We start from the raw sequence: 57,671 nt of genomic DNA, 5'->3' as shown, positions 1-57,671 counted from the left end.
CGTAGGCGGGCATGACTGTACTGATTCACGTACTGGGATCGGATATCCCTCACCATAATCAAACCGTGCTGCGGTTTTTCAACGATACGCTGGCATCGACCAGCGAGCATGCCCGTGTCTTTATGGTCGCCGGTCAGGATACCGGGCTGACGGAAAGTTGCCCGGCGCTCTCCATCCGTTTCTACAGCGGTAAAAAATCGCTGGCGGAAGCGGTGATAGCGCAAGCCAAAGCGAACAGACAGCAGCGCTTCTTCTTCCACGGTCAGTTTAATACGGCGCTGTGGCTGGCGTTACTGAGCGGCGGAATTAAACCCGGTCAGTTTTACTGGCACATCTGGGGCGCGGATCTGTATGAAGTCTCCAGTGGGCTGAAATTCAAACTGTTTTATCCGCTTCGCCGTCTGGCGCAAAGCCGTGTTGGGGGCGTTTTTGCCACCCGTGGCGATCTGAACTATTTCGCCCAACAGCATCCGCGCGTGCCAGGGGAACTGCTCTATTTCCCGACGCGAATGGATCCCTCGCTCAACAATATGGTGAACGATCGCCAACGCAGCGGAAAAATGACCATTCTGGTGGGTAACTCAGGCGATCGCAGCAACGAACATATTGCCGCGCTGCGGGCGGTGCATCAGCAGTTTGGCGATACGGTAAATGTGATTGTCCCGATGGGCTATCCAGCGCATAACGAGGCGTATATTGCGGACGTCCGTCAGGCGGGGCTGAAACTGTTCAGCGCAGATAACCTACAGATCCTCAGCGACAAACTGGCGTTCGACGACTATCTGGCGCTGCTCCGGCAGTGCGATCTTGGGTACTTTATTTTTGCCCGTCAGCAGGGGATTGGCACTTTATGCTTGCTGATTCAGGCTGGCGTGCCGTGTGTGTTGAACCGCGAGAATCCCTTCTGGCAGGACATGGTGGAACAGCATCTTCCGGTGCTGTTTACGAGCGATGCGCTGAACGAACAGGTGGTGCGCGAGGCGCAGCGCCAGCTGGCGTCAGTGGATAAAAATACCATTACCTTCTTTAGCCCGAACTATTTGCAGCCCTGGCATCACGCGTTGCAGGTTGCCGCAGGGGAGGCGCTATGAGTCTGATGCAGTTCAGCGGCCTGTTTGTCGTCTGGCTCCTCTCCACGTTGTTTATCGCCACGCTAACCTGGTTTGAATTCCGCCGCGTACGCTTTAATTTCAACGTGTTTTTCTCGCTGCTGTTTTTGCTGACCTTCTTTTTTGGCTTTCCGCTGACCAGCGTGCTGGCGTTCCGCTTTGACGTCGCTGTCGCACCGCCGGAAATTCTGCTACAGGCGCTGCTTTCCGCTGCCTGTTTCTACGCGATCTACTATGTGACCTATAAGACCCGCTTACGCAAACGGGTTGCGGACGCGCCGCATACACCGCTGTTCACGATGAATCGGGTGGAAACCCATCTCACCTGGATGATTCTGATGGGGATTGCGCTGATCAGCGTGGGCATCTTCTTCATGCATAACGGCTTTTTGCTGTTCCGCCTGCAGTCGTATAGCCAGATTTTCTCCAGCGAAGTTTCCGGCGTGGCGTTAAAACGCTTCTTTTACTTTTTCATCCCGGCAATGCTGGTGGTCTATTTCCTGCGCCAGGACAGCAAAGCGTGGCTGTTCTTCCTGGTCAGCACCGTCGCATTTGGCCTGTTGACGTATATGATTGTCGGCGGCACGCGCGCCAATATCATCATTGCCTTCGCCATCTTCCTGTTTATCGGCATTATTCGCGGCTGGATCTCGCTGTGGATGCTGGCGGCAGCAGGCGTGCTGGGGATTGTCGGTATGTTCTGGCTGGCGCTGAAGCGTTACGGGCTGAATGTTAGCGGCGACGAGGCGTTCTACACGTTTCTCTATCTCACCCGCGACACGTTTTCCCCGTGGGAGAACCTGGCGCTGCTGCTGCAAAACTACGACAAAATCGACTTCCAGGGGCTGGCGCCAATTGCCCGTGATTTCTACGTCTTTATTCCTTCCTGGCTGTGGCCGGGGCGGCCGAGCGTGGTGCTGAATACGGCGAACTACTTTACGTGGGAAGTGTTGAACAACCATTCCGGTCTGGCGATCTCGCCAACGCTGATTGGTTCGCTGGTGGTGATGGGCGGTGCGCTGTTTATCCCACTGGGCGCGGTTGTGGTGGGGTTGATCATCAAATGGTTCGACTGGCTGTACGAGCTGGGCAATCGTGAGACCAACCGCTACAAGGCCGCGATTTTGCATAGTTTTTGCTTTGGCGCGATTTTCAATATGATCGTGCTGGCGCGAGAGGGACTGGACTCGTTTGTCTCGCGTGTTGTTTTTTTCCTGGTGGTTTTTGGTGCCTGTTTGCTGGTGGCAAAACTTCTGTTCTGGCTGTTTGACCAGGCCGGACTGATCCATAAACGTTTGCGAGCCCTGCCAGACAAACGGGTTGAAGGATAGCAATGACTGATAATACAACGGCACCGATTTACGATCTGCGCGGACTCCAGCTGATTGGCTGGCGTGATATGCACCATGCGCTGGATTATCTCTATGCTGGCGGCCAGCTTAAGCAAGGTACGCTGGTGGCGATTAACGCAGAAAAGGTCCTGACAGCGGAAGATAACCCGGAAGTTCGTACCCTGATTGAGGCGGCTGAGTATAAATATGCCGACGGGATCAGCGTCGTACGCTCAATACGCAAAAAATTTCCGCATGCCCAGGTTTCTCGCGTGGCGGGTGCCGATCTCTGGGAAGCGTTGATGGCCCGTGCGGGCGAGGAAGGCACGCCGGTATTCCTGGTTGGCGGAAAGCCGGAAGTGCTGGCGCAAACGCAAGCGAAACTGCGCACCCAATGGAATGTGAACATTGTCGGCAGCCAGGACGGCTATTTTACGCCGGAGCAGCGCCCTGCGCTGTTTGAGCAAATCCATGCCAGTGGGGCGAAAATCGTTACCGTGGCGATGGGATCGCCGAAACAGGAAATTTTTATGCGCGATTGCCGTCAGGTGCATCCGCATGCGCTCTATATGGGCGTCGGCGGTACCTATGACGTTTTCACCGGTCATGTAAAACGCGCGCCGAAAGTGTGGCAGAATCTGGGGCTGGAGTGGCTGTATCGCCTGCTGTCGCAGCCGAGCCGCATTACCCGTCAGCTCCGTTTACTGCGTTACCTGCGCTGGCACTACAGCGGAAATATCTAAAACTCCTTTCTCATGCGGGTAGCGCATTCTGCTTCATGCGCTACCTCGCTGCCGCATTTTTGCTCCGTTATTACCTGAAACATGCATTTTTTTAATGCTTCGTTTGCCATTTTGCCAAATTTGCGAAAACATGCGCCCCCAGCGATGTACCCATAACAATAACCGGCGATGCCGGAAAGCATGTAAACACGACAAGAGGATTTATGGCAGAGAAAAAACCTGAGCTACAGCGTGGGCTGGAGGCTCGTCATATCGAATTGATTGCCCTCGGGGGCACCATTGGCGTCGGCCTGTTTATGGGGGCGGCAAGCACCCTGAAGTGGGCAGGACCCTCGGTACTGCTGGCATATATTGTCGCCGGCCTGTTCGTCTTTTTCATTATGCGTTCAATGGGCGAGATGCTGTTCCTGGAGCCGGTTGCCGGTTCTTTCGCCGTTTACGCTCACCGTTACATGAGCCCGTTCTTCGGTTATCTCACCGCGTGGTCATACTGGTTTATGTGGATGGCGGTCGGTATTTCGGAGATCACCGCGATCGGCGTCTATGTTCAGTTCTGGTTTCCGGAGATGGCGCAATGGATACCCGCGCTGATTGCCGTTGGACTGGTGGCGCTGGCAAACCTGGCGGCCGTTCGTCTGTATGGCGAAATCGAGTTCTGGTTTGCGATGATTAAAGTCACCACCATCATCGTGATGATTGTGGTGGGTCTGGGCGTGATTTTCTTCGGTCTCGGCAACGGTGGTCAGCCGATTGGCTTTGGTAACCTGACCGGGCACGGCGGTTTCTTTGCCGGTGGCTGGAAAGGCTTCCTCACCGCATTGTGTATTGTGGTCGCCTCTTATCAGGGCGTGGAGCTGATCGGGATTACGGCGGGCGAAGCCAAAAACCCGCAGGTCACGCTGCGTAGCGCGGTAGGTAAAGTGCTGTGGCGTATTCTGATCTTCTACGTGGGCGCGATTTTCGTGATCGTCACTATCTTCCCGTGGAACGAAATTGGCAGCAACGGCAGTCCGTTCGTCCTGACCTTTGCCAAAATTGGTATCACTACCGCGGCGGCGATTATCAACTTTGTTGTGCTGACCGCCGCGCTATCTGGCTGTAACAGCGGAATGTACAGCTGTGGACGTATGCTCTACGCGCTGGCGAAGAACCGTCAACTGCCGGCGGCGATGGCGAAAGTCTCCCGTCATGGCGTTCCGGTGGCGGGTGTCGCGCTGTCGATTGTGATCCTGCTGGTCGGTTCGTGCCTGAACTACATCATTCCTAATCCACAGCGCGTCTTCGTCTATGTTTATAGTGCGAGTGTGCTGCCGGGGATGGTGCCGTGGTTTGTGATCCTGATTAGCCAGCTGCGTTTTCGTCGGGCGCATAAAGCGGCGATGGCCAGCCATCCGTTCCGTTCGATTCTGTTCCCGTGGGCAAACTATTTGACGATGGCTTTCCTGGTTTGCGTTCTGATCGGCATGTACTTTAATGAAGATACCCGTATGTCGCTGTTTGTCGGCATCATCTTCCTGCTCGCCGTGACGGCTGTTTACAAGGTTTTTGGCCTCAACCGTCAGGGGATCGCCCAGAAAACGGGGGAATAAGCGACAAAACGCGCAAAGCGTAACCAAACGCGCATTTTATTTAAAAAGGCACTAGACAGCGGGGTGTGAAGTCCGTATTATCCACCCCCGCAACGGCGCTAAGCGCCCGTAGCTCAGCTGGATAGAGCGCTGCCCTCCGGAGGCAGAGGTCTCAGGTTCGAATCCTGTCGGGCGCACCATTCACCCGGTGCTGGAGCTGCGGTGGTTTCGATACCGCGTAAATAGATTTGTAGTGGTGGCTATAGCTCAGTTGGTAGAGCCCTGGATTGTGATTCCAGTTGTCGTGGGTTCGAATCCCATTAGCCACCCCATCATTAAAAGTTGTGAAATGCGAAGGTGGCGGAATTGGTAGACGCGCTAGCTTCAGGTGTTAGTGTCCTTACGGACGTGGGGGTTCAAGTCCCCCCCCTCGCACCACGACTTAAAGAGTTGAACTAAAAATTCAAAAAGCAGTACATCGGCGAGTAGCGCAGCTTGGTAGCGCAACTGGTTTGGGACCAGTGGGTCGGAGGTTCGAATCCTCTCTCGCCGACCAATTTTGAACCCCGCTTCGGCGGGGTTTTTCTTTTTCTACGCCACTCTCTTTCTTCTTCTTTTCCCCTGTTGCTTCCCTGAGACAACCCTGTTTGCCATTGTCGCCATTTGGTGACGATTAACATTCTGATATTTCAAAACTTTTGCGTATCGGACGAGATCTGTCTCTGCTGAGCGACAATGTGGTGTATTCACGGCGGGAAGAAAAAGGGAAAATCGCCGACAACCCGCGCCAGTACAGGGATAGTGAAATACCGTAATCCCTATTTTTAGCGGTGCAATCCTGGCACGCAATGTGCAATAATAGACGGGTAGATGCTCATTCCATCTCTTATGCTCGCCATAGTGCCTCATAAACTCAGGAATGATGCAGAGCCGTTTACGGTGCTTATCGTCCACAGACAGATGTCGCTTCGGCCTCATCAAACACCATGGACATAACGTTGAGTGAAGCACCCATTTATGTTGTCATACAGACCTGTTTAACGCCTGCTCTTTTAGAGCAGGCGTTTTTTTATGAATGCACGTCATCCTTCAGGCTGCCTCTTTGTTGGCTGCGCCTGCTTGCCCCGGTCACTGACTTAAGTAAGCTTCCGGGGATCCTCAGACTGGCCGCCTCGATGCATCCTGAATGATTTTGTGTCTTTGATTAATGCCCGGAGCGCGTAGCGCCACCGGGCATCAGGGCGTTACTGCGGGGGCGTGTTCTGTAACGTCAGCATCAAGCCGTCACGGCGCATGGTGGCCGCTTCTTCCGGTTGATGCAGGCGGTCGAGCGCGTCGGCAAGCCAGGCGTAATCGTACGCGTCCGGGCGCTGCTTCAGCGCTGCGCGGAAGGCAACGGTCGCTTCCTGCCATTCGCCGTGCTTCATCAGCGACTGACCCAGCGTGCTCCACAGCAGCGGGCGATCGCCAACGGTCTTGATCTGCTGACGCAGGACTTTCTCCAGCTGTTCCGGGTTATTGGTTTTCAGCCGCGGAATCGGCAGCACCAGGCGATCGTCATACTGACGCTTCAGACCGTCGATAATGATTTGCTGCGCCATGTCGTGATCGTCGCATTCAATCAGATGCTCGGCCATGGCCACCTGCAGGGCAACCTGATGGCGGGTTTTGCGGCTCTGGTTTTTCCACCACTCACGTAGACCATCGCTGCCCTGATCGGCGCGTGCCTGATCCATCAGACCAATCCACGCCTGCTGTTCCAGCATCGCACGATGCTCTTCATCACCGACGTTCGCTTTCGCCATTGACGGGATGATATCCAGCAGCGAGCTCCAGGCTCCGGTGCGAATGTAGGCCTGTTCCGCCAGACGCAATACTTCCGGATGACGCGGCGTCACCTCCAGCAATTTATCCACGCCGTGGCGCGCGGCATGATTCTCATTGCGCGCCAGTTGCAGGCGGACACGCGCAATCTCAACCGGGATCGTGTCGTTGCCCGCGAGTTCTGTCGCACGTTCCAGATGTTGGTTCGCGCGTGCTTCGTCACCACGCTGTTGCGCTGCTTCAGCGGCAAGCAGGTAGTTCACTACCGGCTGTTCAGCATGATCGGCATTTTTCGCCATCAGCTTCTCAACCTGCTGATAGTCTCCTTCCGCCAGTTTCAACAGCGCCTGTTCGGTCTGTTTGCGGGCGCGACGACGTTTGCGACCCACAAACCAGCCGCGCGTATGTGCGCCGGTACGGAAGAGGCGACGCAGCAGCCATTCGATGGCAAACAGTACCACCATCGCAAGGATCAGGATGATGACCAGCCCGGTCACGCTGGTTTCAATGTTGTACGTGTCGGTCTGGATCAGGACGTAACCCTGATGACCGGCAATCATCGGGCCGATCACGATACCCGCGATCAGCAGCACAAAGAGCAACAATACTTTTAGCATCATTATTCTCCTTGCGGCGCGGCTGCCGGGGTTTCTGCCTGGGGTGCTTCAGGCGCAGGTGTCGCTTCAGATGGCGCGGCGCCCGGTTGTGCCAGCAGGTTACGCACACGGGTTTGCATCAATTTTTCGAGGATCGCCTGGCTTTGTAGCGTTTCCGGTACGTCCATCGTGATGCTCTGCTGACTCAGCTTGTCCACTTCTTCAAGGAAGGCTTTTGTCGTGGCGTCGTCGGTATCGTAGTAAGCACGTACCCAGGTGGAGACGTTATCCAGCGCCTGACGGTAGGTCTCTTCCTGATGACGCGGTACCGCCTGGGCGGCAACCAGCAGACGAGAGCGGATGTTTTCCCGCAGATAGACATCCTGATTCGGCGCTAACAGCGGGACCGCGGTGTCATCGCGGCGGCGGATGGTGATAAAGCTGTCCATAAAATTCTGCCAGCTTTTTTGCAGATTGACGCGCCATTCGCTGATTGAACTGGAAAGCTCAGGGCTGTCGGCGTCCATTGGCGAACCGTCGCTGTCGTTATCCGCCAGACGCAGGTTATCGATCTGATTAGAAAGCTGATTAATTTTCAGGATGATGCCGTCGTAATCCACCTGAGCGACAGAGGAAAGACTGGCGATATCATCGGTGATTGCCCGGCGTGCGGTAATCAGGCTGGGATCGTTCATGTCCGCGAGGCTGGCATCTGCGCTCTTCAGCAGCGCGGCCGCTGTCGTCACATCCTGATCGCTCCACAGCTTACGTCCGGCCAGCTTGACCAGAAAATCGGCCTGTGCGAGCAGCCACGTTTTGGCATCGCTGCCGGAGATAGTGGCGACTTTCTGTTGGACTTCATCCAGCTGTTTCGCCAGTTCAGTTTGCTGACGGTTGGCCTGCTCCAGCTGCGCCGCCTGCTGTTTAATGACGCCTTCCAGCTCCGCCTTTTGGCTTTCCTGCGCTTTTTGCAGCGCGGTCAGTTGAGTAGCCAGCGCATCGCTGGTGGCGGTCTGCGTGGTCGCCTGTTGTTTTCCCCAGCCATAGAGCCCAACACCGGCTGCCAGCGCGATGGCGATTGCCACCGCACTCAGGATCAGCGCAGTGCCGTTTTTACTCTTTTTTTCTGCAGTAGCTGGCTGTGGCTGAGTCTCCACGGCCTCCCTGGTCTCTTCAACCACGGCGGAGGATTTTTCTTGTTCCGTCATTATGGCTTCCCATTATGAGAGTTATTGTAATGCGCGCAGTAGCGCATCGTTGTCGGCGTTATCAGCGACCTTAATATCTTGCCAGCCCAGTTCCCGGGCGAGGTGCGCCAGACGCTCGCTGACGACAATAAGCCGACAGCGTAGTAACCAGTTTTCGCGATACCACGGCGGGATCAGCGCGTTAAGCTGTTGCAGCATTTCCCCGCTGGTGACCACTATCGTTGTCACGCCGCGCGACTGCCAGCGCATCGCTTCTTGTGCCCCATCGTAATGTTTAGCACTACGTTGATAACATTCATAAAACGTGACATCCGCTCCGCGTGCCGCCAGGGTTTCGCCTAATAGCTCCCGACCGCCGTTGCCGCGTAAGATCAGCGCACGTTTGCCCGCAATATTTTGTAATTCAGGTAATTGTAGCAAGACTTCGCTGATTTCCCGATCCAGCGGATAGCGAATGTCGTATCCGCTGACGGTATGCAGCGCCAGGGCGGTCGTGCGACCAATAGCAAAATAGCGCGCGGCGGCGGGCCACTTCAGCCCTTCGCGTTCCAGTTGCGCATGGGCAAAAGAGACCGCGTGCTGTGACAGCACAAAGAGCAGATCGTTATCAGTGATCGTCGAAAACACCCCGGCCAGTCGCGATAAATCCTGCCCCGGGGTAAATTCGATGAGCGGAAAACTCCAGGCCTCCTGCCCCAGTGTGCGCAGACGGCTCACTAACTCTTCCCCTGCGGGAGACGGGCGGGTGACCAGGATACTCATGCGGGGGATTCTCCGTTATAAACTTCGGTCAGAATCGCGCGCGCGCCGTTATCCAGCAGCTCTTCGGCCAGCGAAATGCCCATCTGCTCCGCCTGATCGGGCGAGCCACGGCGTTCTCCGCGTACCATTTGTGAACCGTCTGGCGAACCGACCAGCGCGCGTAGCCAAATCTCACCATCAATGATTTCAGCATAGCTGCCAATTGGCACCTGACAGCCCCCTTCCAGGCGGGTGTTCATGGCGCGCTCGGCTTTGACGCGAAGTGCGGTGATTTCATCATTCAGCGGCGCCAGCAGCGCCTGAGTCCGGCTATCGTCGAGGCGGCATTCGATGCCAACCGCGCCTTGCCCTACGGCAGGCAGCGACACTTCTGGCGGTAGCGCTGTGCGGATACGCGATTCCAGCCCTAAACGTTTTAAACCGGCAACGGCCAGGATAATGGCGTCGTAGTCGCCGTTATCCAGCTTACTCAGGCGGGTGCCAACATTGCCGCGCAGTGAACGAATGACGAGATCCGGACGGCGTTCTGCCAGCTGACACTGGCGGCGCAAACTGGAAGTGCCCACGATGCTGCCGGCAGGCAGTTCATCAAGGGTGTTATAAGTGTTCGAGACAAAGGCGTCGCGCGGATCTTCGCGTTCACAGATAGTGACCAGTCCCAGGCCTTCCGGGAATTCAACCGGTACATCTTTCATTGAGTGCACCGCGATGTCGGCGCGTTTTTCGAGCAGCGCAACTTCCAGCTCTTTTACGAACAGGCCTTTGCCGCCTACTTTCGCCAGTGGGGTATCAAGAATGACATCACCACGCGTCACCATAGGCACCAGCTCCACGACCAGGCCGGGATGGCTCGCCATCAGAGCGTCTTTGACATAATGTGCCTGCCAGAGCGCAAGGGGGCTTTGGCGTGTGGCAATTCTTAAAACATTGTCTAACATGCTTGTTACCGTCATTATCGTCCGTGGTTCATCCTAACATCCTTACAAGTGGGATGTCAGTGTTACGGTCAAAGGTAAGTCAAGGATAAGACGCTGTGTTGCGGCTGGCAGTATTTAATGACGAGAAACCGTCCGGGCGTACTTCAGAATTTACGCGAAGCGATTGGTGCTACACTTGTCTGTAGCGCATCTTTCTTTACGGTCAATGAGCAAGGTGTTAAATTGATCACGTTTTAGGCCATTTTTTCGACTGAACGCACAAAAAAAGGTCGTAAAAGGTAACGGTTATTTTTGTCATTTGGTTTATCCCGAATGGTGAAGATTGTTGGTAAGCGGATCGCGCTGCGACAATCGACAGCATGACGGGTAGCAACATCAGGCGATACGTCTTGTACCTCTATATTGAGACTCTGAAACAGAGACTGGATGCCATTAATCAACTGCGTGTGGATCGCGCGCTTGCTGCCATGGGCCCTGCTTTCCAGCAGGTGTACAGTCTTCTGCCGACATTATTGCACTATCACCATCCGCTGATGCCGGGATACCTCGATGGTAACGTTCCCAGAGGCATTTGCTTCTACACGCCTGATGAAACCCAACGCCACTATCTGAACGAACTGGAACTGTATCGCGGTCTGGCACCGCAGGATCCGCCAAAAGGTGAACTGCCGATCACTGGTGTGTATTCCATGGGCAGCACCTCCTCTGTCGGACAAAGCTGTTCGTCGGATCTTGATATCTGGGTGTGCCACCAGTCCTGGCTCGACAGTGAAGAACGACAACTGCTGCAGCGTAAATGCAGCCTGCTGGAAAGCTGGGCCGCCTCGCTGGGGGTGGAAGTCAGCTTCTTCCTGATTGATGAAAACCGTTTCCGCCATAATGAAAGCGGCAGTCTGGGGGGCGAAGACTGTGGCTCGACGCAGCATATCCTGCTGCTGGATGAATTCTACCGCACCGCGGTACGTCTCGCCGGTAAGCGTATTCTGTGGAATATGGTGCCGTGCGATGAAGAAGAGCATTACGACGACTACGTCATGACGCTCTACGCTCAGGGGGTACTCACGCCAAACGAATGGCTGGACCTGGGCGGATTAAGCTCGCTTTCCGCCGAAGAGTACTTTGGCGCCAGCCTTTGGCAGCTGTATAAAAGTATCGATTCACCGTACAAAGCGGTGCTGAAAACGCTGCTGCTGGAAGCCTACTCCTGGGAATACCCCAATCCGCGCCTGTTGGCGAAAGACATTAAACAGCGCCTGCATGACGGCGAGATCGTCTCGTTTGGTCTTGACCCGTACTGCATGATGCTGGAACGCGTGACTGAATACCTCACGGCGATTGAAGATCCGACGCGCCTGGATTTAGTGCGCCGATGTTTCTACTTAAAAGTTTGCGAAAAACTGAGCCGTGAACGCGCCTGCGTTGGCTGGCGTCGTGAAGTGCTCAGTCAGTTAGTAAGCGAGTGGGGATGGGACGAAAATCGTCTGGCCATGCTCGACAACCGGGCGAACTGGAAGATTGATCAGGTGCGTGAAGCGCACAACGAACTGCTCGATGCCATGATGCAGAGCTACCGTAATCTGATCCGTTTTGCGCGCCGCAATAATCTCAGCGTCAGCGCCAGCCCGCAGGATATTGGCGTTCTGACCCGTAAGCTGTACGCCGCGTTTGAAGCGTTACCCGGTAAAGTCACGCTGGTGAACCCGCAGATTTCGCCGGACCTCTCTGAACCGAACTTAACCTTTATCCACGTTCCGCCGGGCCGCGCCAACCGTTCAGGCTGGTATCTCTACAACCGTGCGCCAAACATGGATTCCATCATCAGCCATCAGCCGCTGGAATATAACCGCTATCTGAATAAGCTGGTGGCCTGGGCGTGGTTTAACGGTCTGCTGACGTCGCGCACGCATCTGTTTATTAAGGGCAACGGCATTGTCGATCTGCCGAAGTTGCAGGAGATGGTGGCCGATGTGTCGCACCACTTCCCGCTGCGTTTGCCTGCGCCGACGCCGAAAGCGCTCTACAGCCCGTGTGAAATTCGCCATCTGGCGATCATCGTTAACCTCGAATATGACCCGACGGCGGCATTCCGCAATCAGGTGGTTCATTTTGACTTCCGTAAGTTGGATGTTTTCAGCTTTGGCGAAGAGCAAAATTGCCTGGTGGGCAGCGTAGACCTGCTGTATCGCAACTCGTGGAATGAAGTGCGTACGCTGCATTTCAACGGCGAACAGGCGATGATTGAAGCGTTGAAAACGATTCTGGGCAAAATGCACCAGGACGCCGCGCCGCCGGACAGCGTGGAAGTGTTCTGCTACAGCCAGCATCTGCGTGGTTTGATTCGTACCCGCGTGCAGCAACTGGTTTCAGAGTGCATCGAGCTGCGTCTTTCCAGTACCCGTCAGGAGACAGGGCGCTTTAAGGCACTGCGCGTTTCCGGTCAGACATGGGGCCTGTTCTTTGAACGCCTGAATGTGTCGGTACAGAAGCTGGAAAACGCTATTGAGTTCTACGGCGCAATCTCGCATAACAAATTGCACGGCCTGTCTGTTCAGGTGGAAACCAATCAGGTGAAACTGCCGTCGGTCGTGGATGGTTTCGCCAGCGAAGGGATCATTCAGTTCTTCTTTGAAGAGACGGGTGATGAGAAGGGCTTTAACATCTACATTCTGGACGAGAGTAACCGGGCGGAAGTGTATCATCACTGCGAAGGCAGCAAAGAAGAGCTGGTGCGCGACGTCAGCCGTTTCTACTCCTCATCGCACGACCGCTTTACCTACGGCTCCAGCTTCATCAACTTCAACCTGCCGCAGTTCTATCAGATTGTGAACACGGAAGGGCGCGCACAGGTGATCCCGTTCCGCGCACAATCACTCGGCAACGTTCCGCCAGCCAATCAGGATAACGACACGCCGCAGCTGCAGCAGTATTTCTCGTAATGGTTTTGCCGGATGGTATCCGGCAAATAAGCCTTAACGGAAGCTGACTTCTTCGCCCGCCTGATGCGTTGCCGCCTGTTCCAGCAGATCCCAGAAGGTTTCCCCGCTCCGGTCGCAAACCCATTCGTCGCCTTTCAGGTCAAAATGGTAGCCGCCCTGTTTGGTCGCCAGCCACACCTGGTGTAGCGGTTCCTGACGGTTAATGATGATTTTGCTGCCGTTTTCAAAGCTAATGGTCAGTACGCCGCCATTGATTTCACAGTCGATATCGCTGTCGCCATCCCAGTCGTCAAGACGCTCTTCGATGGTCATCCACAGGGTATCGGCCAGGCGATGAAATTCACTGTCGTTCATTGTCGTTTCCCGTTTTTTCGTGATGGCGGCAGTATAACCTGAAACAAATCGCGTTGCAGATTACAGGCAAACTCTTGCTTTTACGCCTTCTCCTGCGATGATAGAAAACAGAAAGTATGAACTTACAGGCAATCCATAATGAAAAACGTGTTTCAGGCACTCGCTGTTCTTCTCACTCTGTTCAGCCTGACGGGTTGTGGCCTTAAAGGGCCGCTCTATTTCCCTCCGGCTGATAAAAATGCACCGCCGCCGACTAAACCGGTTGATCCACAAACGCAATCCACCACGCCCGATCAAAACGATCGCGCCACGGGAGATGGGCCTTCCCAGGTGAACTACTGACGGTGTGTTTCTGTACCCGCGTGAACGGAGTGAATAATGCAATTCTCTAAAATGCATGGCCTTGGCAACGATTTTATGGTCGTCGACGCGGTAACGCAGAATGTCTTTTTTTCGCCAGAATTGATCCGTCGCTTATCTGACAGGCATCTGGGGGTGGGGTTTGATCAACTGCTGGTGGTTGAACCTCCGTACGATCCTGAGCTGGATTTTCATTACCGCATTTTTAATGCCGACGGCAGTGAAGTGTCGCAGTGTGGTAACGGCGCGCGCTGTTTTGCCCGTTTTGTGCGCCTCAAAGGGTTAACCAACAAACGTGATATTCGCGTCAGTACGGCGAATGGGCGGATGGTGTTGAGCGTGACGGACGATGAGCTGGTGCGCGTCAACATGGGGGAACCCAATTTTGAGCCATCGCAGGTGCCTTTTCGCGCTAACAAAGCGGAAAAGACCTATATTATGCGAGCGGCAGAACAGACAATATTGTGCGGCGTGGTTTCAATGGGAAATCCGCACTGCGTGATTCAGGTCGACGATGTTGACACGGCGGCCGTGGAAACGCTGGGACCGGTTCTGGAAAGTCACGAACGTTTTCCTGAACGGGCCAATATCGGTTTTATGCAGGTCGTGAAACGCGAGCATATTCGCTTACGCGTTTATGAGCGCGGCGCGGGAGAGACACAGGCCTGTGGGAGCGGCGCATGCGCGGCCGTCGCCGTCGGCATTCAACAAGGTTTGCTGGCGGAAGAGGTTCGCGTGGAATTACCGGGCGGTCGCCTTGATATCGCCTGGAAAGGTCCGGGTCATCCGTTATACATGACTGGCCCGGCGGCACATGTCTATGACGGGTTTATCCATCTATGAAGCAACCAGGGGAAGAACTACAGGAAACGCTTACGGAACTCGATGACCGGGCGGTCGTCGACTATCTGCAGAAAAATCCTGAGTTTTTTATCCGCAATGCGCATGCCGTGGAAGCGATGCGGGTGCCGCACCCGGTGCGGGGCACCGTCTCACTCGTTGAGTGGCACATGGCCCGCGCACGCAATCACATCAACGTCCTTGAAGAAAATATGTCGCTGTTGATGGCGCAGGCGAATGCCAACGAAAGCCTGTTTTATCGCCTGCTGCATTTGCAGGGACGTCTGGTTGCAGCGACCAGCCTGGACGATATGCTGATGCGTTTTCATCGCTGGGCGCGTGAACTGGGCCTTGCCGGTGCAACGGTGCGTCTGTTTCCCGATCGCTGGCGTCTCGGCGCGCCGTCGAGCTATACCCATCTGGCGTTAAGCCGTCAGGCCTTCGAACCGCTGCGTATTCAGCGGCTGGGGCAGGAACAGCACTATCTGGGCACCTTAAACGGTCCGGAATTGCTGGTGGTGCTGCCGGAAGCGAAGGCGATTGGTTCGGTGGCGATGTCGATGCTGGGACGCGACGGCGATTTGGGCGTCATTCTGTTCAGCAGCCGCGACATGCATCACTATCAGGCAGGCCAGGGAACGCAACTCCTGCATGAAATCGCGCTGATGATGCCGGATCTGCTGGAGCGCTGGATTGAACGCGTATGACGGACTTCACCACCGATGTCACCCGATTTCTGCGCTATCTGGGCGTAGAACGCCAGCTTAGCCCCATCACGCTGAAAAACTATCAGCGCCAGCTTGATGCCATCATCGCCTTAGCCGGAGAAACCGGACTGCAAAGTTGGCAACAATGTGACGCTGCAATGGTGCGTAGTTTCGCGGTGCGCAGTCGCCGTAAAGGGCTTGGCCCTGCGAGTCTCGCGCTACGTCTTTCTGCACTGCGTAGCTTTTTCGACTGGATGGTGAGCGAAGGCAAGCTGAAAGCCAATCCGGCGAAAGGGGTACAGGCACCCAAAGCGCCGCGCCATTTGCCGAAAAATATCGACGTTGATGATGTCAACCGTCTGCTGGATATTGACCTTAACGATCCGCTCGCCGTGCGTGACCGCGCGATGCTGGAGGTGATGTACGGTGCGGGTCTGCGTTTGTCTGAGCTGGTGGGGCTGGACATCAAACATCTGGATCTCGACACCGGTGAAGTGTGGGTGATGGGGAAAGGCAGCAAAGAGCGTCGCCTGCCCATTGGTCGCAATGCAGTGGCGTGGATTGAGCACTGGCTGGATCTGCGCGGGTTGTTTGGCAGTGAGGAAGACGCGCTGTTTCTGTCGAAGCTGGGCAACCGTATTTCCGCGCGCAACGTGCAAAAGCGTTTTGCCGAGTGGGGCATTAAGCAGGGGTTAAACAGCCATGTGCATCCGCATAAGCTGCGTCACTCGTTTGCCACGCATATGCTGGAATCGAGCGGTGACCTGCGAGGTGTACAGGAACTGCTGGGACACGCCAACCTCTCGACCACGCAAATCTATACTCATCTTGATTTTCAACACCTGGCCTCGGTGTACGATGCGGCGCATCCGCGCGCCAAACGGGGGAAATAATGCGTTTTTACCGGTCTCCAGGACCCATCTCGGCGATCACTTTCGATCTCGATGACACCCTTTACGATAACCGCCCGGTTATCCAGCGCACCGAACAGGAAGCGCTCGCCTTTATGCAAAACTACCATCCGGCGCTACGCACGCTGCAAAATGCTGATCTGCAACGCCTGCGTCAGGCGGTACGGGAAGCGGAGCCGGAAATTTATCACGATGTCACCCGCTGGCGTCATCGCGCCGTTGAGCGTGCCATGCTAAACGCCGGGCTTTCTGCAGAGGAAGCGATTACGGGGGCGAATGCCGCGATGATGAACTTTGCGAAGTGGCGCAGTCGGGTCGATGTCCCGCAAGAGACGCACGACACGCTGAAAGCGTTAGCGAGAAAGTGGCCGCTGGTGGCGATTACCAACGGCAACGCGCAGCCGGAACTGTTCGGCCTCGGCGACTATTTCGAATTTGTGCTGCGGGCCGGTCCGGACGGACGCTCAAAGCCGTTCAGTGATATGTACTTTCTGGCGGCGGAAAAGCTGAATGTGCCGATCGGCGAGATCCTGCACGTGGGCGACGATCTGACGACCGACGTTGCCGGGGCGATCCGTAGCGGGTTGCAGGCTTGCTGGATTAAACCGGAAAATGCCGACCTGATGCACACCTTTGACAGCCGCTTACTGCCACATATTGAGATTTCACAGTTGGCATCTCTGACCTCGCTGATATAATCACCAGCAGTTCTGTATAAATACACAGCTTTTTGGCGGATGGCGCGACGCTTATCCGCCCTACCTCTTTTAATGCGGCGGTGCCAATGGACGTTTCTTATCTGCTCGACAGCCTCAATGATAAACAGCGCGAAGCGGTGGCCGCGCCACGTAGCAACATGCTGGTTCTCGCGGGGGCAGGGAGCGGTAAGACACGCGTACTGGTGCACCGTATCGCCTGGCTGCTGACGGTAGAAAATAACTCGCCGTACTCGATTATGGCGGTGACCTTTACCAATAAAGCGGCGGCGGAGATGCGTCACCGTATCGGCCAGATTATGGGCACCAGCCAGGGCGGCATGTGGGTCGGCACCTTCCACGGTCTGGCGCACCGACTGCTGCGCGCGCATCACATGGATGCGAATTTGCCGCAGGACTTCCAGATCCTCGACAGCGAAGACCAGTTGCGTCTGCTAAAGCGTCTGATCAAGGCGATGAACCTCGACGAGAAGCAGTGGCCGGCGCGTCAGGCGATGTGGTACATCAACGGACAGAAAGACGAAGGTCTGCGCCCGCATCATATTCAGAGCTTCGGTAACCCGATTGAGCAGACCTGGCAGAAGGTGTATCAGGCCTATCAGGAAGCGTGCGATCGTGCGGGGCTGGTGGATTTTGCCGAACTGCTGCTGCGCGCGCATGAGCTGTGGCTCAACAAACCGCATATTCTTCAGCACTACCGCGAACGTTTCACCAATATCCTGGTGGACGAATTCCAGGATACCAACAACATCCAGTATGCCTGGATCCGTCTGCTGGCTGGCGATACCGGCAAAGTGATGATCGTGGGCGATGACGACCAGTCGATCTACGGCTGGCGCGGCGCGCAGGTAGAGAACATCCAGCGCTTCCTGAACGACTTCCCCGGCGCGCAAACCATCCGTCTTGAGCAGAACTACCGTTCAACCAGCAATATCCTCAGCGCGGCGAACGCCCTGATCGAGAACAACAATGGGCGTCTGGGTAAAAAGCTGTGGACCGATGGCGTCGAAGGCGAGCCCATTTCACTCTACTGCGCGTTTAACGAGCTGGATGAAGCGCGTTTTGTCGTCAACCGGATTAAAACCTGGCAGGACAACGGCGGCGCGCTGGAGCAATGCGCCATTCTCTACCGCAGTAACGCCCAGTCGCGTGTGCTGGAAGAGGCGCTGCTACAGGCCAGTATGCCGTACCGTATTTACGGCGGCATGCGCTTCTTCGAGCGTCAGGAAATCAAAGATGCGCTCTCTTATCTGCGTCTGATTGCGAACCGGAATGATGACGCCGCCTTTGAACGCGTGGTGAATACCCCGACGCGCGGGATTGGCGATCGGACGCTGGACGTGGTGCGCCAGACGTCACGCGATCGTCAGCTCACGCTGTGGCAGGCGTGTCGCGAACTGTTGCAGGAAAAAGCGCTGGCCGGTCGTGCCGCCAGTGCGCTGCAACGCTTTATGGAACTCATTGACGCACTGGCGCAGGAAACCGTCGATATGCCGCTGCACGTGCAGACTGACCGGGTGATTAAAGATTCCGGCCTGCGCATGATGTACGAGCAGGAGAAAGGCGAGAAAGGCCAGACTCGCATTGAGAACTTAGAGGAACTGGTGACGGCGACGCGCCAGTTCAGCTACAACGACGAAGACGAAGATCTAATGCCGTTGCAGGCATTTCTCTCCCATGCAGCGCTGGAAGCGGGCGAAGGGCAGGCGGATACCTGGCAGGATGCGGTACAGCTCATGACGCTGCACTCGGCGAAAGGGCTGGAGTTCCCGCAGGTGTTTATCGTCGGGATGGAAGAGGGGATGTTCCCCAGCCAGATGTCGCTGGATGAGGGCGGACGCCTTGAAGAGGAGCGTCGTCTGGCCTACGTCGGCGTGACCCGTGCGATGCAGAAACTGACCCTAACCTATGCCGAAACGCGTCGGTTGTATGGCAAAGAAGTGTATCACCGTCCGTCGCGCTTCATCGGTGAGTTGCCGGAAGCGTGCGTTGAAGAGGTCCGTCTGCGCGCAACGATCAGCCGTCCGGTGAGCCATCAGCGGATGGGGACGCCGATGGCGGAGAATGACACCGGTTACAAGCTGGGCCAGCGTGTGCGTCATGCCAAGTTCGGCGAGGGCACCATTGTGAATCTGGAGGGCAGCGGCGAACACAGCCGGTTGCAGGTGGCTTTCCAGGGACAGGGAATTAAATGGCTCGTTGCCGCGTACGCGAAGTTGGAAACGGTCTAACTTATAGATAAATATCACTTTAATTTCCCTCTCTGCTAACCTTTCTGCATAAGGGGAAATTATTACTTTTTCGCGTTTCGTTGCGTGTTGACGGCAAATTTTTGCTGGCGTAACATGCGCGCACGATTACGCTAAGAGGACATTCGCCTTGGACACACCCAGTAGATACTGGCTCATTATCCTGTCATCCAGGATCAACTCCTAAGGCTATCCCTTTTTGCTGATAGCCTTAGCGGTTGTCAGCGACCTTCTCTATTTTCCCGTCGCGCTGAGTCAGGCTGTTTAATGGTCTGAAACCCAATTTGTTTCTGTGTGCCCACCGAACTGTCCGATATTTTTAAGCATTGGGAGTCCCGGTCATGCTGAGCGCATTTCAACTGGAAAATAACCGACTCACCCGGCTGGAAGTCGAAGAGTCACAAACCCTGATTGATGCCGTCTGGGTCGACCTGGTCGAGCCCGACGACGACGAGCGACTGCGCGTACAATCTGAGCTGGGCCAGAGCCTGGCGACCCGTCCTGAACTGGAAGACATCGAAGCATCCGCCCGTTTCTTCGAAGACGAAGACGGTCTGCACATCCACTCCTTTTTCTTCTTCGAAGATGCGGAAGACCACGCGGGTAACTCCACCGTGGCATTCACCATCCGCGATGGCCGCCTGTTTACCCTGCGTGAACGTGAGCTGCCCGCGTTTCGTTTGTACCGTATGCGCGCCCGCAGCCAGGCCATGGTTGACGGTAACGCCTATGAACTGCTGCTGGATCTGTTCGAAACCAAAATCGAACAGTTGGCGGATGAAATCGAAAACATCTACAGCGATCTGGAGGAGCTGAGTCGGGTGATTATGGAAGGGCACCAGGGCGATGAGTACGATGAAGCACTCTCGACGCTGGCGGAACTGGAAGATATCGGCTGGAAAGTCCGCCTGTGTCTGATGGATACCCAGCGTGCGCTGAACTTCCTGGTCCGTAAGGCGCGTTTACCGGGCGGACAACTGGAACAGGCGCGCGAGATCCTGCGAGATATCGAATCCCTGCTGCCGCACAATGAATCCCTGTTCCAGAAAGTGAACTTCCTGATGCAGGCGGCGATGGGCTTTATCAACATCGAGCAGAACCGCATCATCAAGATCTTCTCGGTGGTCTCCGTGGTCTTCCTGCCGCCGACGCTGGTGGCATCCAGCTATGGGATGAACTTTGAGTTTATGCCTGAACTGAAGTGGAGCTTTGGTTACCCGGGCGCGATTATCTTTATGCTGCTCGCCGGTCTGGCACCGTATCTGTACTTTAAACGGAAGAACTGGCTGTAATTGTCATGCCGGATGGCGCTTCGCTTATCCGGCCTACAAAAAGTGCATCATCGTAGGCCGGATAAGGCACAGCCGCCATCCGGCAATCCCCTAACTCCGACGTCCCCGTCTCTGGGTATAAATCGCATCCGTCACGAAGATCGCCAGTGCGACCCAGATAAAGGCGAATGTCACCATTTTATCCGACCCCGGCACTTCGCCGTAGAACGTCACGGCCAGCAGGAACATCAGCGTAGGGCCGATGTATTGGAAGAAGCCCAGCGTGGAAAGGCGCAGGCGCGTCGCCGCACCGGTAAAGCACAGCAGCGGAACCGTGGTCACCACCCCGGCGGCAATCAGCAGCAGGTTGAGCGACATCGGGTTCTGCCCCATATGGCTGGTTGAGCTGTCGGCGATACCGAACAGGTAGATTGCGGCAACGGGCAACAGCCACAGGGTCTCCACTAACATCCCGGTTTGCGCTTCAACGGCAATTTTCTTGCGTACCAGACCGTAAAACGCAAAACTGAACGCCAGTCCCAGCGCGATGATCGGCAACGAACCGAAGGTCCAGAGCTGCACCAGAACGCCACAGGTCGCCAGTATTACCGCCAGCCACTGCATCCGACGGAAGCGTTCACCGAGGAAAAGCATTCCCAGCACAATGTTCACCAGTGGGTTGATAAAGTAACCCAGGCTGGCTTCCAGCATATGGTGGTTGTTTACCGCCCAGATAAACAACAGCCAGTTGCCCCCCACGAGTACCGCCGAGAGCGCTAACAGGAAGATCTTTTTCGGTGTTTTCAGCAGCGCTTTCACGCTCGACCACTGCCGGCTGATGCTGATCAGCGCCACCATAAAGAAAAACGACCAGATCACGCGATGGGTCAGGATTTCATCTGCGGGGACGTAATAAATTAGCTTGAAGTACGCCGGAGCGATCCCCCAAATAAAATAGGCGGCAAGCGCGAGTAACACGCCCAGCCGCGTTTGTTTTGCATCCATCGGGAAAACTCATGTCTGAAGTGTAACAACAGTTTACCTGTTTTTACCCCACCATATAAGTGGCGGTGGCGCTGGCAATATAAAGCTGCTCTTCGTTGTGTAATTCCACGCGCGCGACGGCGACTTTATTCCCGGCGCGCAGCAGACTGCTGGTGGCGGTAAAGCGATTGCCCCGACCCGGACGCAGGTAGTCTACGCGCAGATCGATGGTCCCCATGCGGGACAGCCGCTGGCGCAGTTCGTCTTCACTGATGGTTTCATGGCGCGTCAGAGTACTGCCGACACACACCAGCCCGGCAGCCACGTCCAGAGCAGAGGCAATTACCCCGCCATGCAGGATGCTCTGCGCCCAGTTTCCAACCATCATCGGCTGATTATTAAACGCCAGTTGGGCAAACTCTTTCTCATAGCGTTCCAGCTCCAGCCCCAGCGCCCGGTTGAACGGCATGTGGTAGACAAACATTTCGCCCACGAGCTTCAGGGCTTGCTCAGCAGTCAGTACGGCAGACATACGATTCCAACACTCCATTAGTTAATAAAATGTTGATGTTATGCTTCTTAAATGTTGTTTTCCACTTTAAGACGGGATAACTAACGAGGATGTGTGTAAATATGTAAAATGGTCGGCAGAATAATAGACAAATTAAAAATCTTTCGTTCAGGAGAACAACAAGAATGCGGGCGATTCTGGCTTGGTTGCTACCAGCAGCACTGCTGCCGCTGGCGGCGTATGCGCAAGAGGCGACGGTGAAAGAGGTTCATGATGCACCGGCGGTGCGGGGCAGTATTATCGCCAACCTGCTGCAGGAGCATGATAATCCTTTTACGCTCTACCCCTACGATACAAACTACCTGATCTACACCAATACCAGCGACATGAACAAAGAAGCGATCAGTTCCTACAACTGGTCCGAAAATGCCCGCAAAGATGAAGTGAAGTTCCAGTTGAGTCTGGCGTTTCCGATCTGGCGTGGGATTGCGGGGCCAAACTCGGTTCTGGGCGCCTCTTATACGCAGAAGTCCTGGTGGCAGTTATCCAACACAGAAGAGTCATCGCCATTTCGTGAAACCAACTATGAACCGCAGCTGTTCCTGGGTTTTGCAACAGATTACCGGTTGGCTGGATGGACGCTGCGTGACGTGGAAATGGGTTACAACCATGATTCTAACGGGCGTTCCGACCCGACATCACGTAGCTGGAACCGTCTTTACACGCGCCTGATGGCGGAAAACGGCAACTGGCTGGTGGAGGTTAAACCGTGGTACGTCATCGGCAGTACCGACGATAACCCCGATATCACCAAATACATGGGCTATTATCAGCTTAAGGTCGGCTATCACCTGGGCGATGCGGTACTGAGCGCGAAGGGCCAGTACAACTGGAATACCGGTTACGGCGGCGCGGAACTGGGGCTGAGTTATCCGATGACGAAGCATATTCGTCTCTATACCCAGGTGTATAGCGGGTACGGCGAATCGCTGATCGACTATAACTTTAATCAGACGCGTGTCGGTGTGGGTGTGATGCTCAACGATATCTTCTGATCGATGATTGTGTTTTAAACATTGCAGTTTCTTCCTCAGGCGCTGAAAATAGCGCCTGTTTTGATTGAAGCGAACGGGGTTAATGTGGCGCAGGCGGAAGTGTTGAATCTGGAATCTGGAGCTAAGCAGGTTTTGCAAGAAACCTTTGGCTACCAACAGTTTCGCCCGGGTCAGGAAGCGATCATCGACACCGTCGTTTCGGGGCGCGACTGCCTGGTCGTGATGCCGACCGGGGGCGGAAAATCCCTCTGCTATCAAATCCCTGCCTTACTGCTCAACGGCCTGACCGTGGTGGTTTCGCCGCTGATCTCCCTGATGAAAGATCAGGTCGACCAACTGCTGGCGAACGGCGTGGCGGCAGCCTGTCTGAACTCGACGCAAACCCGCGAGCAGCAGCTTGAAGTGATGACGGGGTGTCGTACCGGACAAATCCGTCTGCTGTATATCGCTCCTGAACGCCTGATGCTGGATAACTTCCTTGAGCACCTGGCGCACTGGAATCCGGTGTTACTGGCCGTGGACGAAGCGCACTGCATCTCGCAGTGGGGACATGACTTCCGCCCGGAATATGCCGCACTCGGCCAGCTCAGGCAGCGTTTTCCCGCACTGCCGTTTGTCGCGCTGACCGCGACCGCCGATGAAACCACGCGGCTGGATATTGTTCGTCTGCTGGGGCTGAACGATCCCTTAATCCAGATCAGCAGTTTTGACCGTCCGAACATTCGCTACATGCTGATGGAGAAGTTTAAACCGCTCGATCAGCTGATGCGCTACGTGCAGGAACAGCGCGGTAAATCCGGGATTATTTACTGTAACAGTCGTGCGAAGGTGGAAGACACCGCCGCGCGTTTGCAAAGCCGGGGTATTAGCGCCGCGGCATACCATGCTGGGCTGGAAAATCACATCCGTGCCGACGTGCAGGAGAAATTCCAGCGCGACGACCTGCAAATCGTGGTGGCGACCGTCGCTTTTGGCATGGGCATCAACAAACCTAACGTGCGTTTTGTGGTGCATTTCGATATTCCCCGCAACATTGAGTCCTACTACCAGGAGACCGGTCGTGCCGGGCGTGACGGCCTGCCCGCGGAGGCGATGCTGTTTTACGACCCGGCGGATATGGCGTGGCTGCGCCGCTGCCTGGAAGAAAAACCGCAGGGACAGCTACAGGATATCGAACGGCACAAGCTGAATGCGATGGGCGCGTTCGCCGAGGCGCAAACCTGCCGTCGTCTGGTGCTGCTTAACTACTTCGGGGAAGGGCGTCAGGAACCGTGCGGCAACTGCGATATCTGTCTTGATCCGCCAAAACAGTATGATGGCGTGAAGGACGCACAGATTGCGCTCTCGACCATTGGTCGGGTAAACCAGCGCTTTGGGATGGGTTACGTGGTGGAAGTGATTCGCGGGGCTAACAGCCAGCGCATTCGCGAGCTCGGCCACGACAAGCTCAAAGTGTACGGTATGGGACGCGAGCACAGTCACGAGCACTGGGTGAGCGTGATCCGCCAGTTGATTCACCTGGGTTTCGTCACTCAGAATATCGCCCAGCATTCTGCGCTACAGCTCACCGACGCTTCACGTCCGCTGTTGCGCGGCGAGGTCACCCTGCAACTCGCTGTGCCGCGTATTGTCGCCCTGAAACCGCGCGTCATGCAGAAATCTTTCGGCGGCAATTACGACCGCAAACTGTTCGCTAAACTGCGCAAGCTGCGTAAAGCCATTGCCGATGAAGAGAATATCCCGCCGTACGTCGTCTTCAACGACGCCACGCTGATTGAGATGGCAGAACAGATGCCGGTTTCCGCGAGCGAAATGCTCAGCGTCAACGGGGTGGGAATGCGCAAACTGGAACGCTTCGGTAAAGCGTTTATGGCGCTGATCCGCGCCCACGTCGATGGTGACGACGAAGAGTAGTCAGCCGGGCAAAAAAGTGCCAGGATGGTGACTCACTGAACTGTTTCCCCCGCGAGTATTTTCGATCATGTTAATGTTATTTCTCACCGTGGCGATGGTGCACATTGTGGCGCTGATGAGCCCAGGGCCGGATTTCTTTTTTGTCTCGCAGACAGCGGTCAGCCGCTCGCGCAAAGAAGCGATGATGGGCGTGTTGGGCATTACCTGTGGCGTCATGGTCTGGGCGGGCATCGCGCTGCTCGGCCTGCATCTGATTATCGAAAAAATGGCCTGGCTACACACCATCATCATGGTCGGCGGCGGTCTGTATCTGTGCTGGATGGGCTACCAGATGCTGCGCGGCGCGTTGAAAAAACAGGATGTCGCCGCACCCACGCCGCAGGTTGAGCTGGCGCAAAGCGGTCGTAGTTTCCTGAAAGGGTTACTGACGAACCTGGCTAACCCGAAAGCCATCATCTACTTCGGTTCGGTCTTTTCTCTGTTTGTCGGCGATAGCGTCGGTACTGCCGCGCGCTGGGGGATTTTCGTGCTGATTATCGTTGAGACTTTCGCATGGTTTACCGTGGTTGCCAGCCTGTTTGCGCTGCCGAAAATGCGGCGTGGTTACCAGCGTATGGCGAAATGGATCGACGGTTTTGCCGGGGCGTTGTTTGCCGGGTTCGGTATCCATCTGATCATTTCGCGCTAAATCTTCGTGCCGGATACGCGCCAGCCGCTATCCGGCAACCTGTCAGGCGTGGCGCGCCGACGCCAGCAGTGCACCCACCAGCATAAACAGCGAGCCGAAGACTTTATTCAACGCCTTCATCTGCTTCGGCCCTTTGATCCACAACGCGATACGCTGCGCCAGCGTGGCGTAGCCGATCATCACTACGATATCGACCACAATGGTGGTTACGCCGAGCACGATGTACTGCATCAGCTGGGGTTCTTTGGGCATCACGAACTGTGGGAAAAGGGCCGCCAGAAAGACGATGCTTTTGGGGTTTGTCAGGTTCACGAATACGGCGCGTTTAAACAGGCGACCTCGTGACTGGGTCTGGGCCATGGTGTTTAGATCAATCGCACCGGCAGCGCGCCATTGCTGGATGCCTAACCAAATCAGATAGGCAGCGCCCGCCCATTTCAGCACCTCAAAGGCGATGACGGAGCGAGAAAACAGCGTGCCCAGACCGACGCCGACCAGCACGATATGAATGCCCAGTCCGGCCTGTAACCCGGCAATCGACGCCGCTGCGCCGCGATAGCCGTGATTAATGGAAGTCGTCATGGTATTGATGGCGCCGGAGCCGGGTGAAAGGCTCAAAATTATGGATGTCAGCAGGTAGGCGAACCACCATTCAAAGGTCATGAGAAACTCCCTGATTGCACTTTAAATACACTAAATAATTCGAGTTGCACAAAGGCGGCGACGCAGCAAAATCCCAGGCGCGTACAGGGAGTACGTGACGGGGATGAGCGAGGAAAGCCAACGCATCTGCAGCTTGAAGTATGACGGGTATATGCCACAATACGCTACTGTTGCTGTGTTGTGTCAGACATGACTGAAAAAACGATTTTTACCTGGTAAACGAGGCTGGATACCCGATGTTTCAGCAGCAAAAAGACTGGGAAACGAGAGAAAACGCGTTTGCGGCTTTTTCCATGGGGCCGCTGACAGACTTCTGGCGTCAGCGCGAGGAAGCGGAATTGACCGGCGTCGGTCGTGTGCCGGTGCGTTTTGTCCGGTTTCGCGCAGCGCATAACGATCGTGTCATTGTCATCTGTCCGGGGCGAATTGAAAGCTATGTAAAGTACGCCGAACTGGCGTATGACCTGTTTCATCTGGGCTTTGATGTCCTCATTATTGACCATCGCGGTCAGGGACGTTCAGGGCGCATGCTATCGGATCCTAATCGCGGTCATGTCGACAATTTCAACGACTATGTTGATGATTTATCGGCGTTCTGGGAACAGGAAGTGCAGCCGGGACCGTGGCGTAAACGTTATATTCTGGCGCACTCAATGGGCGGGGCGATTGCGACGCTGTTTTTGCAGCGTCATCCGCATCAGTGCGATGCGATCGCGCTCTGTGCGCCAATGTTTGGTATTGTGATGCGTTTACCTGACTGGATGGTGCGCCATATCCTCGACTGGGCCGAAGGTCATCAGCGTATCCGGGAAGGGTATGCGATCGGCACCGGACGCTGGCGGGCATTGCCCTTTGGCATGAATTTATTAACCCACAGTCGACAACGCTATCGGCGTAATTTACGTTTTTATGCCGATGAACCGCAGCTGCGTGTCGGCGGCCCGACCTTTCATTGGGTGCGGGAAGGTATTCTGGCGGCTGAACAGGTGCTGGCCGGTGCGGGCGATGACGCCACGCCAACGCTGCTGATTCAGGCCGAAGAAGAGCGTGTGGTGGATAACCGCATGCACGAACGTTTTTGTGAACTCCGCGCCGCAGCGGGCCATCCTGTTGAAGGGGGGCATCCGCTGGTCATTAAAGGCGCTTACCATGAGATCCTTTTTGAAAAGGACGCTATGCGCTCAGTTGCGCTTCAGGCTATCGTTGATTTTTTCAACAAGCATAACTCATCAGCGGAAACCGCTTTGCTCAGAGGTTGAATTTTTATATGTATCAGGTTGTTGCGTCTGATTTAGATGGCACACTGCTTTCTCCCGACCATACCCTCTCCCCCTACGCGAAAGAGACGTTGAAGCTGCTGACCGCACGCGGCGTTAACTTTGTCTTTGCGACCGGTCGTCATCATGTCGATGTGGGGCAGATCCGCGATAATCTGGGGATTAAGTCCTGGATGATCACCTCCAACGGTGCGCGGGTACATGACATGGACGGAAATCTGGTGTTTACCCATAACCTCGATCGCGATATTGCCAGCGATCTGTTTGGGGTGGTGAACGCGAACCCGGATATCATCACCAACGTTTATCGCAATGACGATTGGTTCATGAACCGCCATCGTCCGGATGAGATGCGCTTTTTCAAAGAGGCGGTGTTCCATTACTCGCTGTTTGAACCTGGTTTACTGGAGCCGGAAGGCGTCAGCAAAGTGTTTTTTACCAGTCATTCCCATGACATCCTGCTGCCGCTGGAACAGGCCATTAATGCGCGCTGGGGCGATCGCGTGAACGTGAGCTTCTCTACGCTCACCTGCCTGGAAGTGATGGCGGGCGGCGTGTCGAAAGGCCATGCGCTGGAAGCGGTCGCCAAAGCGATGGGTTACAGCCTCAAAGATTGCATCGCGTTTGGCGACGGCATGAACGACGCTGAAATGCTGTCGATGGCGGGTAAAGGCTGCATTATGGGCAATGCCCACCAGCGCCTGAAGGATTTGCATCCGGAACTGGAAGTGATTGGCATCAACGTCGATGATGCGGTGCCGCACTATCTGCGCGATCTTTTCTTACGCTAAGATGACCGCTCGTTAATTAATCAGTTGTCAGCTTAACTCTCCGCTACAATGGATACTCCTTATTCTAAGAGATATCCATTGTGGCGTTACTGATCATTACCACGATCCTGTGGGCCTTCTCCTTCAGCCTGTTCGGCGAATACCTTGCCGGGCACGTCGATAGCTACTTTGCGGTGCTGGTTCGGGTCGGTCTGGCCGCGCTGGTGTTCCTGCCTTTCCTGCGTACGCGCGGGCACAGCCTGAAAACTATCGGCCTGTATATGCTGGTGGGCGCCATGCAGCTTGGCATCATGTATATGCTGAGTTTCCACGCTTATCTCTACCTGACCGTCTCTGAACTGCTGCTGTTTACCGTGTTGACGCCGCTCTATATCACGCTGATTTACGATCTGATGAGTAAACGGCGGCTGCGCTGGGGCTATGCGTTCAGCGCGCTGCTGGCGGTGATTGGCGCAGGGATTATTCGTTATGACCAGGTGACCGATCATTTCTGGACCGGTCTGCTGCTGGTACAGCTCTCCAACATCAGTTTTGCCATCGGCATGGTGGGCTATAAACGCCTGATGGAGACGCGCCCGATGCCGCAGCATAACGCGTTTGCATGGTTTTACATCGGCGCGTTTCTGGTCGCGGTAGTCGCCTGGTTCATGCTGGGCAATGCGCAGAAAATGCCGGAAACCACGCTCCAGTGGGGGATTCTGGTGTTCCTGGGCGTGGCCGCTTCAGGGATCGGCTACTTTATGTGGAACTACGGTGCGACACAGGTCGATGCGGGCACGCTCGGCATTATGAACAATATGCATGTGCCCGCCGGGCTGCTGGTTAACCTGGCGATCTGGCACCAACAGCCTCACTGGCCTAGTTTTATTACAGGCGCGATGGTGATACTGGCTTCACTGTGGGTGCATCGCCGCTGGGTCGCTCCGCGCTCCGAACAAACGGCAGATGATCGCAGGCGTGATTGCGCGCCGATCGAATAAACGCCTCAGTCACCGGCTGGCGCTGCTCGCCGTCACGCACGGCGGCGTACAGGCGGCTCCATAAGCCTTCTCCCAGGGTTCTGGTCACGACCAGACCCTGACGTTCAAAACTCTCCACGACCCAGTGCGGCAGGGCGGCAATGCCCATGTTCGCCGCCACCATCTGAATCAACAGCAGAGTATTATCCACGCTTTTCAGTGACGGGCTGACCCCTGCGGGCTGAAGAAAATGACGCCAGACGTCCAGCCGACTGCGCTGTACCGGATAGATCAGCAGCGTTTCGCTGGCTAAATCTTCCGGCGTGATCTGCGTTTTGCTGGTCAGCGGATGCTCGGGGGCCAGCACCAGGCGGACTTCAAAATCAAACATCGGCGAATAGTGCAGCCCGCTGCGCGGCAGAATGTCAGAGGTCATCACCAGATCCAGCTCGTCCTGCTGGAGTGCCGGTTGAGGGTCAAACGTCACGCCGGATTTAAAATCCATCTCCACCTGTGGCCATTTGGCGCGGAAGTTTTCCAGCGCCGGGGTCAGCCACTGAATACAGCTATGACACTCAATGGCGATACGCAGACGGGTCTGCTGCGGTTCGTTGCAGGCCTGTAACGCGCGGTTAATTTGCGGCAGTACCTGGCTGGCCAGTTGCAACAGGATCTCACCCTGTGGGGTGAAACGCAGCGGCTGGCTTTTACGTATGAATAGCCGAAAGCCAAGGCGCTGTTCCAGATCGCTGAACTGGTGAGACAGGGCGGATTGGGTCTGATGCAGCGTCGCCGCGGCGGCTGCCAGTGACCCGGTATTCCGCAACGCCTGGAGCGTTTTCAGGTGTTTAATCTCGATCATGAAAGTCCTTCACTTCGGCATGAACAAATTGCGCTTGAGGAATATACAGTACTTGCGAATTATAGCAGTGTAAACATCTGGACGGCTAAAACCTGCAAATTTTCTAAGAGGCATACAATGACAATACTGAATCACACCCTCGGTTTTCCTCGTGTTGGCCTGCGTCGCGAGCTGAAAAAAGCGCAAGAGAGCTACTGGGCGGGCAATGCGACCCGTGAAGAACTGCTGGCGGTGGGCCGCGAACTGCGTGCGCGCCACTGGGATCAACAAAAGCAAGCGGGTATCGATCTTCTGCCGGTCGGCGACTTCGCCTGGTACGACCATGTTCTGACCACCAGCCTGTTGCTCGGTAACGTCCCGGCTCGTCATCAGAACAAAGACGGCTCCGTCGATATCGACACTCTGTTCCGCATTGGTCGCGGTCGTGCGCCGACCGGCGAACCGGCGGCAGCGGCAGAAATGACCAAATGGTTTAACACCAACTATCACTACATGGTGCCGGAGTTCGTTAAAGGTCAGCAGTTCAAACTGACCTGGACACAACTGCTGGATGAAGTGGACGAAGCGCTGGCGCTGGGTCACAAGGTGAAACCTGTGCTGCTCGGCCCGGTGACTTATCTGTGGCTGGGCAAAGTGAAGGGCGAGTCGTTCGATCGTCTGAGCCTGCTGAAAGACATTCTGCCGGTTTATCAGCAGGTGCTGGCGGAACTGGCAAAACGCGGCATCGAGTGGGTGCAGATCGACGAACCTGCGCTGGTGCTGGAACTGCCGCAGGCGTGGCTGAATGCCTTCAGACCGGCCTACGATGCGCTTTCCGGGCAGGTGAAACTGCTGCTGACCACCTACTTTGAAGGGGTGACGCCTAACCTTGATACCATTGCCGCGCTGCCGGTACAGGGACTGCACGTTGACCTGGTCCACGGTAAAGATGACGTGGCAGCGCTGCACAAACGCCTGCCGACTGACTGGCTGCTGTCTGCAGGGCTGGTCAATGGACGTAACGTCTGGCGTGCCGATCTGACAGAAAAATATGCCCAAATTAAAGATATCGTAGGCCTTCGCGATCTGTGGGTGGCCTCGTCCTGCTCACTGCTGCACAGCCCGATCGACCTGAGCGTTGAAACGCGTCTGGATGCGGAAGTGAAGAGCTGGTTTGCCTTCGCCCTGCAAAAGTGTGGTGAACTGACGCTGCTGCGCGATGCGCTGAACAGCGGCGATACCGCCGCCATCGCCGAATGGAGCGCCCCGATTCAGGCGCGTCGCCACTCAACCCGCGTGCACAATGCGGCAGTGGAAAAACGTCTGGCGGCCATCACCTCACAGGACAGCCAGCGGGCGAACCCGTACGAGGTGCGTGCTGAAGCTCAGCGTGCGCGCTTCAACCTGCCAGCGTGGCCAACGACCACTATCGGTTCTTTCCCGCAGACCACTGAAATCCGCGGCCTGCGTCTGGACTTCAAAAAAGGTCAGCTTGATGCCAACAACTACCGCACCGGCATTGCGGAGCATATTAAGCAGGCGATTGTAGAGCAGGAGCGTCTGGGCCTGGACGTGCTGGTCCACGGCGAAGCCGAGCGTAACGACATGGTGGAATATTTTGGCGAGCACCTCGACGGTTTCGTTTTCACCCAGAACGGCTGGGTGCAGAGCTACGGCTCTCGCTGTGTGAAACCGCCGGTGGTGATCGGCGACGTCAGCCGTCCGGAAGCGATCACCGTGGAATGGGCGAAGTATGCGCAGTCGCTGACTGACAAACCGGTAAAAGGCATGCTGACCGGCCCGGTGACCATTCTCTGCTGGTCCTTCCCGCGTGAAGACGTTACCCGCGAAACCATCGCCAAACAGATCGCGCTGGCACTGCGTGATGAGGTGGCAGATCTGGAGGCGGCAGGCATTGGCATCATTCAGATTGATGAACCCGCACTGCGCGAAGGGCTGCCGTTGCGTCGTAGCGACTGGGCCGCTTATCTGGCGTGGGGTGTGGAAGCGTTCCGCATCAACGCGGCGGTGGCGAAAGACGATACCCAGATCCACACCCACATGTGTTACTGCGAGTTTAACGACATCATGGATTCTATTGCCGCGCTGGATGCCGACGTGATCACCATTGAGACCTCACGTTCCGACATGGAACTGCTGGAGTCGTTCGAAGAGTTCGACTATCCGAACGAAATCGGGCCGGGCGTGTATGACATTCACTCGCCGAACGTCCCGAGCGTAGAGTGGATTGAGGCGCTGTTGCAAAAAGCGGCACAGCGTATCCCGGCTGAACGCCTGTGGGTGAACCCGGACTGCGGCCTGAAAACCCGCGGCTGGCCGGAAACCCGCGCCGCGCTGGCGAACATGGTGAAAGCCGCGCAGAATCTGCGTCAGGCATAATCTCCGTAGGCCGGGTAAGGCGAAGCCGCCACCCGGTCGTTTGCCCGGTAGCGTGACGCTCACCGGGCCTACAATGCGCTGTTCAGTTTGAGCAGATAATCAATGCACCACTGGCACACTTTTCCCATACCGTCTGAACGTGCGGCCAGGAACAATTTGGTCGCATGTTTATGTTCACGCATCGGTTTTTTCAGCAGTTTTCCGCTATTGAGCAACGGTAGCGCTAAATGATGGGGAATGTAGCCAATCCCCACATTCTGCTCGATGAGAGCAATCGCTGTCGTGAAATCAGGAACAAACAGCGGCTTTTGCCCCTCCAGTAGCCAGGCCTGTAGTGGCGTAAAATTTACCGACGTATCGCGAATACACACCGCTGGATACTGGCGAAGCTCGGCATTTTCCAGTGGATGATGTTCCCTGGCCAGCGGGTGCTGTGGGCTCACGACAAAATCCCACTCCAGTTGGCCGAAGGGTTCGCTGATTACGCCCTCGGTACTCGGAACGGCATGCGGCGCACCAATCACCAGGTCGGCTCGTCTGCTGTAAAGTGCATCCCAGCAGCCGTTATAAACCTCAAGACAGACCGTCAGCGTGGTTGAGGCAAACTGATGTTCGAAATCGCGGATAAAGTCTACCAGCAACGAGGAGGGGATGATGTTATTCACCGCGATAGTCAGTTCGCGTTCAACACCGTCGTGGATCAGGACAGTGTTGCGCTTGAGTGCTTCCATATCGCCGAGAATGGTTTTGCTGTGTTCAATAAAATAGCTGCCCGCAGGCGTGATTTCGATATAGCGGCCTTTACGCGTGAATAACACAACACCCAGACTTTCTTCCGCTTTTTTAATGGTATAGCTGATGGCGGAAGGCACCTTATTCAATTGCTCAGCGGCGACGGTGATGCTCTGGTGTCTGGCGACCAGATGAATCACGCGCAGAGTTTCGTCGGAGATGAACATAACGCTTCCCGTTTGGCAGAGGGGCTGGATCGATAGATCCAGCCATGATGAATTCGCCAATTATACCCGGGAATTATCGATGTTGACTCAGACGACTTAACAACACATAAGCGATGCAGGCCACAACAATGGAATCCACCGAAGGAATGGTCGTCAGGGTGAACACCCCGTTTACCGTCATAAAGCCCACCGCTGCTCCGAGGATCCAGGCCACAAAGGTGAGTACTTTCACCTGTGGCTCCTGCGTCAGAACCGCCTCCTGATAGCCGTTTCGGCGATAGAGGAAAAAGTCAGCGATATAAATCCCGGCGACCGGCGGCGTTGCGATCCCCAAAAACAACAGGAAGGGGATAAACCACGCCATAATGTCCAGACTGCCGACGATGGCGGATAAAACGCCCAGCGCAACGGTTATTTGCCATTTCGGGAAGCGGGTCAGCAGCGTGGAAACCACCAGCGTTCCCTGGAACATATTCCCGGCATTACCCGTGACGCAGGCAAAAATCAGCAGTAGCGCTGCGGGTAAGACGGCGCCAAATACGGCCATTGCGCCAAGTAATGACCCCTGACCGCTGAGGGCGCTGGGGGTCGCGCCAGCCCAGTAGAGCAACGGATAAGCGATTAAAAACGTTGTGCCGGCGGCAATCAGCGCATGTTTGCGGTTATGCACAAAGCTGCCGAAATCGGGCAACGTAGCGACCAGCACAATAATCGTTCCGACGACCGTAGAAACGGCGACTCCGGTGTTCATACTGGTCAGGGTGGCAGGCGCAGCAACGTCGGTGTGCGTCGCCACATAGAGGATGTAACACAGCACCAGGGCGATGACGGGCACGGCGATCTGCGCCACTTTTCCCAGAACCTCAAAGCCAAAGGCCGTAGAGGCGACGAAAATAAGGCAACCTGCCGCGACCAGTAGCGGTAAAGGAAGCGTCATACCGTGTTGCGCCAGCAAATCATGTACGGAATGACCAAACATATTGGCCGTCACCGCAATCCAGCCAAACAGACTGATTGCCATCAGAATATTGATGGCAATCGCCCCTTTCTCACCAAAAGCATATTTCACGATCCCGTAGGTGGGCAGACGGGCCTTTTCACCTACGCTGATGGTGATTGCAGAAAGAATGGTCAGGATTAACCCGCCCAGCAGTACCACGCTAATCAGGTTGCTGCTGGACAACTGATTGCCAAGGCTGGAGGACGACAACAGAACTGGCGTTACCGCGATACCCAGCAAAATCATGGCAATACGTAAACCTGATGCCGTGTTGAGACTCTCTTCTGTTTTACGCATATCTTCTTCCCTCTGAAACGCGTGTTACGCGGTATGGAAATGTCCGGTGTATTTACGCCAACTTCCCAGTTTAGTGATTTCTCGCTGACCCTCCGTGAGCCAGTTTTCGGCGAGAACGCCGAGAACTTCGCTGCCATCTTCCAGTTTGACTTTACCAATCGCCAACCCGGCGGGTTCGCTTACCAACAGATCAGCAAAGCTCGCCAGCGGTAGCGACCAAATTTCCAGCTCAACATGGGTGCCGCCTTCTTTCACACGAATCATGCCGGGGTGTCTGTCGTGAATACTCCACAGACGGTAATGTGCGTCGGTGCGATCTTCACGGACAAAGACACCGCCCGCTTTTAGCATATTCTTGTTCAGTTCCAGGCCGCGCATCAGTGTGCCGTTCACGGCCAGCAGGGTGGTGGTAGTCATCATTATCTCCGTTAAATTAAGGGGTTATCCAGGTGCCGCTCTGATGTGCCAGCGCCGCTTTGATGGCCTGTGGGCTGGTGATCAAACCGTGGGCATCTTTGCCCTGTTGCCGACTGGCGTTCACGAAATCGAGGATCGCTTCCACCTTCGGCTGCATGCTACCGACGCCAAACTGGCCTTCCTGTAAGAGTTTCTGCGCTTGCGCGACGCTGAGCGTGTCCAGCCATTGCTGTTGTGGTGTGCCAAAGTGAATCGCCACTTTTTCCACGCCGGTAGGAATGACCAGTAAATCCGCCCCTAACTGACTGGCAAGCAGCGCGGAAGCGAGGTCTTTATCAATCACCGCCTCCACGCCAGTGAGCTGCTGCTGTTCATCGCGTACGACCGGGATCCCACCACCACCACAGGCGATGACGATATAGCCCTGTTGTAATAACTGTGCGATGGTCGCGGACTCGAGGATTTCCAGGGGAGCCGGAGACGGTACCGTGCGCCGCCAGCCGCGACCCGCATCTTCCATAAGCGTCCAGCCCAGTTGCTGTTGCCGTTCCCGAGCCGTAGCCTCATCAAGAAAGGCTCCGATGGGTTTGCTGGGGTTGGTGAATGCGTCGTCGTGAAGGCTGACCCGTGTCTGGGTAACGAGCGTTGCCACGGGCTTATGAATGCCGCGGCGCGCCAGCTCGTTATGCAACGCTTTCTGAAACATATAGCCAATCGCTCCCTGGGTATCGCCGACGGCGTAGTCCAGCGGTACCGGAGAGATTTCGCCGCTTGCTAATTCAGAGCGGCGCAGAATAAAACCTACCTGCGGGCCGTTGCCGTGGGTCAGCACGATATTCCAGCCGGCTTCGACCATGTCGGTGATGTGCTTAATGCTTTCCATGACGGCAGCGTACTGATCGGGAATACTGTTGCGCCGTTCGTCCAGGATCAGCGCATTGCCGCCAACGGCGACGACAGCCAGTGGCGTACTCATGGTTTATCTCCTCTGGCGACGGTCTGCGCCAGTGCCGTTATCGCGTCGACAAAACAGGACATTGGTGCGGTGGTAATTCCTGCGCCAATCTGGCCGATACCGGCCTGCTTGTGGGCTATCCCCGTGTTGATGACGGGTAAAATGCCGCGATCGGCGACTTTACGTGCGTCGATACCCGCCGCGGTGGGCGCGAAGTTGAGGGCTGGTAAAGTAAAGGCCGGATTACCCCCCAGCGTAATGGACTGCATACGACGACTGTTGTTGGTGGCATCGGCTGGCGTACCGCCGACGAATTTCACAATTGCCGGGGATGAGGCCATCGCAAATCCGCCCACGCCAGCGGTTTCCGTAATCGCGCTGTCGCCAAGATCGGCAGCGGCGTCGTTCACCCCGTAACCCGGGAAGAACAGTCCCTCGACGGCATTCGCCGGAGCCTGAAACCAGCGCTCGCCGGTGCCGGAAAGTCGAATCCCGAAGTTCACGCCGTTGCGGGCCATCACGGTGACCATCGAACTGAACGGGACATTCGCTGCGGCATCCATCATGGCTTTACAGGCTGCCATCGACAGATTAAGGAAGAAATGGTCATTGCCCGTGATGAATCCCACGACGCGCTGGACATTTTCTGACGGCAGATTGCAGGCCAGTAGTGCCGGAAGCAGACGCTTGATGAGCAGTCCGGTGGCGGCAGCATTGCGGTTATGGACTTCGTCCCCCATATGCAGCGCTTGGGCCATCAGCGGTTTTAGTTCCAGTTCACCCAGTTTTTGCACTGCGGCTTTCAGTGCGGGAGCAAGCTCATCACGCATCCAGCTCAGACGGCTGAGTACCTCTTCATTATTGGCTCCGAAGCGGAGCACTTTACCCAGTCCTTCGTTGAAGTTGCTGAACGTACGCTGACCGTTCGTCTTGTTTTCGATCACCCACAGAGGCATTGAGGGGCTGATGATTCCCGCCATTGGCCCCACGGCATGGTAGTGATGGCAGGGCTCAAGGCTGATTTCCTCTGCCAGTATCTGACGTTCCGCGTCTTCAGGATGGGTCGCCCACCCTTCGAATAACATCGCGCCGACAATGGCTCCTTTTACCGGACCACACATATTTTCCCAACGAATCGGCGGGCCAGAATGGAGAATCAGCTTACGTGCTGCCATTTCCGGAATGGCGGTGCTGGCCGGCATCACATCTACCCACACCGGTTGTGCGTTGAGATAGCGCGCCATTGCAATCTGGTTCGCCTGTTCAATCAATGGATGGCGCAATAGCGAAGCCAGATCCAGACCGGCATCAATATTCCCTTGTGCCGGGGGTTGCCAGGTCAGCGCGATCGCTTCTCCGCCGACTTTCTGAATATTGTTGGCAAAACTTTGTAGCCCGGCATTCACAACCTTTAACGGCTGATTAAATAAGGTATTCATGCGCTTACATCCTTTTTCTGAACCTGAATCTGTATCACGGTACTGGCCCAGGCTGCGGCCTGCGCGTTGCTATCGGCGATCATCACGCCCGCCTGTCGTAATGCGTTGGCCTGACGGCTTTGTTGTTGCGGATCGCTTTCCGTACCGCAAACATGTGCGATCAGCAGCGGTGACGGCTGAGTACCTACACGAGCCAGGATGTCCAGCAGCTCAGTCGCCGGGGCTTCAGATGCGCCATAACCGAGTACCAGATCGAACAGGACGACGGCCGTCCGGGGATCGTTGATTTCAGCCAGCAGACGCTGATTACGCAGCGTTGGATCGATCATCGGATGCGGTTTTCCCCGGGTAAAATCATCGTCGCCCATGTCAATGAGCGTGTGGCCGACGCTCTGCCAGATGTCGGTAAGCTTATGGTTACTGGAGACCGGCGTATTGGATGAGGCGGTAAAACCGTTCTGCTGACAGATCAGTTGTGCTTCGTAGCAGAAGGTGCCGCCGGCAAATACTCCCCGGATTGCCTGACGCGTAGCAGGCAGGCGTTGGCAGGCCTGATGTAACAGGGCAGCATCCTGTGTTGAGGATGCTATCTGTGTGTCTGGTAGTGGTTGATGGTTGAGTAACGCGACGGCGAGATCGGCGGCGCTGGCAAGCGTGGTCGCCGCCGTGATGTTCGGACGCGTAATCTCCTGCGGGTCGGCACCGAGGAAATTCACCACCACCGGTTTGCTGGCTGACTGTGCCAGTTCAAGAATACGTTGTGCGACCTCAGGTGAAGGTGGTTTTGAGATCAACACAATCACCTGCGTGGCGTCATCTTCTATCAGCGCCTGCAGGCCAAACAGCATAGAGATCCCACCAATGGCTTCACTGAGATCGTGACCGCCGGTTCCGAGCGCCTGGGAGATCCCCGCCCCCAACTTATCAATACGGCAGGTCACTTCCTGTAAACCCGTACCGGAGGCGCCCACCACGCCAATGGCTCCGCGTTTTACCACATTGGCGAAACCTAATGGGATACCGTTGATGATTGCGGTTCCGCAATCTGGGCCCATAACGATAAGGTTGCGTTCGCGGGCGAGGGTTTTGATGGCTTTTTCCTGCCCGAGGCTGACGTTATCGCTAAACAACATAACGTTCATTCCGAGGTTCAGCGCCTTGATGGCCTCGGCGGCGGCATAGTCGCCGGGGACGGAAATCAGCGCCAGATTGGCGTCGGGGACTTTCTCCTGCGCCATCTCGAGACTCACCAGATCGGGCGCTTGTACGCCGTCGCTATTTCCCTCTTCGGGTTTGCTGGTCAGACGGTCCTCAGCAAGGGTAAGCGCTTCCGCGCAGATGTCCTCTGCGCCCATTACGGCGATCACCAGGTCGTTCGGGCCCGCGCTGATGCCGTCACTCAGTCCGGCATCTTTGAGCTGTTCAAGGTTGGTGGGCGTACCCATGACCACGGAAGCCTGTTGAATTCCGGGCAATGCGCTAATTTGCGCGGAAATCTGCATCAGGGATACGGAATCCTGATAGAGATTTTTAAAAATTTTATGCTTTACTTTCATTTAATTACGTCCGTTTTTATCACCCAAAGTTAAAATTTGGGTACAGCGAGTCCACGTAGCGACGATCGCAACGAGAAAGTGTCTTTTATTTAAAGATGTGCGTTCAGCGTTCTCATGCCATGCAGTAAGCCGGCGAGGCAGTCGACGCCTGACGTCGCGCCAAATTGCATGACCTGTTCGGCACAGGCACCGAGGATTTTCACCGGGGCACGGGCATTAAGTTGCTCCAGCAGATCGCAAATCGGCTGCGAGAAATGTCCCTGAAGCGCACGACTCAGGTAGTGGCGGCTGATATCTGTCGTGCAGAGCAGTTGTTGTTCAATCGCCTGTTGCAGTCTGCGCTGGTGCGCGGCAAGGCCGGTGGGCAGTTGCCAGGGCCACAGTGCGGCCAGATAGCCCAGCAGATAGTCATCCCCGTCCGGTGTGAGTCCCTTACCGTAACCAATCAACTGGGGAACCTGCCGCTCAAGTTGCTCTGCCGATTCCTGTACGCTGAGCCCCTGATGAAAGGCATTGCCCTGCCACTGCAGTGCACTTTCAACGTGATGCTCAAGGCAAAACAGCAGCAGTTGTGACGTGAGCGTCTGGTAGTCATACTCTCCCCATGAACCGGTTTTCAGATCCCGGCTTCCTCCGTGAAGTCCGGGCTGCCATACCGTTGCGGTCGCCAGTTCCACACAAAATTGTTGTGCATACAAAACGCCGTTGGCGAGGCGAAGAGGGTCGGAATCGACGATGTGTTGTCGCCAGTCCCAGTGTGCTGGCAGTACTATCCGCGCGGCATCGGCCAGATTCTGATACCTGTCTGCGCACAAAAGAGTGAGGCAAATGCCCTCTTCTGTGCGCAGGTTAAGCGCATGCTGAAACGCACTGTGAACCCGAAGCTCTCGCATTTCATTCGCTGGAAACAGATAGCCGAGCGACAGGGCAGAGAGCGTGACCGGGGTCATCTGCGTTAGCCTTTCAGCCCAGCAATGATGGCGTTAGCGTCGCTTACCCAACCAAAAATCGCCCCCTGAGCTTTGATCATCTCCAGCGCATATTTCTGGAATTCCGGGAAATAAGAGCCCACGCAATCTTCGGGAATGATGCACTCATAGCCGCGGTCATTCGCTTCGCGCACGGTAGTGTTCACGCACACTTCGGTTGTGACGCCACAGACAATCAGCGTTTTGATGCCGCGGTTTTGCAAAATCAGATGCAGATCGGTCTGGTAGAATGCGCCTTTCCCGGGCTTGTCGATGATCGGTTCACCCGCCACAGGGTAGAGCTCAGGAATGATGTCATGACCCGCTTCGCCGCGAACCAGAATACGCCCCATTGGACCGGCTTCACCGATGAACGTTTTACCGCCGCGCGTGAGTTTTGCTGGCGGACAATCGCTGAGATCTGCACGGTGCCCTTCACGGGTATGGATCACCATCAGCCCCTTACTGCGCGCCGCCGCCAACACCTTTTTACAGGGTTCGATTGCGCTACGGACGAATGACACATCGTTACCGAGGGCTTCGCCAAATCCACCGGCTTCAACAAAATCACGCTGCATGTCGATCATGACCAACGCAGTCGTCTGAGGATTAAAAGGCAGAGCAAAGGGTTGTGCCTGGAAAATCTGTTGCGTCATGATAAATCTCCTGTTCACAAAGTAAGCGATCCGTGTGTCTGTGATTGAGTATCCAGGAGAATGACGGCGTTAAACAGAAAAATAGTTTGGTGCTCAGTGACGAAAATTTTGCATACGCAAGGAAGGTCAGCGGCGGATGTGAAGGGGGTCATAGTGCGGCTGTCAGCGACAAAAATATTGATGCTGGATGCGAGTGTGAATAAAAAAATTGTCGCAAGAATGTGATGCAATACACTTAATGTTGGCAAGGATACCCCTGGCCTGCGCCAGGGGTATCACGTTATTTCTTACTTCCGTACTGCGCAAACCACGCCAGCATTCTTTGCCAGCCGTCTTTGGCGGATTCTTCGTGATAGCTCGAGCGGTAGTCGGCATTGAAGGCATGACCGGCATCGGGATAGACGACAATCTCCGTATTGGCGTTAGCGGCGCGTAAGGCCTGGCGCATGGTCTCCACGCTCTCCTGCGAAATACTGTTATCCTGCCCGCCGTACAGACCTAATACCGGGGCGTTCAGATCGGTCGCCACATCGACAGGGTGCTTCGGCGAATTCAACGACTTATCGCCAACCAGCTTCCCGTACCAGGCCACGGCGGCTTTCAGTTGCGGGTTATGCGCCGCGTACAGCCACGCAATACGTCCGCCCCAACAAAAGCCAGTGATCATCAGACGATGAACATCACCACCGTTGCGGGACGCCCAACTGGCGACGTGATCCAGATCGGCCAGAACCTGAGAATCCGGCACTTTCGCCACCAGACCGCTCAGTAGCGTGGGAATATCGGCGAAATCATTGGGATCGCCCTCGCGGAAGTAGAGTTCTGGCGCGATAGCCAGATATCCGTCCAGCGCCAGACGACGGCAGATGTCGCGGATATGTTCATGCACGCCAAAGATTTCCTGCACTACAATGACCACAGGCAGTGGGCCATCGCTCTTTTTCGGGCGTGCGTGAAACGCCGGCATATCGTCCCCCTGGGAAGGGATTGACGTAATACCCGCGACGATGGCGTCGTCCGGCGTATGAACTGAGGTAGAGGCAATAGGGGATGCTGCAGGTGCAAAACCGGTTTGTGGTGTTGATGTCATGGTATTCTCCGTACCCTTAGAAAAATAGCGCACTATTAACTATAGACAGCCTTTAACCATTCACACTGCCTCAAACGGCTCGCTTTTTGCGCAAAGAAAGAGAGAATCGGGCTATTAATGTGACATTAATCACTTTTTATCAGTAAATTTATGCAACTGAATTTCTCCATGGTGATGATTGTCACGAAAATATCTTAAGTCCTTCGGTAAAGTGTCTTTTTGCTTCTTCTGACATAAACCGAATCACAGAGGAGTTTTATATGTCCAGGTCTGACGTTTTTCATCTCGGCCTCACCAAGAACGATTTACAAGGGGCTACGCTGGCTATCGTCCCTGGCGATCCGGAACGTGTGGAAAAGATCGCCGCGCTGATGGAGAAGCCGGTTAAGCTGGCATCTCACCGTGAATTCACCACCTGGCGTGCAGAGCTGGACGGTAAAGCCGTCATCGTCTGCTCGACCGGTATCGGCGGCCCGTCTACCTCTATTGCGGTGGAAGAGTTAGCTCAGTTGGGCATTCGTACCTTCCTGCGTATTGGCACCACTGGCGCCATTCAGCCACACATCAATGTCGGCGATGTTCTGGTCACCACGGCGTCCGTTCGTCTGGATGGCGCGAGCCTGCACTTTGCTCCGATGGAGTACCCGGCAGTCGCTGATTTTGAATGCACCACCGCGCTGGTTGAAGCGGCAAAATCCATCGGCGCCACCACTCATGTGGGCGTAACCGCCTCTTCTGACACCTTCTACCCAGGCCAGGAACGTTACGACACCTTCTCTGGTCGTGTAGTACGTCGTTTCAAAGGTTCTATGGAAGAGTGGCAGTCAATGGGCGTGATGAACTACGAAATGGAGTCCGCCACGCTGCTGACCATGTGCGCAAGCCAGGGCCTGCGCGCCGGGATGGTTGCGGGCGTGATCGTCAACCGTACCCAGCAAGAGATCCCGAATGCTGAGACGATGAAACAAACCGAAAGCCATGCGGTGAAAATCGTGGTGGAAGCGGCACGTCGTCTCATCTAATTCTCTTCTCTTCCGTAAAAAGGCCGATGCGTTCGGCCTTTTGCTTTTACGCGATTATTTGCGTAGTGCCTCGCAGGAAAGTTCTTTAAAACTGGACGTTTATACAGCACAATTCTATTTTGTGCGGGTGATGTATGGCGTCGGGAGGCATTTTGGATATCTCAATCATCATTTATGCGGTTATTGCGCTGGTGGGCATTGCGCTTGGCTGGCTGATGGCCAGCTATCAGCATGCGCAACAGAAAGCCGAACAATTCGCTGAACGTGAAGAGATGGTGGCGGCATTAAGCGCAGCCAAACAACAGCTTGCCCAAAGTGAACACTGGCGCGATGAGTGTGAATTGCTCAATAACGAATTGCGTAGTCTGCGCAGTATTAACACCTCGCTGGAAGCGGATTTGCGTGAAGTGACCACGCGAATGGAAGCCACACAGCAGCATGCGGAAGATAAAATCCGCCAGATGATCAACAGCGAGCAGCGTCTGAGCGAACAGTTTGAAAATCTGGCAAACCGAATCTTTGAGCAAAGCAATCGCCGGGTTGATGAGCAAAACCGACAGAGCCTGAATGGTCTGCTGACGCCGCTGCGTGAACAACTGGACGGTTTCCGTCGCCAGGTTCAGGACAGCTTTGGTCAGGAAGCGCGCGAACGTCACACCCTGGCGCATGAAATTCGCAATCTCCAACAGCTTAATGCACAAATGGCCCAGGAAGCGGTCAACCTGACGCGTGCGCTAAAAGGCGATAACAAAACGCAGGGGAACTGGGGTGAAGTGGTGCTCACCCGCGTGCTGGAGGCCTCGGGGTTACGGGAAGGATACGAGTACGAAACGCAGGTCAGCCTCGAGAATGACGTCCGTTCCCGCATGCAGCCCGACGTAATTGTGCGTTTGCCGCAGGGAAAAGATGTGGTGATCGACGCCAAAATGACGCTGGTGGCCTATGAACGCTATTTTAATGCGGAAGACGATTACACCCGCGAAAGCGCGCTTCAGGAGCACATCGCTTCGGTGCGTAACCATATTCGCCTGTTGGGACGTAAGGACTACCAGCAGCTTCCGGGACTACGCACGCTGGATTACGTGCTGATGTTTATCCCGGTGGAGCCCGCGTTTCTGTTAGCGCTCGACCGACAGCCCGAACTGATTACCGAGGCGCTTAAAAATAATATTATGCTGGTCAGCCCCACGACGTTACTGGTGGCGTTGCGAACCATTGCGAATCTGTGGCGTTACGAGCATCAAAGTCGTAATGCGCAACAGATTGCGGACCGTGCGAGTAAGCTCTACGACAAGATGCGCCTCTTTGTCGATGATATGTCCTCCATCGGGCAGAGTCTGGACAAAGCGCAGGATAACTATCGTCAGGCGATGAAAAAGCTGTCGTCGGGGCGCGGCAACGTGCTGGCGCAGGCCGAAGCGTTTCGCGGCTTAGGGGTAGAAATTAAGCGCGAGATTAATCCTGAACTGGCGGAACAGGCCACGACGCAGGATGAAGAGTATCGGTTGCGATCGGTACCTGAAGAGCAGGAAGATGCATCTTATTCCGACGATGACGGGATAAAGCAGCAATCGAATTAGTCCGTTCGGGGTAGCCAGGACGGGCAGAAGGGTAGGGCAATGAGCCCCAATCTGTTACACTTCTCGAACAATTTTTTGATGAGCAGGCACTGAGATGGTGGATAATTCACAAGAAACGACGCACTTTGGTTTTCAGACTGTCGCTAAAGAGCATAAAGCGGACATGGTGGCCCACGTTTTTCATTCTGTGGCATCAAAATATGATGTTATGAATGATTTGATGTCTTTTGGCATTCATCGTTTGTGGAAGCGCTTCACCATCGACTGTAGCGGCGTCCGCCGTGGTCAGACAGTGCTGGATTTAGCCGGCGGAACCGGCGATCTGACGGCCAAATTCTCCCGTCTGGTCGGGGAGACCGGCAAGGTAATTCTGGCGGACATCAATGACTCTATGCTCAAAATGGGCCGTGAGAAGCTGCGCAATATCGGCGTGATTGGCAACGTAGAATACGTTCAGGCCAATGCGGAAGCGCTGCCGTTCCCGGACAATACCTTTGACTGCATTACGATTTCCTTCGGTTTGCGTAACGTCACGGACAAAGACAAAGCTCTGCGTTCCATGTTCCGTGTCCTGAAACCGGGTGGTCGTCTGCTGGTGCTGGAATTCTCTAAACCGATTATCGAGCCGCTGAGCAAAGCGTATGACGCCTACTCTTTCCATATCCTGCCGCGTATCGGTTCAATGGTCGCCAATGATGCCGACAGCTATCGCTATCTGGCGGAATCCATTCGTATGCATCCCGATCAGGACACATTGAAAGCGATGATGCAGGACGCCGGGTTCGAAAGCGTCGACTATTACAACCTGACAGCGGGTGTGGTTGCGCTACATCGCGGCTATAAGTTCTGACAGGAGAACGGGAATGCCTTTTAAACCCTTAGTGACTGCAGGAATGGAAAGTTTGCTTAATTCATTCCTGTATCGTTCGCCGGCGTTGAAAACGGCGCGAGCGCGTCTGCTGGGAAAAGTGCTGCGTGTAGAGCTAAAAGGCTTTTCGACATCATTAATTCTGCTGTTCAGCGAACGCCAGGTTGACGTGCTGGGCGAGTGGGCTGGCGAGGCCGATTGTACGGTGATCACCCATGCCAGCGTGTTGCCAAAATTACGCGATCGCCAGCAACTGACAGCGCTGATTCGCAGTGGCGAACTGGAAGTGCAGGGTGATATTCAGGTTGTGCAGAATTTCGTTGCCCTTGCCGATCTGGCGGAATTCGATCCTGCTGAACTGCTGGCGCCCTATACTGGCGACATCGCAGCGGAAGGGATCAGCAAAGCTCTGCGCGGCGGGGCAAAATTTCTCCGTCACGGGATCCAACGTCAGCAACGTTATGTTGCCGAAGCCATTACGGAAGAGTGGCGAATGGCGCCCGGACCGCTTGAGGTTGCCTGGTTCGCGGAAGAAACGGCAGCTGTGGAACGCGCTGTCGATGCGCTGACCCGGCGGCTGGAAAAACTGGAGGCTAAATGACGCCAGGTGAAGTACGGCGCCTATATTTCATCATTCGCACTTTCTTAAGTTACGGACTTGATGAGCTCATCCCTAAAATGCGGATCACGCTGCCGCTACGGTTATGGCGTTACTGCCTGTTCTGGATGCCAAACCGGCATAAAGACAAATTACTGGGAGAGCGACTGAGACTGGCTCTGCAGGAGTTAGGGCCGGTGTGGATCAAGTTTGGCCAAATGCTCTCGACCCGCCGCGATCTCTTCCCCCCGCATATTGCCGATCAGCTGGCGTTGTTACAGGACAAAGTCGCCCCCTTCGATGGCAAGCTGGCGAAAGCGCAAATTGAAGAAGCGATGGGGGGACTGCCTGTTGAAGCCTGGTTTGATGAGTTTGAGATTCAGCCGCTGGCATCGGCGTCGGTTGCCCAGGTGCACACCGCAAGACTGAAATCGAACGGCAAAGAGGTCGTTATCAAAGTCATCCGTCCGGACATTCTGCCGGTCATCAAAGCAGATCTGAGACTGATCTATCGGCTTGCCCGTTGGGTGCCGCGCTTACTGCCGGACGGTCGCCGTCTGCGCCCGACGGAAGTGGTGCGGGAATATGAAAAGACGCTGATTGATGAACTGAATCTGTTGCGCGAATCGGCCAACGCGATTCAACTGCGGCGAAACTTTGAAGACAGCCCAATGCTCTATATCCCGGAAGTCTATTCTGACTACTGCAGTGAGAATATGATGGTGATGGAACGCATTTACGGCATCCCGGTTTCCGATGTGGTGACGCTGGAGAAAAACGGCACCAACATGAAGTTGCTGGCGGAGCGCGGCGTGCAGGTTTTCTTCACTCAGGTCTTTCGCGACAGCTTTTTCCACGCGGATATGCACCCCGGGAACATCTTTGTCAGTTATGAACACCCCGAAAACCCGAAATATATTGGCATTGATTGCGGCATTGTCGGCTCCTTAAACAAGGAAGATAAGCGTTACCTGGCGGAGAACTTCATCGCGTTCTTTAATCGTGATTACCGCAAGGTTGCGGAACTGCATGTCGATTCTGGCTGGGTTCCGCCGGATACCAACGTTGAAGAGTTTGAGTTTGCGATTCGTACCGTGTGCGAGCCTATCTTCGAGAAACCGCTGGCAGAAATCTCGTTTGGTCACGTTTTGTTAAACCTTTTCAATACGGCGCGTCGATTTAACATGGAAGTGCAGCCCCAACTGGTATTGTTGCAGAAGACATTACTGTATGTTGAGGGCGTAGGTCGTCAGCTCTATCCGCAGTTGGATCTCTGGAAAACGGCGAAGCCTTTTCTGGAATCATGGATTAAAGATCAGGTCGGCATTCCGGCGCTGGTCAGGGCATTTAAGGAAAAAGCGCCGTTCTGGGTCGAAAAAATGCCAGAACTCCCTGAACTGGTGTACGACAGTTTGCGCCAGGGCAAATATTTACAGCACAGTGTTGATAAGATTGCGCGCGAGCTTCAGGAGAATCATGTGCGTCAGGGCCAATCCCGTTACTTATTGGGAATTGGCGCCACGTTACTATTAAGTGGGACATTCCTGCTGATTAATCGTCCTGAATGGGGCTATATGCCCGGCTGGTTAATGGCGGGCGGCCTGGTCGCCTGGATTGTCGGCTGGCGCAAAACTCGCTGATTTTTTCATCGCTCAAGGCAGGCCGGGTAACGTATACTACGGCCTTAATAATTCATCATCTATCACAGAGGAACATGTATGGGTGGTATCAGTATTTGGCAGTTGGTGATCATTGCCGTCATCGTTGTACTGTTGTTTGGCACCAAGAAGCTCGGCTCCATCGGTTCCGATCTTGGCGCATCCATCAAAGGCTTCAAAAAAGCCATGAGTGATGATGATGCTAAACAGGATAAAGCCAGTCAGGACGCTGACTTTACCGCGAAGTCTATTACTGACAAACCGGCAGACGCTGATAAAGAAACTGCGAAAAAAGAAGACGCGAAAAGCCACGATAAAGAGCAGGTGTAATTCGTGTTTGATATCGGTTTTAGCGAACTGTTACTGGTGTTTATTATCGGCCTCGTCGTACTGGGGCCGCAGCGATTGCCGGTAGCCGTCAAAACGATAGCTGGCTGGGTACGCGCATTGCGATCCCTTGCGACCACCGTTCAGAATGAACTGACCCAGGAGCTTAAGCTCCAGGAGTTTCAGGACAGCCTGAAAAAGGTTGAGAAAGCGAGCCTGGAAAACCTGACTCCCGAGCTGAAAGCCTCGATGGATGAACTGCGCCAGGCGGCGGAGTCAATGAAGCGTTCCTATAGCGCGAACGAGCCCGAAAAAGCGAGCGACGAAGCGCACACCATCCATAACCCGGTGGTGAAAGGGAACGAAGAACAGCATGAAGGGGTCACGCCCGCCACTGCTGAAGTCCAGGCCAGCGCACCGGAACAGGCTCCTGAGATTGTCGGGGAGACGCCTCCTGCCGTCAACGTGAAGGACGCTGAACCGAAAACCGCTGCCCCTGTTGCTGGCTCTTCCCCTACGTCGAGTGATAAACCGTAAACATGGCTGTAGAAGATACTCAACCGCTTATCACGCACCTGATTGAGCTGCGTAAACGTCTGCTTAACTGCATTATTGCGGTTATCGTGATTTTTCTGGCATTGGTCTATTTTGCCAATGACATCTATCACCTGGTTTCCTCGCCGCTTATCAAACAGTTGCCGCAGGGTGCGACCATGATCGCGACGGATGTCGCATCACCGTTCTTCACCCCGATCAAATTAACCTTCATGGTGTCGCTGATCCTGTCAGCGCCGGTGATCCTTTATCAGGTCTGGGCGTTTATCGCGCCAGCGCTGTATAAGCATGAACGCCGCATGGTGGTGCCGTTACTGATCTCCAGCTCGTTACTGTTCTATATCGGCATGGCGTTTGCCTACTTTGTCGTGTTCCCGCTGGCGTTTGGCTTCCTTGCCAATACCGCGCCGGAAGGCGTACAGGTCTCGACGGATATTGCCAGCTATCTGAGCTTTGTCATGGCGCTGTTTATGGCGTTCGGGGTCTCGTTTGAGGTTCCCGTAGCCATTGTGTTGCTCTGCTGGATGGGGGTGACTACACCGGATGATTTGCGTAAAAAACGGCCTTACGTGCTGGTCGGCGCGTTTGTGGTGGGGATGTTGCTAACGCCGCCGGATGTTTTTTCGCAGACGTTACTGGCGATTCCGATGTACTGCCTGTTTGAAGTCGGCGTTTTCTTCTCACGTTTCTATGTCGGTAAACGACAGACGCGGGATGAAGATAACGAGGCGGAATCAGAAGCCGACGCTGAGAAAGCCGAGAAGACAGAAGAGTAAATTCAACCGCCCGCTAGGGCGGTTGTCATATGGAGCGAAGCATGTTTGATATCGGCGTTAATTTAACCAGCTCGCAGTTTTTAAAAGACCGTGATGAGGTTGTGGCGCGCGCGACCGCCGCTGGTGTGAATGGCCTGCTTCTGACCGGAACCAATCTGCATGAAAGCCAGCAGGCGCAGCGATTGGCGCAGATCTATCCTCACTGCTGGTCGACGGCCGGTGTTCATCCACACGACAGCAGCCAGTGGCAGCCTGCAACTGAGGAGGCGATTGTGGCGCTGGCGTCCAGGCCTGAGGTCGTGGCGATTGGCGAATGTGGCCTTGATTTCAATCGCAATTTTTCCACCCCGCAGGAACAAGAGCGGGCGTTTGACGCACAGTTGCGTATCGCTGCTGAGTTACAGATGCCGGTCTTTATGCATTGTCGTGATGCGCATGCACGATTTCTGACGCTGTTGGATCCGTGGCTGGACAAACTCCCGGGTGCGGTGCTGCACTGCTTTACCGGCACGCGCGAAGAGATGCTGGCGTGTGTCGACAGGGGCATGTACATCGGTATTACGGGCTGGGTATGTGATGAACGTCGTGGGCTTGAGCTGCGCGAATTGCTACCGTTTATTCCGGCCGAACAGTTGCTGATTGAAACCGATGCGCCGTATCTGTTGCCGCGCGATCTCTCGCCGAAACCCGCATCGCGACGTAACGAACCGGCGCATCTGCCACATATTCTTGAGCGTATCGCTCACTGGCGAGGAGACGATCTGCAATGGCTTTCCGCTACAACGGATGCGAACGTCAGGAAGCTGTTTGGAATTACGTTCTGAGTCGCCGTTAAAGCTTACGGAAACCGGTATTTTTCACGCTCTGCTTCACCTCTTTATTCAACAGGTTGAGCAGCAGCATGGAACGCGCTTCACCGTCCGGTTCAGTGAAGATCGCTTGCAGGCCTTCAAAAGCGCCTTCCGTGATGACCACACGGTCGCCAGGGTAAGGCGTTTCAGGGTCGACAATGCCTTCTGGTTTATAGACGGAGAGCTGGTGAATTACCGTGGAAGGGACAATTGCCGGTGATGCGCCAAAGCGGACAAAATGGCTGACGCCGCGCGTGGCATTGATCGTCGTGGTATGAATCACTTCCGGGTCAAATTCCACGAACAAATAGTTAGGGAACAGGGGTTCGCTGACTGCAGTACGTTTTCCACGCACCATTTTTTCCAGGGTGATCATCGGTGTCAGGCAGCTCACTGCCTGTCTTTCGAGGTGTTCCTGAGCACGCTGAAGTTGCCCGCGTTTGCAGTACAGTAAATACCAGGATTGCATAATGACTCTTATCCGCTTATTCGGGGCGCAAGCATAGCAAATGCAAGGCGTGAAGTTAATTATAATCCCGGCGGCGGCGGTGGGCTGCCAGAGTTCACGCTAATTTAACAAAAATACAGCATCACGATGATGAACGCCGTATAATGAGGCGCTTACGAAGAGGCCACAATGGACGCCATGAAATATCACGATTTACGCGACTTCCTGACGCTGCTTGAACAACAGGGCGAACTCAAACGCATTACGCTTGAAGTGGATCCATACCTGGAAATCACAGAAATTGCCGACCGCACGCTGCGTGCCGGTGGCCCTGCGCTGCTGTTTGAAAACCCCAAAGGCTATTCAATGCCGGTGTTGTGTAACCTGTTCGGTACGCCAAAACGTGTCGCGATGGGGATGGGGCAGGATGATGTCTCTGCGCTGCGGGAAGTGGGTAAATTACTGGCCTTTTTGAAAGAGCCGGAGCCGCCGAAGGGCTTTCGCGATCTGTTTGATAAACTGCCGCAGTTCAAACAGGTGCTGAATATGCCGACGAAGCGACTGCGCGGTGCGCCTTGTCAGCAAAAAATCATCTCTGGCGATGACGTCGATTTACACCGAATTCCCATTATGACCTGCTGGCCAGAAGACGCTGCGCCGCTCATTACCTGGGGGCTGACCGTAACGCGTGGCCCGCATAAAGAGCGGCAGAATCTGGGCATTTATCGCCAGCAGTTGATTGGCAAAAATAAACTGATCATGCGCTGGCTGTCCCATCGCGGCGGCGCGCTTGATTATCAGGAGTGGTGTGCGGCGCATCCGGGTGAACCTTTCCCGGTTTCCGTTGCGCTGGGGGCTGATCCTGCCACCATTCTTGGCGCAGTGACGCCGGTACCGGACACACTCTCAGAGTACGCCTTTGCCGGTCTGCTGCGCGGCACGAAAACCGAAGTGGTTAAATGCCTGTCTAACGATCTTGAAGTGCCTGCCAGTGCGGAAATTGTGTTGGAAGGGTATATCGATCCGGGTGAAATGGCGCCGGAAGGCCCGTATGGCGACCATACGGGGTATTACAATGAAGTGGATAGCTTTCCGGTCTTTACCGTCACGCATATTACCCAGCGTGAGGATGCGATTTATCATTCGACCTACACCGGTCGTCCGCCGGATGAGCCTGCCGTACTTGGCGTTGCGCTGAATGAAGTGTTTGTGCCGATTCTGCAAAAACAGTTCCCCGAAATCGTCGATTTTTACCTGCCGCCGGAAGGGTGCTCTTATCGCCTTGCCGTCGTCACGATTAAAAAACAGTACGCGGGGCATGCGAAACGCGTCATGATGGGTGTCTGGTCATTTTTACGCCAGTTTATGTACACCAAATTTGTTATCGTTTGTGATGATGATGTCAATGCACGCGACTGGAACGATGTGATTTGGGCGATTACCACCCGTATGGACCCGGCCAGGGACACGGTGCTGGTAGAGAATACGCCAATTGATTATCTGGATTTTGCCTCGCCGGTCTCCGGTCTGGGTTCAAAAATGGGGCTGGATGCCACAAACAAATGGCCAGGTGAAACCCAACGCGAGTGGGGACGTCCAATTAAAAAAGATCCCGACGTGACCGCCCGCATCGATGCGATTTGGGATGAGCTGGCCATCATTAATGACGGTAAAGGCGCCTGAGGCGCTCGTTTTGCCCTACAGACCCATAGAGGGAGCGCATGACAACCTTAAGCTGTAAAGTGACCTCGGTAGAAGCTATCACTGATACCGTATACCGTGTTCGTTTAGTACCCGACGCGGCATTTTCCTTTCGTGCCGGTCAATATTTGATGGTCGTGATGGATGAGCGGGACAAACGCCCGTTCTCGATGGCCTCTACGCCGGATGAGCAAGGTTTTATTGAGCTCCACATTGGCGCGTCAGAAATTAATCTCTATGCCAAAGCGGTGATGGATCGCATCCTGAAAGACCATGAGATAACGATAGATATTCCGCACGGCGACGCATGGCTGCGTGACGATGAAGAGCGTCCGCTGATCCTGATTGCTGGCGGTACGGGTTTTTCTTACGCCCGTTCCATTCTGCTGACAGCGCTGGCGCATAATCCCAATCGTGAGGTCACGATTTACTGGGGGGGGCGCGAAGAGAAGCATCTCTACGATCTCTCTGAACTTGAAGCGCTCTCTGTCAACCATCCCAATCTGCGCGTCGAAGCCGTGGTGGAACAACCGGAAGCTGGCTGGCGTGGACGTACAGGAACGGTCTTAACGGCGGTGTTGCAGGATCACGGAACGCTGGCCGATCATGACATCTACATTGCCGGACGTTTTGAGATGGCGAAAATTGCGCGTGACCTGTTCTGTAATGAGCGCAGCGCACGTGAAGATCGCCTGTTTGGCGACGCGTTCGCATTTATCTAAGAAGAGCTACGAAGAAGAAAAAACCCGCCCCTGACAGGCGGGAAGAACGGCAACTAAATTGTTATACAGTGACGTTTTCGTTGTAGGCCGGATAAGATGCTTTAGCGTCGCCATCCGGCAATCGAGCCGGGGGCGCTTCGCTTACCCGGCCTACAATGAGTGAATATCTTTACACCCGCTCAAATACCGTCGCGATACCCTGACCCAATCCAATACACATCGTCGCCAGACCGAACTGGACATCTTTGCGTTCCATCAGGTTCAGCAGCGTGGTGCTGATACGCGCACCAGAACAACCCAGCGGGTGACCGAGCGCGATCGCACCACCGTTAAGGTTGATCTTCTCGTCGATCTGCTCCATCAACCCCAGATCTTTAATGCATGGCAGGATCTGCGCAGCAAACGCTTCGTTCATCTCAAACAAACCGATATCGCTGGTGGAAAGCCCCGCTTTTTTCAGCGCCAGCGTTGACGCAGGCACCGGGCCGTATCCCATGATGGAAGGGTCACAACCCACCACCGCCATTGAACGCACCCGGGCGCGTGGTTTCAGGCCTAACTCGCGGGCACGACTCGCGCTCATCACCAGCATGGCGGCGGCGCCATCGGAGAGTGCAGAAGAGGTGCCTGCGGTGACCGTGCCGCTGACCGGGTCAAACGCCGGACGTAAGGTAGACAGCGCTTCAACCGTGGTTTCCGGGCGGATCACTTCGTCGTAGTTAAACTGCTTCAGCACGCCATCGGCGTCATGCCCGCCGGTTGGGATAATTTCATTCTTAAACGCGCCAGACTGCGTTGCGGCCCAGGCGCGGGCGTGTGAACGCGCGGCAAAGGCATCCTGCATTTCACGGCTGATGCCGTGCATGCGGGAGAGCATCTCCGCCGTCAGTCCCATCATGCCCGCCGCTTTGGCGACGTTACGGCTCAGACCCGGGTGGAAATCGACGCCGTGGCTCATCGGCACATGGCCCATATGTTCCACGCCACCCACCAGACAGGCCTGCGCATCACCGGTCATGATCATCCGCGCGGCGTCATGCAATGCCTGCATGGAGGAGCCACACAGACGGTTGACGGTCACCGCCGGAACGGAGTGGGGAACTTCCGCTAACAACGCCGCGTTACGGGCGATGTTAAAGCCCTGCTCCAGCGTCTGCTGCACGCAACCCCAGTAGATGTCATCAAGCGCAGCCGCTTCAAGCGCCGGATTACGCGCCAGCAGACTGCGCATCAAATGTGCGGAGAGATCTTCCGCACGCACGTTGCGAAACGCGCCCCCTTTCGAACGGCCCATCGGGGTACGGATCGCATCAACAATTACAACCTGTTCCATTGTGACTCCTTAAGCCGTTTTCAGGTCGCCGACCGGACGGGCAGGCTCAACCGGGGGATAATACGGTTCGTTATGACGCGCTTTATTACGCAGACCTTCCGGAACGTCATATAACGGACCGAGGTGCTGATACTGTTGCGCCATATCGAGATACTTCGCGCTGCCGAGCGTATCCAGCCAACGGAACGCGCCGCCGTGGAACGGAGGGAAGCCCAGACCGTAAACCAGCGCCATATCGGCCTCTGCCGGACTGGCGATAATGCCTTCTTCGAGACAACGCACCACTTCGTTGACCATCGGGATCATCATACGGGCGATAATCTCGTCTTCGCTGAAATCACGCTTCGCGTTACTGACGTCAGCCAGCAGGTCGTCAACGGTGGCATCCTCTTCTTTCTTCGGCTTACCTTTGTTGTCTTCTTTATAGCGCCAGAAGCCCAGACCGTTCTTCTGACCAAAACGGCTGGCGTCAAACAGCGCATCAATCGCGTCGCGATAATCTTTTTGCATCCGCTGCGGGAAGCCTGCGGACATCACAGCCTGCGCGTGATGTGCGGTATCAATGCCCACGACGTCAAGCAGGTACGCCGGGCCCATCGGCCAGCCGAACTGTTTTTCCATGACCTTGTCGACTTTGCGGAAGTCCGCACCGTCGCGCAGTAACTGGCTGAATCCAGCGAAGTATGGGAACAGCACGCGGTTAACAAAGAAGCCAGGGCAGTCGTTCACCACAATCGGCGTTTTGCCCATTTTGCTGGCCCAGGCGACCACTTTCGCGATGGTTTCATCGGCGCTTTTCTCGCCACGAATGATCTCAACCAGCGGCATCCGGTGAACCGGGTTAAAGAAGTGCATACCGCAGAAATTTTCCGGGCGTTTCAGCACGCTTGCCAGTTCGCTAATGGGAATGGTGGAGGTGTTCGATGCCAGCACGGTATCCGGTCGAACTTTATCTTCGGTTTCCGCCAGCACGGCCTTTTTCACTTTCGGGTTTTCAACCACCGCTTCGACCACGACGTCGACGCGATCAAAACCGGCATAGTCCAGCGTAGGGTGAATGGTCGAAATCACGCCCGCCATCTTCAGACCGTCAATTTTGCCTCGCTCAAGCTGTTTGTTCAGCAACTTTGCCGCTTCGGTCATTCCGAGGGTCAGGGATTTATCGTTGATATCTTTCATGACAACCGGCACGCCTTTCCACGCCGACTGATACGCGATACCGCCGCCCATAATACCTGCGCCCAGCACAGCAGCCTGCTTTGGCGTCTCAACGTCTTTGGTCAGCTTCTTCGCTTTGCCTTTCACATATTGATCGTTAAGGAAGATACCGACCAGCGCGCGGGCTTCATTGGTGTGCGCCAGCGGGACAAAGCTTTTGTTTTCCAGATTAAGCGCTTCTTCACGGCCAAATCGCGCGGCGGCTTCAATGGTTTTCACCGCGGTCATCGGGGCCGGATAATGTTTGCCTGCCGTTTGCGCGACCATGCCTTTGGCAATGGTAAAGCTCATGGCGGCTTCAATTTTGCTGAGCTTCAGCGGTTCCAGCTTCGGTTGACGCTTCGCTTTCCAGTCCAGATCGCCGTTGATGGCCTGACGTAAAACGGCTTTTGCGCCCTCAATCAGTTTTTCTGCTTTTACGACGCCATCGACCAGACCGATTTTCAGCGCCTGTTCCGCACCAACGTCTTTACCGGCTGCAATGATCTCCAGCGCGCTGTCCGCACCTAACATGCGCGGCATACGTACGGAACCGCCAAAGCCAGGCATGATGCCCAGTTTGGTTTCTGGCAGACCGATACGCAGATCCGGCGTCGCCAGGCGGTAATCGGTCGCCAGTACACATTCGCAGCCGCCGCCCAGCGCATAACCGTTAACCGCAGAGAGGGTCGGAACCGGCAGATCTTCCAGACGGTTAAAGACGCTGTTGGCGAAATGCAACCACTGGCTGAGCTGTTCTTCGGGAACGAGAAACAGCGACAAGAATTCGGTGATATCCGCACCGACGATAAAGGCCGCTTTATTCGAACGCAGCAGCAGCCCTTTTAAATCTGTTTGTTTTTCCAGTACGTCCAGCGCCTGGCCGAGGCTGGCGACGGTTGCTGTGTCGAGTTTGTTCACTGAGCCTGGGGCATCGAACACCAGTTCGGCGATGCCATCTTCCAGCCAGTCGAGGTACAGGTTGTCGCCTTTGTAAAGCATGTCAGTCTCCTGAATCCGCAAGGTGATCTGGTCATACCAGATGAAGCGAAGTGTGTATTTTATGTTAATAAAATGCAAATGACTGATTAAAAAAATGCCGATCCGATCACACCTGGTAGAAATCACGCTCTCGTGAATCGATGTGCTAAGATGCGGAGACTTGAGGTCGAAAAAACAGAAGGATAGAAAATGGAATCACTGGCCGCACTCTATAAAAATCATATCGTTACCTTACAAGAACGGACGCGTGATGCGCTGGAACGCTTTAAGCTTGATGCGCTGCTTATTCACTCCGGCGAGCTGGTTAACGTTTTTCTCGACGATCATCCTTACCCGTTTAAGGTTAATCCGCAGTTTAAAGCCTGGGTACCGGTGACTCAGGTTCCCAACTGCTGGTTGCTGGTTGATGGGGTGAACAAACCCAAGCTGTGGTTTTACTTGCCGGTCGATTACTGGCACAACGTAGAACCGCTGCCGACCTCCTTCTGGACTGAAGACGTTGAGGTGATTGCCCTGCCGAAGGCGGATGGCATTGGTAGTCAACTGCCTGCCGCGCGCGGCAATATTGGTTATATCGGCCCGGTTCCGGAGCGTGCGTTGCAACTGGAGATCGCCGCCAGCAATATCAACCCGAAAGGGGTGATCGACTATCTGCACTATTACCGCGCCTACAAAACGGACTACGAACTGGCCTGCATGCGTGAAGCGCAGAAAATGGCAGTGAATGGGCACCGTGCGGCGGAAGAAGCTTTCCGTTCGGGGATGAGCGAGTTCGATATCAACCTGGCCTATCTGACTGCGACCGGTCACCGCGACACCGATGTGCCGTACAGCAATATCGTGGCGCTGAACGAGCATGCGTCGGTTCTGCATTATACGAAGCTGGATCATCAGGCACCGTCTGAAATCCGCAGCTTCCTGTTGGATGCTGGTGCGGAGTACAACGGTTATGCCGCAGACCTGACCCGTACCTGGTCGGCGAAAAGCGACAACGAGTATGCGCAGTTAGTGAAAGATGTGAATGACGAACAGCTGGCGCTGATTGCCACCATGAAAGCGGGTGTCAGCTATGTGGATTATCACGTTCAGTTCCATCAGCGTATTGCGAAACTGCTGCGTAAGCATCAGCTCGTCACCGACATGAGCGAAGAGGCGATGGTCGAAAACGATCTCACCGGACCGTTTATGCC

54 protein-coding genes and 4 tRNA genes (2 of these 58 running past the window's edge) are annotated in these 57,671 nt (G+C 55.2%); 37 read left to right on the top strand and 21 right to left on the bottom strand.

Annotated elements, in window-relative coordinates; genetic code table 11:
• From wzxE to AL479_RS08520, 9 genes are all read left to right on the top strand, one after another.
• Positions 1-15, top strand: partial view of a lipid III flippase WzxE gene (gene wzxE / locus AL479_RS08565; protein WP_061075778.1) — the end only. It extends 1,236 nt beyond the left edge of the window; only the last 15 of its 1,251 coding nucleotides appear in the window; the start codon falls outside the window, past its left edge; the stop codon is at positions 13-15.
• The gene (locus tag AL479_RS08560; protein ID WP_061075777.1) at positions 12-1,091 is read left to right on the top strand and encodes a TDP-N-acetylfucosamine:lipid II N-acetylfucosaminyltransferase; all 1,080 of its coding nucleotides are present in this window, start codon (positions 12-14) and stop codon (positions 1,089-1,091) included. Before wzxE ends, AL479_RS08560 begins: the two co-directional genes overlap by 4 nt.
• A complete protein-coding gene (wzyE, locus tag AL479_RS08555; protein WP_061075776.1) occupies positions 1,088-2,440 on the top strand; it encodes an ECA oligosaccharide polymerase in 1,353 nt (450 codons plus the stop codon). Before AL479_RS08560 ends, wzyE begins: the two co-directional genes overlap by 4 nt.
• A gap of 2 nt (positions 2,441-2,442) precedes the next feature.
• Complete coding sequence (wecG, locus tag AL479_RS08550) at positions 2,443-3,183, top strand: lipopolysaccharide N-acetylmannosaminouronosyltransferase (RefSeq protein ID WP_061075775.1); 741 nt, start codon at positions 2,443-2,445, stop codon at positions 3,181-3,183.
• Between the two features lie 203 nt (positions 3,184-3,386).
• Complete coding sequence (gene thrP / locus AL479_RS08540; RefSeq protein ID WP_061075773.1) at positions 3,387-4,772, top strand: bifunctional threonine/serine APC transporter ThrP; 1,386 nt, start codon at positions 3,387-3,389, stop codon at positions 4,770-4,772.
• 102 nt (positions 4,773-4,874) lie between these two features.
• Positions 4,875-4,951, top strand: a tRNA-Arg gene (locus AL479_RS08535).
• Positions 4,952-5,007: 56 nt separating this feature from the next.
• Positions 5,008-5,083 (top strand) — tRNA-His (locus tag AL479_RS08530).
• Between the two features lie 19 nt (positions 5,084-5,102).
• Positions 5,103-5,189: transfer RNA gene (locus tag AL479_RS08525), tRNA-Leu, on the top strand.
• Positions 5,190-5,230: 41 nt separating this feature from the next.
• A tRNA-Pro gene (locus AL479_RS08520) sits at positions 5,231-5,307 on the top strand.
• A 688-nt stretch (positions 5,308-5,995) separates the two neighbouring features.
• Here the strand turns inward: AL479_RS08520 and hemY are convergent.
• From hemY to hemC, 4 genes are read right to left on the bottom strand one after another with little or no spacing between them, the layout of a single operon-like run.
• On the bottom strand, positions 5,996-7,192 hold the full coding sequence (gene hemY / locus AL479_RS08510) for a protoheme IX biogenesis protein HemY (protein WP_061075772.1): 1,197 nt from the start codon (positions 7,190-7,192) through the stop codon (positions 5,996-5,998).
• A gap of 2 nt (positions 7,193-7,194) precedes the next feature.
• Positions 7,195-8,379: a uroporphyrinogen-III C-methyltransferase gene (gene hemX / locus AL479_RS08505; protein WP_061075771.1), complete on the bottom strand. Its 1,185-nt coding sequence runs from the start codon at positions 8,377-8,379 to the stop codon at positions 7,195-7,197.
• Positions 8,380-8,400: 21 nt separating this feature from the next.
• Positions 8,401-9,141 carry a uroporphyrinogen-III synthase gene (gene hemD / locus AL479_RS08500; protein WP_061075770.1) on the bottom strand — a complete coding sequence of 247 codons (741 nt, stop codon included), beginning with the start codon at positions 9,139-9,141 and terminating at the stop codon, positions 8,401-8,403.
• Positions 9,138-10,079, bottom strand: coding sequence for a hydroxymethylbilane synthase (gene hemC, locus AL479_RS08495; RefSeq protein ID WP_061075769.1), 942 nt, complete (start codon positions 10,077-10,079; stop codon positions 9,138-9,140). The genes hemD and hemC overlap by 4 nt, the downstream gene beginning before the upstream one ends.
• A 389-nt stretch (positions 10,080-10,468) precedes the next feature.
• On the opposite strand from hemC, the gene cyaA reads away from it, so the two are divergent.
• Positions 10,469-13,015, top strand: a complete 2,547-nt coding sequence (gene cyaA / locus AL479_RS08490; protein WP_061075768.1) for a class I adenylate cyclase — start codon at positions 10,469-10,471, stop codon at positions 13,013-13,015.
• A 33-nt stretch (positions 13,016-13,048) separates the two neighbouring features.
• Here the strand turns inward: cyaA and cyaY are convergent, their stop codons facing one another.
• The gene (gene cyaY / locus AL479_RS08485) at positions 13,049-13,369 is read right to left on the bottom strand and encodes an iron donor protein CyaY (RefSeq protein WP_042998806.1); all 321 of its coding nucleotides are present in this window, start codon (positions 13,367-13,369) and stop codon (positions 13,049-13,051) included.
• A gap of 138 nt (positions 13,370-13,507) precedes the next feature.
• Between cyaY and lptM the strand changes: the two genes are divergently transcribed.
• The 8 genes from lptM (at position 13,508) to corA (ending at position 20,444) form a co-directional block, all read left to right on the top strand.
• A complete protein-coding gene (lptM, locus tag AL479_RS08480; RefSeq protein ID WP_061075767.1) occupies positions 13,508-13,711 on the top strand; it encodes an LPS translocon maturation chaperone LptM in 204 nt (67 codons plus the stop codon).
• 36 nt (positions 13,712-13,747) lie between these two features.
• Entirely contained in the window at positions 13,748-14,572 is an 825-nt protein-coding gene (gene dapF / locus AL479_RS08475; RefSeq protein WP_061075766.1) for a diaminopimelate epimerase, read from the top strand.
• On the top strand, positions 14,569-15,276 hold the full coding sequence (locus AL479_RS08470; protein ID WP_061075765.1) for a DUF484 domain-containing protein: 708 nt from the start codon (positions 14,569-14,571) through the stop codon (positions 15,274-15,276). Before dapF ends, AL479_RS08470 begins: the two co-directional genes overlap by 4 nt.
• Entirely contained in the window at positions 15,273-16,169 is an 897-nt protein-coding gene (gene xerC, locus AL479_RS08465; protein WP_105291735.1) for a tyrosine recombinase XerC, read from the top strand. The genes AL479_RS08470 and xerC overlap by 4 nt, the downstream gene beginning before the upstream one ends.
• Complete coding sequence (yigB, locus tag AL479_RS08460) at positions 16,169-16,885, top strand: 5-amino-6-(5-phospho-D-ribitylamino)uracil phosphatase YigB (protein WP_061075763.1); 717 nt, start codon at positions 16,169-16,171, stop codon at positions 16,883-16,885. The genes xerC and yigB overlap by 1 nt, the downstream gene beginning before the upstream one ends.
• Before the next feature lie 86 nt (positions 16,886-16,971).
• Positions 16,972-19,134 (top strand): DNA helicase II, encoded by a 2,163-nt coding sequence (gene uvrD, locus AL479_RS08455; protein ID WP_102603045.1) that lies wholly within the window; start codon positions 16,972-16,974, stop codon positions 19,132-19,134.
• A 148-nt stretch (positions 19,135-19,282) separates the two neighbouring features.
• Positions 19,283-19,339, top strand: a complete 57-nt coding sequence (ysgD, locus tag AL479_RS24020; protein ID WP_212723238.1) for a YsgD/CorL family protein — start codon at positions 19,283-19,285, stop codon at positions 19,337-19,339.
• Positions 19,340-19,493: 154 nt separating this feature from the next.
• Positions 19,494-20,444 (top strand): magnesium/cobalt transporter CorA, encoded by a 951-nt coding sequence (gene corA / locus AL479_RS08450; RefSeq protein ID WP_042326126.1) that lies wholly within the window; start codon positions 19,494-19,496, stop codon positions 20,442-20,444.
• Positions 20,445-20,534: 90 nt separating this feature from the next.
• Here corA and rarD read toward each other — a convergent pair whose 3' ends face one another.
• Together rarD and yigI are read right to left on the bottom strand one after the other, a co-directional pair.
• A complete protein-coding gene (gene rarD, locus AL479_RS08445) occupies positions 20,535-21,428 on the bottom strand; it encodes an EamA family transporter RarD (RefSeq protein ID WP_061075762.1) in 894 nt (297 codons plus the stop codon).
• A gap of 43 nt (positions 21,429-21,471) precedes the next feature.
• Positions 21,472-21,939 carry an acyl-CoA thioesterase YigI gene (yigI, locus tag AL479_RS08440; protein WP_042292767.1) on the bottom strand — a complete coding sequence of 156 codons (468 nt, stop codon included), beginning with the start codon at positions 21,937-21,939 and terminating at the stop codon, positions 21,472-21,474.
• Positions 21,940-22,103: 164 nt separating this feature from the next.
• On the opposite strand from yigI, the gene pldA reads away from it, so the two are divergent.
• The 3 genes from pldA (at position 22,104) to rhtC (ending at position 25,575) form a co-directional block, all read left to right on the top strand.
• Entirely contained in the window at positions 22,104-22,973 is an 870-nt protein-coding gene (pldA, locus tag AL479_RS08435) for a phospholipase A (RefSeq protein WP_061075761.1), read from the top strand.
• Between the two features lie 84 nt (positions 22,974-23,057).
• On the top strand, positions 23,058-24,887 hold the full coding sequence (gene recQ, locus AL479_RS08430) for an ATP-dependent DNA helicase RecQ (RefSeq protein ID WP_061077950.1): 1,830 nt from the start codon (positions 23,058-23,060) through the stop codon (positions 24,885-24,887).
• 67 nt (positions 24,888-24,954) lie between these two features.
• A complete protein-coding gene (gene rhtC / locus AL479_RS08425; protein WP_042998816.1) occupies positions 24,955-25,575 on the top strand; it encodes a threonine export protein RhtC in 621 nt (206 codons plus the stop codon).
• A gap of 42 nt (positions 25,576-25,617) precedes the next feature.
• Here the strand turns inward: rhtC and rhtB are convergent, their stop codons facing one another.
• Positions 25,618-26,238 carry a homoserine/homoserine lactone efflux protein gene (gene rhtB, locus AL479_RS08420; protein ID WP_061075760.1) on the bottom strand — a complete coding sequence of 207 codons (621 nt, stop codon included), beginning with the start codon at positions 26,236-26,238 and terminating at the stop codon, positions 25,618-25,620.
• 236 nt (positions 26,239-26,474) lie between these two features.
• Between rhtB and pldB the strand changes: the two genes are divergently transcribed.
• The 3 genes from pldB to bioP all read left to right on the top strand — a co-directional run bounded on the left by pldB (position 26,475) and on the right by bioP (position 29,286).
• Positions 26,475-27,497 carry a lysophospholipase L2 gene (pldB, locus tag AL479_RS08415; protein WP_105291734.1) on the top strand — a complete coding sequence of 341 codons (1,023 nt, stop codon included), beginning with the start codon at positions 26,475-26,477 and terminating at the stop codon, positions 27,495-27,497.
• Between the two features lie 8 nt (positions 27,498-27,505).
• Positions 27,506-28,306: a sugar/pyridoxal phosphate phosphatase YigL gene (gene yigL, locus AL479_RS08410; protein ID WP_061075759.1), complete on the top strand. Its 801-nt coding sequence runs from the start codon at positions 27,506-27,508 to the stop codon at positions 28,304-28,306.
• Positions 28,307-28,386: 80 nt separating this feature from the next.
• Complete coding sequence (bioP, locus tag AL479_RS08405; RefSeq protein WP_061075758.1) at positions 28,387-29,286, top strand: biotin transporter; 900 nt, start codon at positions 28,387-28,389, stop codon at positions 29,284-29,286.
• Here the strand turns inward: bioP and metR are convergent.
• Positions 29,174-30,127, bottom strand: coding sequence for an HTH-type transcriptional regulator MetR (gene metR / locus AL479_RS08400; protein WP_061075757.1), 954 nt, complete (start codon positions 30,125-30,127; stop codon positions 29,174-29,176). The two genes, bioP and metR, sit on opposite strands and share 113 nt — an antisense overlap.
• A 117-nt stretch (positions 30,128-30,244) precedes the next feature.
• Between metR and metE the strand changes: the two genes are divergently transcribed.
• A complete protein-coding gene (gene metE, locus AL479_RS08395; protein ID WP_061075756.1) occupies positions 30,245-32,506 on the top strand; it encodes a 5-methyltetrahydropteroyltriglutamate--homocysteine S-methyltransferase in 2,262 nt (753 codons plus the stop codon).
• A 68-nt stretch (positions 32,507-32,574) separates the two neighbouring features.
• On the opposite strand, the gene AL479_RS08390 is transcribed toward metE, so the two are convergent.
• The 9 genes from AL479_RS08390 to AL479_RS08350 form a co-directional block, all read right to left on the bottom strand.
• Positions 32,575-33,465, bottom strand: a complete 891-nt coding sequence (locus AL479_RS08390; protein WP_061075755.1) for a LysR substrate-binding domain-containing protein — start codon at positions 33,463-33,465, stop codon at positions 32,575-32,577.
• A 73-nt stretch (positions 33,466-33,538) separates the two neighbouring features.
• A complete protein-coding gene (locus AL479_RS08385; RefSeq protein ID WP_061075754.1) occupies positions 33,539-34,762 on the bottom strand; it encodes a cytosine permease in 1,224 nt (407 codons plus the stop codon).
• A 24-nt stretch (positions 34,763-34,786) separates the two neighbouring features.
• Positions 34,787-35,182 carry a hypothetical protein gene (locus tag AL479_RS08380; RefSeq protein WP_061075753.1) on the bottom strand — a complete coding sequence of 132 codons (396 nt, stop codon included), beginning with the start codon at positions 35,180-35,182 and terminating at the stop codon, positions 34,787-34,789.
• 13 nt (positions 35,183-35,195) lie between these two features.
• Positions 35,196-36,155: a carbamate kinase gene (locus AL479_RS08375; RefSeq protein ID WP_061075752.1), complete on the bottom strand. Its 960-nt coding sequence runs from the start codon at positions 36,153-36,155 to the stop codon at positions 35,196-35,198.
• Complete coding sequence (locus tag AL479_RS08370; RefSeq protein WP_061075751.1) at positions 36,152-37,573, bottom strand: DUF1116 domain-containing protein; 1,422 nt, start codon at positions 37,571-37,573, stop codon at positions 36,152-36,154. The genes AL479_RS08375 and AL479_RS08370 overlap by 4 nt, the downstream gene beginning before the upstream one ends.
• On the bottom strand, positions 37,570-39,129 hold the full coding sequence (gene fdrA / locus AL479_RS08365; protein WP_061075750.1) for an acyl-CoA synthetase FdrA: 1,560 nt from the start codon (positions 39,127-39,129) through the stop codon (positions 37,570-37,572). The genes AL479_RS08370 and fdrA overlap by 4 nt, the downstream gene beginning before the upstream one ends.
• 89 nt (positions 39,130-39,218) lie before the next feature.
• Positions 39,219-40,079: a DUF2877 domain-containing protein gene (locus AL479_RS08360; protein WP_061075749.1), complete on the bottom strand. Its 861-nt coding sequence runs from the start codon at positions 40,077-40,079 to the stop codon at positions 39,219-39,221.
• A gap of 5 nt (positions 40,080-40,084) precedes the next feature.
• On the bottom strand, positions 40,085-40,753 hold the full coding sequence (locus AL479_RS08355) for a cysteine hydrolase family protein (protein ID WP_061075748.1): 669 nt from the start codon (positions 40,751-40,753) through the stop codon (positions 40,085-40,087).
• 280 nt (positions 40,754-41,033) lie between these two features.
• Positions 41,034-41,843 carry a dienelactone hydrolase family protein gene (locus AL479_RS08350; RefSeq protein WP_061075747.1) on the bottom strand — a complete coding sequence of 270 codons (810 nt, stop codon included), beginning with the start codon at positions 41,841-41,843 and terminating at the stop codon, positions 41,034-41,036.
• Between the two features lie 260 nt (positions 41,844-42,103).
• On the opposite strand from AL479_RS08350, the gene udp reads away from it, so the two are divergent.
• From udp to tatD, 9 genes are all read left to right on the top strand, one after another.
• Positions 42,104-42,865: a uridine phosphorylase gene (udp, locus tag AL479_RS08345; RefSeq protein WP_042998824.1), complete on the top strand. Its 762-nt coding sequence runs from the start codon at positions 42,104-42,106 to the stop codon at positions 42,863-42,865.
• 152 nt (positions 42,866-43,017) lie between these two features.
• Positions 43,018-44,445 (top strand): DNA recombination protein RmuC, encoded by a 1,428-nt coding sequence (rmuC, locus tag AL479_RS08340; protein ID WP_061077949.1) that lies wholly within the window; start codon positions 43,018-43,020, stop codon positions 44,443-44,445.
• A 94-nt stretch (positions 44,446-44,539) separates the two neighbouring features.
• The gene (gene ubiE, locus AL479_RS08335) at positions 44,540-45,295 is read left to right on the top strand and encodes a bifunctional demethylmenaquinone methyltransferase/2-methoxy-6-polyprenyl-1,4-benzoquinol methylase UbiE (protein ID WP_042326162.1); all 756 of its coding nucleotides are present in this window, start codon (positions 44,540-44,542) and stop codon (positions 45,293-45,295) included.
• Between the two features lie 13 nt (positions 45,296-45,308).
• Positions 45,309-45,914 carry a ubiquinone biosynthesis protein UbiJ gene (ubiJ, locus tag AL479_RS08330; protein WP_061075746.1) on the top strand — a complete coding sequence of 202 codons (606 nt, stop codon included), beginning with the start codon at positions 45,309-45,311 and terminating at the stop codon, positions 45,912-45,914.
• Positions 45,911-47,551: a ubiquinone biosynthesis regulatory protein kinase UbiB gene (gene ubiB / locus AL479_RS08325; protein WP_061075745.1), complete on the top strand. Its 1,641-nt coding sequence runs from the start codon at positions 45,911-45,913 to the stop codon at positions 47,549-47,551. Before ubiJ ends, ubiB begins: the two co-directional genes overlap by 4 nt.
• Before the next feature lie 78 nt (positions 47,552-47,629).
• Positions 47,630-47,899 carry a Sec-independent protein translocase subunit TatA gene (gene tatA, locus AL479_RS08320; RefSeq protein WP_061075744.1) on the top strand — a complete coding sequence of 90 codons (270 nt, stop codon included), beginning with the start codon at positions 47,630-47,632 and terminating at the stop codon, positions 47,897-47,899.
• Between the two features lie 3 nt (positions 47,900-47,902).
• Positions 47,903-48,433 carry a Sec-independent protein translocase protein TatB gene (gene tatB, locus AL479_RS08315; RefSeq protein WP_061075743.1) on the top strand — a complete coding sequence of 177 codons (531 nt, stop codon included), beginning with the start codon at positions 47,903-47,905 and terminating at the stop codon, positions 48,431-48,433.
• A gap of 2 nt (positions 48,434-48,435) precedes the next feature.
• Positions 48,436-49,227: a Sec-independent protein translocase subunit TatC gene (gene tatC, locus AL479_RS08310; RefSeq protein WP_061075742.1), complete on the top strand. Its 792-nt coding sequence runs from the start codon at positions 48,436-48,438 to the stop codon at positions 49,225-49,227.
• 41 nt (positions 49,228-49,268) lie between these two features.
• Positions 49,269-50,051: a 3'-5' ssDNA/RNA exonuclease TatD gene (gene tatD, locus AL479_RS08305; protein WP_061075741.1), complete on the top strand. Its 783-nt coding sequence runs from the start codon at positions 49,269-49,271 to the stop codon at positions 50,049-50,051.
• A gap of 7 nt (positions 50,052-50,058) precedes the next feature.
• Here tatD and rfaH read toward each other — a convergent pair whose 3' ends face one another.
• Positions 50,059-50,547, bottom strand: coding sequence for a transcription/translation regulatory transformer protein RfaH (rfaH, locus tag AL479_RS08300; protein WP_042326178.1), 489 nt, complete (start codon positions 50,545-50,547; stop codon positions 50,059-50,061).
• 168 nt (positions 50,548-50,715) lie between these two features.
• Here rfaH and ubiD point away from each other — a divergent pair, with 168 nt between their 5' ends.
• Complete coding sequence (gene ubiD, locus AL479_RS08295) at positions 50,716-52,209, top strand: 4-hydroxy-3-polyprenylbenzoate decarboxylase (protein WP_071887603.1); 1,494 nt, start codon at positions 50,716-50,718, stop codon at positions 52,207-52,209.
• Between the two features lie 38 nt (positions 52,210-52,247).
• On the top strand, positions 52,248-52,949 hold the full coding sequence (fre, locus tag AL479_RS08290) for an NAD(P)H-flavin reductase (protein ID WP_061075740.1): 702 nt from the start codon (positions 52,248-52,250) through the stop codon (positions 52,947-52,949).
• 169 nt (positions 52,950-53,118) lie between these two features.
• On the opposite strand, the gene fadA is transcribed toward fre, so the two are convergent.
• Both fadA and fadB read right to left on the bottom strand, forming a co-directional pair.
• The gene (fadA, locus tag AL479_RS08285; RefSeq protein WP_061075739.1) at positions 53,119-54,282 is read right to left on the bottom strand and encodes an acetyl-CoA C-acyltransferase FadA; all 1,164 of its coding nucleotides are present in this window, start codon (positions 54,280-54,282) and stop codon (positions 53,119-53,121) included.
• Positions 54,283-54,291: 9 nt separating this feature from the next.
• A complete protein-coding gene (gene fadB, locus AL479_RS08280) occupies positions 54,292-56,481 on the bottom strand; it encodes a fatty acid oxidation complex subunit alpha FadB (protein WP_061075738.1) in 2,190 nt (729 codons plus the stop codon).
• 189 nt (positions 56,482-56,670) lie between these two features.
• Here fadB and pepQ point away from each other — a divergent pair, with 189 nt between their 5' ends.
• On the top strand, positions 56,671-57,671 hold the 5' portion of the coding sequence (pepQ, locus tag AL479_RS08275) for a Xaa-Pro dipeptidase (protein WP_061075737.1). 331 nt of this gene lie beyond the right edge of the window; only the first 1,001 of its 1,332 coding nucleotides appear in the window; the start codon lies at positions 56,671-56,673; the stop codon falls past the right edge of the window.

The organism is Citrobacter amalonaticus, assembly GCF_001559075.2.
Taxonomy (GTDB): Bacteria; Pseudomonadota; Gammaproteobacteria; order Enterobacterales; family Enterobacteriaceae; genus Citrobacter_A; species Citrobacter_A amalonaticus_F.
The sequence above is the reverse complement of the archived record's forward strand: the minus strand, read 5'-3'. Positions and strand labels throughout refer to the sequence as shown.

Bases quoted from the DNA above. Each gene is read 5' to 3' on its own strand.
- AL479_RS08560 (WP_061075777.1), top strand. From the start codon at position 12: ATGACTGTACTGATTCACGTACTGGGATCGGATATCCCTCACCATAAT.
- wzyE (WP_061075776.1), top strand. From the start codon at position 1,088: ATGAGTCTGATGCAGTTCAGCGGCCTGTTTGTCGTCTGGCTCCTCTCC.
- wecG (WP_061075775.1), top strand. From the start codon at position 2,443: ATGACTGATAATACAACGGCACCGATTTACGATCTGCGCGGACTCCAG.
- thrP (WP_061075773.1), top strand. From the start codon at position 3,387: ATGGCAGAGAAAAAACCTGAGCTACAGCGTGGGCTGGAGGCTCGTCAT.
- hemY (WP_061075772.1), bottom strand. From the start codon at position 7,192: ATGCTAAAAGTATTGTTGCTCTTTGTGCTGCTGATCGCGGGTATCGTG.
- hemX (WP_061075771.1), bottom strand. From the start codon at position 8,379: ATGACGGAACAAGAAAAATCCTCCGCCGTGGTTGAAGAGACCAGGGAG.
- hemD (WP_061075770.1), bottom strand. From the start codon at position 9,141: ATGAGTATCCTGGTCACCCGCCCGTCTCCCGCAGGGGAAGAGTTAGTG.
- hemC (WP_061075769.1), bottom strand. From the start codon at position 10,079: ATGTTAGACAATGTTTTAAGAATTGCCACACGCCAAAGCCCCCTTGCG.
- cyaY (WP_042998806.1), bottom strand. From the start codon at position 13,369: ATGAACGACAGTGAATTTCATCGCCTGGCCGATACCCTGTGGATGACC.
- lptM (WP_061075767.1), top strand. From the start codon at position 13,508: ATGAAAAACGTGTTTCAGGCACTCGCTGTTCTTCTCACTCTGTTCAGC.
- dapF (WP_061075766.1), top strand. From the start codon at position 13,748: ATGCAATTCTCTAAAATGCATGGCCTTGGCAACGATTTTATGGTCGTC.
- AL479_RS08470 (WP_061075765.1), top strand. From the start codon at position 14,569: ATGAAGCAACCAGGGGAAGAACTACAGGAAACGCTTACGGAACTCGAT.
- xerC (WP_105291735.1), top strand. From the start codon at position 15,273: ATGACGGACTTCACCACCGATGTCACCCGATTTCTGCGCTATCTGGGC.
- yigB (WP_061075763.1), top strand. From the start codon at position 16,169: ATGCGTTTTTACCGGTCTCCAGGACCCATCTCGGCGATCACTTTCGAT.
- uvrD (WP_102603045.1), top strand. From the start codon at position 16,972: ATGGACGTTTCTTATCTGCTCGACAGCCTCAATGATAAACAGCGCGAA.
- corA (WP_042326126.1), top strand. From the start codon at position 19,494: ATGCTGAGCGCATTTCAACTGGAAAATAACCGACTCACCCGGCTGGAA.
- rarD (WP_061075762.1), bottom strand. From the start codon at position 21,428: ATGGATGCAAAACAAACGCGGCTGGGCGTGTTACTCGCGCTTGCCGCC.
- yigI (WP_042292767.1), bottom strand. From the start codon at position 21,939: ATGTCTGCCGTACTGACTGCTGAGCAAGCCCTGAAGCTCGTGGGCGAA.
- pldA (WP_061075761.1), top strand. From the start codon at position 22,104: ATGCGGGCGATTCTGGCTTGGTTGCTACCAGCAGCACTGCTGCCGCTG.
- rhtC (WP_042998816.1), top strand. From the start codon at position 24,955: ATGTTAATGTTATTTCTCACCGTGGCGATGGTGCACATTGTGGCGCTG.
- rhtB (WP_061075760.1), bottom strand. From the start codon at position 26,238: ATGACCTTTGAATGGTGGTTCGCCTACCTGCTGACATCCATAATTTTG.
- pldB (WP_105291734.1), top strand. From the start codon at position 26,475: ATGTTTCAGCAGCAAAAAGACTGGGAAACGAGAGAAAACGCGTTTGCG.
- yigL (WP_061075759.1), top strand. From the start codon at position 27,506: ATGTATCAGGTTGTTGCGTCTGATTTAGATGGCACACTGCTTTCTCCC.
- metR (WP_061075757.1), bottom strand. From the start codon at position 30,127: ATGATCGAGATTAAACACCTGAAAACGCTCCAGGCGTTGCGGAATACC.
- metE (WP_061075756.1), top strand. From the start codon at position 30,245: ATGACAATACTGAATCACACCCTCGGTTTTCCTCGTGTTGGCCTGCGT.
- AL479_RS08390 (WP_061075755.1), bottom strand. From the start codon at position 33,465: ATGTTCATCTCCGACGAAACTCTGCGCGTGATTCATCTGGTCGCCAGA.
- AL479_RS08385 (WP_061075754.1), bottom strand. From the start codon at position 34,762: ATGCGTAAAACAGAAGAGAGTCTCAACACGGCATCAGGTTTACGTATT.
- AL479_RS08380 (WP_061075753.1), bottom strand. From the start codon at position 35,182: ATGATGACTACCACCACCCTGCTGGCCGTGAACGGCACACTGATGCGC.
- AL479_RS08375 (WP_061075752.1), bottom strand. From the start codon at position 36,155: ATGAGTACGCCACTGGCTGTCGTCGCCGTTGGCGGCAATGCGCTGATC.
- AL479_RS08370 (WP_061075751.1), bottom strand. From the start codon at position 37,573: ATGAATACCTTATTTAATCAGCCGTTAAAGGTTGTGAATGCCGGGCTA.
- fdrA (WP_061075750.1), bottom strand. From the start codon at position 39,129: ATGAAAGTAAAGCATAAAATTTTTAAAAATCTCTATCAGGATTCCGTA.
- AL479_RS08360 (WP_061075749.1), bottom strand. From the start codon at position 40,079: ATGACCCCGGTCACGCTCTCTGCCCTGTCGCTCGGCTATCTGTTTCCA.
- AL479_RS08355 (WP_061075748.1), bottom strand. From the start codon at position 40,753: ATGACGCAACAGATTTTCCAGGCACAACCCTTTGCTCTGCCTTTTAAT.
- AL479_RS08350 (WP_061075747.1), bottom strand. From the start codon at position 41,843: ATGACATCAACACCACAAACCGGTTTTGCACCTGCAGCATCCCCTATT.
- udp (WP_042998824.1), top strand. From the start codon at position 42,104: ATGTCCAGGTCTGACGTTTTTCATCTCGGCCTCACCAAGAACGATTTA.
- ubiE (WP_042326162.1), top strand. From the start codon at position 44,540: ATGGTGGATAATTCACAAGAAACGACGCACTTTGGTTTTCAGACTGTC.
- ubiJ (WP_061075746.1), top strand. From the start codon at position 45,309: ATGCCTTTTAAACCCTTAGTGACTGCAGGAATGGAAAGTTTGCTTAAT.
- ubiB (WP_061075745.1), top strand. From the start codon at position 45,911: ATGACGCCAGGTGAAGTACGGCGCCTATATTTCATCATTCGCACTTTC.
- tatA (WP_061075744.1), top strand. From the start codon at position 47,630: ATGGGTGGTATCAGTATTTGGCAGTTGGTGATCATTGCCGTCATCGTT.
- tatC (WP_061075742.1), top strand. From the start codon at position 48,436: ATGGCTGTAGAAGATACTCAACCGCTTATCACGCACCTGATTGAGCTG.
- tatD (WP_061075741.1), top strand. From the start codon at position 49,269: ATGTTTGATATCGGCGTTAATTTAACCAGCTCGCAGTTTTTAAAAGAC.
- rfaH (WP_042326178.1), bottom strand. From the start codon at position 50,547: ATGCAATCCTGGTATTTACTGTACTGCAAACGCGGGCAACTTCAGCGT.
- ubiD (WP_071887603.1), top strand. From the start codon at position 50,716: ATGGACGCCATGAAATATCACGATTTACGCGACTTCCTGACGCTGCTT.
- fre (WP_061075740.1), top strand. From the start codon at position 52,248: ATGACAACCTTAAGCTGTAAAGTGACCTCGGTAGAAGCTATCACTGAT.
- fadA (WP_061075739.1), bottom strand. From the start codon at position 54,282: ATGGAACAGGTTGTAATTGTTGATGCGATCCGTACCCCGATGGGCCGT.
- fadB (WP_061075738.1), bottom strand. From the start codon at position 56,481: ATGCTTTACAAAGGCGACAACCTGTACCTCGACTGGCTGGAAGATGGC.